At 53.7% G+C, this 57,671-nt stretch carries 53 protein-coding genes and 1 riboswitch (2 of these 54 running past the window's edge); of the genes, 40 read left to right on the top strand and 13 right to left on the bottom strand.

Annotated elements, in window-relative coordinates; translation table 11 throughout:
* Positions 1 to 981 carry the 5' portion of an MFS transporter gene (locus PRIO_RS32190; protein ID WP_020427429.1) on the bottom strand. 225 nt of this gene lie to the left of the window's left edge, so the window shows 981 of its 1,206 coding nt (coding positions 1-981); the start codon lies at positions 979 to 981; the stop codon falls past the left edge of the window.
* 136 nt (positions 982 to 1,117) lie between these two features.
* Here PRIO_RS32190 and PRIO_RS32185 point away from each other — a divergent pair, with 136 nt between their 5' ends.
* Positions 1,118 to 1,480 carry a winged helix-turn-helix transcriptional regulator gene (locus tag PRIO_RS32185; RefSeq protein WP_085981542.1) on the top strand — a complete coding sequence of 121 codons (363 nt, stop codon included), beginning with the start codon at positions 1,118 to 1,120 and terminating at the stop codon, positions 1,478 to 1,480.
* Between the two features lie 85 nt (positions 1,481 to 1,565).
* Positions 1,566 to 2,249, top strand: a complete 684-nt coding sequence (locus tag PRIO_RS32180) for an S-layer homology domain-containing protein (RefSeq protein WP_020427427.1) — start codon at positions 1,566 to 1,568, stop codon at positions 2,247 to 2,249.
* Positions 2,250 to 2,363: 114 nt separating this feature from the next.
* Here PRIO_RS32180 and PRIO_RS37570 read toward each other — a convergent pair whose 3' ends face one another.
* From PRIO_RS37570 to PRIO_RS32170, 3 genes are all read right to left on the bottom strand, one after another.
* Positions 2,364 to 2,558, bottom strand: coding sequence for an ATP-binding protein (locus tag PRIO_RS37570; RefSeq protein WP_407944477.1), 195 nt, complete (start codon positions 2,556 to 2,558; stop codon positions 2,364 to 2,366).
* On the bottom strand, positions 2,555 to 2,767 hold the full coding sequence (locus PRIO_RS37270; RefSeq protein WP_331709857.1) for a response regulator: 213 nt from the start codon (positions 2,765 to 2,767) through the stop codon (positions 2,555 to 2,557). Before PRIO_RS37270 ends, PRIO_RS37570 begins: the two co-directional genes overlap by 4 nt.
* Positions 2,768 to 2,891: 124 nt before the next feature.
* Positions 2,892 to 3,446, bottom strand: coding sequence for a hypothetical protein (locus tag PRIO_RS32170; protein WP_020427425.1), 555 nt, complete (start codon positions 3,444 to 3,446; stop codon positions 2,892 to 2,894).
* A gap of 224 nt (positions 3,447 to 3,670) precedes the next feature.
* Positions 3,671 to 3,774, top strand: a riboswitch (purine riboswitch).
* Positions 3,775 to 4,371: 597 nt separating this feature from the next.
* On the opposite strand from PRIO_RS32170, the gene PRIO_RS32165 reads away from it, so the two are divergent.
* From PRIO_RS32165 to PRIO_RS32070, 20 genes are all read left to right on the top strand, one after another.
* Complete coding sequence (locus PRIO_RS32165; protein WP_020427424.1) at positions 4,372 to 4,986, top strand: xanthine phosphoribosyltransferase; 615 nt, start codon at positions 4,372 to 4,374, stop codon at positions 4,984 to 4,986.
* Positions 4,980 to 6,284 carry a nucleobase:cation symporter-2 family protein gene (locus PRIO_RS32160; RefSeq protein WP_020427423.1) on the top strand — a complete coding sequence of 435 codons (1,305 nt, stop codon included), beginning with the start codon at positions 4,980 to 4,982 and terminating at the stop codon, positions 6,282 to 6,284. Before PRIO_RS32165 ends, PRIO_RS32160 begins: the two co-directional genes overlap by 7 nt.
* A gap of 132 nt (positions 6,285 to 6,416) precedes the next feature.
* Positions 6,417 to 9,497 carry an ATP-binding protein gene (locus PRIO_RS32155; RefSeq protein ID WP_020427422.1) on the top strand — a complete coding sequence of 1,027 codons (3,081 nt, stop codon included), beginning with the start codon at positions 6,417 to 6,419 and terminating at the stop codon, positions 9,495 to 9,497.
* Between the two features lie 30 nt (positions 9,498 to 9,527).
* Positions 9,528 to 10,652, top strand: a complete 1,125-nt coding sequence (locus tag PRIO_RS32150) for a response regulator (RefSeq protein WP_020427421.1) — start codon at positions 9,528 to 9,530, stop codon at positions 10,650 to 10,652.
* Between the two features lie 79 nt (positions 10,653 to 10,731).
* Entirely contained in the window at positions 10,732 to 12,081 is a 1,350-nt protein-coding gene (locus tag PRIO_RS32145) for an MFS transporter (RefSeq protein WP_020427420.1), read from the top strand.
* A gap of 38 nt (positions 12,082 to 12,119) precedes the next feature.
* Entirely contained in the window at positions 12,120 to 12,326 is a 207-nt protein-coding gene (locus tag PRIO_RS32140; protein ID WP_039786996.1) for a hypothetical protein, read from the top strand.
* Positions 12,327 to 12,349: 23 nt separating this feature from the next.
* Positions 12,350 to 13,078 (top strand): hypothetical protein, encoded by a 729-nt coding sequence (locus PRIO_RS32135; protein ID WP_020427418.1) that lies wholly within the window; start codon positions 12,350 to 12,352, stop codon positions 13,076 to 13,078.
* Positions 13,075 to 14,292 carry a glutathionylspermidine synthase family protein gene (locus PRIO_RS32130; protein ID WP_020427417.1) on the top strand — a complete coding sequence of 406 codons (1,218 nt, stop codon included), beginning with the start codon at positions 13,075 to 13,077 and terminating at the stop codon, positions 14,290 to 14,292. Before PRIO_RS32135 ends, PRIO_RS32130 begins: the two co-directional genes overlap by 4 nt.
* 49 nt (positions 14,293 to 14,341) lie before the next feature.
* Positions 14,342 to 14,941, top strand: a complete 600-nt coding sequence (locus PRIO_RS32125) for a signal peptide protein (protein WP_407944510.1) — start codon at positions 14,342 to 14,344, stop codon at positions 14,939 to 14,941.
* Positions 14,938 to 15,330: a DUF350 domain-containing protein gene (locus PRIO_RS32120; RefSeq protein ID WP_020427415.1), complete on the top strand. Its 393-nt coding sequence runs from the start codon at positions 14,938 to 14,940 to the stop codon at positions 15,328 to 15,330. Before PRIO_RS32125 ends, PRIO_RS32120 begins: the two co-directional genes overlap by 4 nt.
* 4 nt (positions 15,331 to 15,334) lie before the next feature.
* Entirely contained in the window at positions 15,335 to 16,348 is a 1,014-nt protein-coding gene (locus PRIO_RS32115; protein WP_020427414.1) for a potassium channel family protein, read from the top strand.
* A gap of 632 nt (positions 16,349 to 16,980) precedes the next feature.
* Entirely contained in the window at positions 16,981 to 18,132 is a 1,152-nt protein-coding gene (locus PRIO_RS32110; protein WP_020427413.1) for a hypothetical protein, read from the top strand.
* Between the two features lie 25 nt (positions 18,133 to 18,157).
* Positions 18,158 to 19,696 (top strand): glycan biosynthesis hexose transferase WsfD, encoded by a 1,539-nt coding sequence (gene wsfD / locus PRIO_RS32105; RefSeq protein WP_020427412.1) that lies wholly within the window; start codon positions 18,158 to 18,160, stop codon positions 19,694 to 19,696.
* Positions 19,693 to 21,258, top strand: coding sequence for a hypothetical protein (locus PRIO_RS32100; protein ID WP_020427411.1), 1,566 nt, complete (start codon positions 19,693 to 19,695; stop codon positions 21,256 to 21,258). The genes wsfD and PRIO_RS32100 overlap by 4 nt, the downstream gene beginning before the upstream one ends.
* A 240-nt stretch (positions 21,259 to 21,498) precedes the next feature.
* The gene (locus PRIO_RS32095; protein WP_020427410.1) at positions 21,499 to 22,749 is read left to right on the top strand and encodes a glycosyltransferase family 2 protein; all 1,251 of its coding nucleotides are present in this window, start codon (positions 21,499 to 21,501) and stop codon (positions 22,747 to 22,749) included.
* Between the two features lie 43 nt (positions 22,750 to 22,792).
* Positions 22,793 to 24,892 (top strand): cellulose biosynthesis cyclic di-GMP-binding regulatory protein BcsB, encoded by a 2,100-nt coding sequence (locus PRIO_RS32090; protein ID WP_020427409.1) that lies wholly within the window; start codon positions 22,793 to 22,795, stop codon positions 24,890 to 24,892.
* The gene (locus tag PRIO_RS32085; protein WP_020427408.1) at positions 24,882 to 25,736 is read left to right on the top strand and encodes a diguanylate cyclase domain-containing protein; all 855 of its coding nucleotides are present in this window, start codon (positions 24,882 to 24,884) and stop codon (positions 25,734 to 25,736) included. Before PRIO_RS32090 ends, PRIO_RS32085 begins: the two co-directional genes overlap by 11 nt.
* A gap of 515 nt (positions 25,737 to 26,251) precedes the next feature.
* The gene (locus tag PRIO_RS32080; protein WP_020425950.1) at positions 26,252 to 27,040 is read left to right on the top strand and encodes an SDR family oxidoreductase; all 789 of its coding nucleotides are present in this window, start codon (positions 26,252 to 26,254) and stop codon (positions 27,038 to 27,040) included.
* Positions 27,040 to 27,936, top strand: a complete 897-nt coding sequence (locus PRIO_RS32075) for a GNAT family N-acetyltransferase (RefSeq protein ID WP_020425949.1) — start codon at positions 27,040 to 27,042, stop codon at positions 27,934 to 27,936. The genes PRIO_RS32080 and PRIO_RS32075 overlap by 1 nt, the downstream gene beginning before the upstream one ends.
* 133 nt (positions 27,937 to 28,069) lie before the next feature.
* The gene (locus tag PRIO_RS32070) at positions 28,070 to 28,318 is read left to right on the top strand and encodes a type B 50S ribosomal protein L31 (RefSeq protein ID WP_020425948.1); all 249 of its coding nucleotides are present in this window, start codon (positions 28,070 to 28,072) and stop codon (positions 28,316 to 28,318) included.
* Between the two features lie 436 nt (positions 28,319 to 28,754).
* Here the strand turns inward: PRIO_RS32070 and PRIO_RS32065 are convergent, their stop codons facing one another.
* On the bottom strand, positions 28,755 to 29,789 hold the full coding sequence (locus tag PRIO_RS32065; RefSeq protein ID WP_020425947.1) for a copper amine oxidase N-terminal domain-containing protein: 1,035 nt from the start codon (positions 29,787 to 29,789) through the stop codon (positions 28,755 to 28,757).
* Between the two features lie 145 nt (positions 29,790 to 29,934).
* On the opposite strand from PRIO_RS32065, the gene PRIO_RS32060 reads away from it, so the two are divergent.
* The 8 genes from PRIO_RS32060 (at position 29,935) to PRIO_RS32025 (ending at position 37,410) form a co-directional block, all read left to right on the top strand.
* Positions 29,935 to 30,648 (top strand): HAD family hydrolase, encoded by a 714-nt coding sequence (locus PRIO_RS32060; protein WP_020425946.1) that lies wholly within the window; start codon positions 29,935 to 29,937, stop codon positions 30,646 to 30,648.
* A 97-nt stretch (positions 30,649 to 30,745) separates the two neighbouring features.
* Entirely contained in the window at positions 30,746 to 31,849 is a 1,104-nt protein-coding gene (locus PRIO_RS32055; protein WP_020425945.1) for an MBL fold metallo-hydrolase, read from the top strand.
* 104 nt (positions 31,850 to 31,953) lie between these two features.
* The gene (locus PRIO_RS32050; RefSeq protein WP_046506071.1) at positions 31,954 to 32,232 is read left to right on the top strand and encodes a hypothetical protein; all 279 of its coding nucleotides are present in this window, start codon (positions 31,954 to 31,956) and stop codon (positions 32,230 to 32,232) included.
* A gap of 258 nt (positions 32,233 to 32,490) precedes the next feature.
* On the top strand, positions 32,491 to 32,691 hold the full coding sequence (locus tag PRIO_RS32045) for a cold-shock protein (protein ID WP_020425942.1): 201 nt from the start codon (positions 32,491 to 32,493) through the stop codon (positions 32,689 to 32,691).
* A gap of 1 nt (position 32,692) precedes the next feature.
* The gene (locus PRIO_RS37375; RefSeq protein WP_331709826.1) at positions 32,693 to 33,055 is read left to right on the top strand and encodes a cold-shock protein; all 363 of its coding nucleotides are present in this window, start codon (positions 32,693 to 32,695) and stop codon (positions 33,053 to 33,055) included.
* 414 nt (positions 33,056 to 33,469) lie between these two features.
* Positions 33,470 to 35,200: a cache domain-containing sensor histidine kinase gene (locus tag PRIO_RS32035; RefSeq protein WP_231869990.1), complete on the top strand. Its 1,731-nt coding sequence runs from the start codon at positions 33,470 to 33,472 to the stop codon at positions 35,198 to 35,200.
* Positions 35,160 to 35,957, top strand: a complete 798-nt coding sequence (locus tag PRIO_RS32030; RefSeq protein ID WP_020425939.1) for a response regulator transcription factor — start codon at positions 35,160 to 35,162, stop codon at positions 35,955 to 35,957. The genes PRIO_RS32035 and PRIO_RS32030 overlap by 41 nt, the downstream gene beginning before the upstream one ends.
* A 115-nt stretch (positions 35,958 to 36,072) precedes the next feature.
* Positions 36,073 to 37,410, top strand: coding sequence for an extracellular solute-binding protein (locus tag PRIO_RS32025; RefSeq protein WP_020425938.1), 1,338 nt, complete (start codon positions 36,073 to 36,075; stop codon positions 37,408 to 37,410).
* A gap of 63 nt (positions 37,411 to 37,473) precedes the next feature.
* Here the strand turns inward: PRIO_RS32025 and PRIO_RS32020 are convergent, their stop codons facing one another.
* Both PRIO_RS32020 and PRIO_RS32015 read right to left on the bottom strand, forming a co-directional pair.
* Positions 37,474 to 38,070 carry a class I SAM-dependent methyltransferase gene (locus tag PRIO_RS32020; protein WP_039785302.1) on the bottom strand — a complete coding sequence of 199 codons (597 nt, stop codon included), beginning with the start codon at positions 38,068 to 38,070 and terminating at the stop codon, positions 37,474 to 37,476.
* Between the two features lie 112 nt (positions 38,071 to 38,182).
* Positions 38,183 to 39,568, bottom strand: a complete 1,386-nt coding sequence (locus tag PRIO_RS32015; protein ID WP_020425936.1) for an MATE family efflux transporter — start codon at positions 39,566 to 39,568, stop codon at positions 38,183 to 38,185.
* 271 nt (positions 39,569 to 39,839) lie between these two features.
* On the opposite strand from PRIO_RS32015, the gene hxlA reads away from it, so the two are divergent.
* The gene (gene hxlA / locus PRIO_RS32010; protein ID WP_020425935.1) at positions 39,840 to 40,472 is read left to right on the top strand and encodes a 3-hexulose-6-phosphate synthase; all 633 of its coding nucleotides are present in this window, start codon (positions 39,840 to 39,842) and stop codon (positions 40,470 to 40,472) included.
* A 7-nt stretch (positions 40,473 to 40,479) separates the two neighbouring features.
* Positions 40,480 to 41,037 (top strand): 6-phospho-3-hexuloisomerase, encoded by a 558-nt coding sequence (gene hxlB / locus PRIO_RS32005; RefSeq protein WP_046506068.1) that lies wholly within the window; start codon positions 40,480 to 40,482, stop codon positions 41,035 to 41,037.
* Positions 41,038 to 41,127: 90 nt separating this feature from the next.
* On the opposite strand, the gene PRIO_RS32000 is transcribed toward hxlB, so the two are convergent.
* Positions 41,128 to 41,448 (bottom strand): cupin domain-containing protein, encoded by a 321-nt coding sequence (locus PRIO_RS32000; RefSeq protein ID WP_020425932.1) that lies wholly within the window; start codon positions 41,446 to 41,448, stop codon positions 41,128 to 41,130.
* Positions 41,449 to 41,731: 283 nt separating this feature from the next.
* On the opposite strand from PRIO_RS32000, the gene PRIO_RS31995 reads away from it, so the two are divergent.
* From PRIO_RS31995 to PRIO_RS31985, 3 genes are all read left to right on the top strand, one after another.
* On the top strand, positions 41,732 to 42,106 hold the full coding sequence (locus PRIO_RS31995; protein ID WP_020425931.1) for a winged helix-turn-helix transcriptional regulator: 375 nt from the start codon (positions 41,732 to 41,734) through the stop codon (positions 42,104 to 42,106).
* A 64-nt stretch (positions 42,107 to 42,170) separates the two neighbouring features.
* Entirely contained in the window at positions 42,171 to 43,307 is a 1,137-nt protein-coding gene (locus tag PRIO_RS31990) for an NADH-dependent flavin oxidoreductase (RefSeq protein ID WP_020425930.1), read from the top strand.
* Positions 43,308 to 43,459: 152 nt separating this feature from the next.
* The gene (locus tag PRIO_RS31985; protein ID WP_020425929.1) at positions 43,460 to 43,891 is read left to right on the top strand and encodes a winged helix-turn-helix transcriptional regulator; all 432 of its coding nucleotides are present in this window, start codon (positions 43,460 to 43,462) and stop codon (positions 43,889 to 43,891) included.
* 68 nt (positions 43,892 to 43,959) lie between these two features.
* Here PRIO_RS31985 and pepT read toward each other — a convergent pair whose 3' ends face one another.
* From pepT to PRIO_RS31965, 5 genes are all read right to left on the bottom strand, one after another.
* Complete coding sequence (pepT, locus tag PRIO_RS31980; protein WP_020425928.1) at positions 43,960 to 45,192, bottom strand: peptidase T; 1,233 nt, start codon at positions 45,190 to 45,192, stop codon at positions 43,960 to 43,962.
* A 97-nt stretch (positions 45,193 to 45,289) separates the two neighbouring features.
* On the bottom strand, positions 45,290 to 45,955 hold the full coding sequence (locus tag PRIO_RS31975) for a sortase (protein ID WP_020425927.1): 666 nt from the start codon (positions 45,953 to 45,955) through the stop codon (positions 45,290 to 45,292).
* A 31-nt stretch (positions 45,956 to 45,986) separates the two neighbouring features.
* Positions 45,987 to 47,024, bottom strand: a complete 1,038-nt coding sequence (locus tag PRIO_RS31970) for a hypothetical protein (RefSeq protein ID WP_039785285.1) — start codon at positions 47,022 to 47,024, stop codon at positions 45,987 to 45,989.
* 886 nt (positions 47,025 to 47,910) lie between these two features.
* The gene (locus tag PRIO_RS37265; protein WP_269451280.1) at positions 47,911 to 48,042 is read right to left on the bottom strand and encodes a hypothetical protein; all 132 of its coding nucleotides are present in this window, start codon (positions 48,040 to 48,042) and stop codon (positions 47,911 to 47,913) included.
* Between the two features lie 17 nt (positions 48,043 to 48,059).
* Positions 48,060 to 49,073, bottom strand: a complete 1,014-nt coding sequence (locus tag PRIO_RS31965) for an LLM class flavin-dependent oxidoreductase (protein ID WP_020425926.1) — start codon at positions 49,071 to 49,073, stop codon at positions 48,060 to 48,062.
* Positions 49,074 to 49,453: 380 nt separating this feature from the next.
* On the opposite strand from PRIO_RS31965, the gene PRIO_RS31960 reads away from it, so the two are divergent.
* The 5 genes from PRIO_RS31960 to pgmB form a co-directional block, all read left to right on the top strand.
* Entirely contained in the window at positions 49,454 to 50,458 is a 1,005-nt protein-coding gene (locus tag PRIO_RS31960; protein WP_020425925.1) for a LacI family DNA-binding transcriptional regulator, read from the top strand.
* Positions 50,459 to 50,743: 285 nt separating this feature from the next.
* On the top strand, positions 50,744 to 52,183 hold the full coding sequence (locus PRIO_RS31955; protein ID WP_407944476.1) for an ABC transporter substrate-binding protein: 1,440 nt from the start codon (positions 50,744 to 50,746) through the stop codon (positions 52,181 to 52,183).
* Between the two features lie 284 nt (positions 52,184 to 52,467).
* Complete coding sequence (locus PRIO_RS31950) at positions 52,468 to 53,571, top strand: carbohydrate ABC transporter permease (RefSeq protein ID WP_039785290.1); 1,104 nt, start codon at positions 52,468 to 52,470, stop codon at positions 53,569 to 53,571.
* Complete coding sequence (locus PRIO_RS31945; protein WP_020425922.1) at positions 53,572 to 54,663, top strand: carbohydrate ABC transporter permease; 1,092 nt, start codon at positions 53,572 to 53,574, stop codon at positions 54,661 to 54,663. It abuts the gene before it with no gap.
* Between the two features lie 120 nt (positions 54,664 to 54,783).
* Positions 54,784 to 57,671 carry the 5' portion of a beta-phosphoglucomutase gene (gene pgmB, locus PRIO_RS31940; protein ID WP_020425921.1) on the top strand. Its footprint extends 121 nt past the window's final position, so only the first 2,888 of its 3,009 coding nucleotides appear in the window; it begins with the start codon at positions 54,784 to 54,786; the stop codon falls past the right edge of the window.

Raw genomic sequence — 57,671 nt, 5'->3', positions numbered from 1 at the left:
CCGGTCGGCCAGCATCACTACGTAAACCTGCAGACCGGGTACATTCATGAAGGCGAGCAGGCCCATGAAGAAAATGGTAATCAGGGCAGCGGCCTTAAAGGGGGCGGTAAAGGTAAGCACCAGCAGGACCGCTGCCTGGAAGGCAAACATATAGAACAAAGCGTTCAGCGGCTTGCGGTTGGCTGCTTTCCCTCCGATGACATTGCCGATGGCAATGGCTATGCCGTAGACCAGGAGAATCACAGCTACCGTCTGTTCCTGAAAACCGCTGATCTCATGAAGCAGTGGGGAGAGGTACGTGAACACGACAAAGGTCCCCCCGTAGCCCAAAGCGGTTATCGCAAAAGCGAGCAGCAGGCGTCCGTTCGTCACCAGCTTGACCTGCTCGCGCAGCGGGGTCCGTGTACCTTTGCGCAGGGCGGCAGGAACGAGCAGCAGGTTGGCGATCAGCGCGATAAGACCGACAGCGGCAATGGCGATAAAAGCGGCCCGCCAGCCGAGCTGCTGCCCGAGAAAGGTGCCCAGCGGCACCCCGGTCACCGTGGCTACCGTAAGCCCGGTGAACATCATGGAGATGGCGCTTGCCCGCCGGTCCTCGGTCACCAGATCGGCGGCGATGGTGGAAGCGATGGACATGAACAGGCCATGAGAGAGCGCGGAAAGGATGCGGGCTGCAAGCAGCATGGAAATCCCGCCCGCAGCGGCCGCCAGGCTGTTGCCGGCGATGAAGAGCAGCATTAAGGCCAGCAGCAGAGTTTTGCGCGAGATGGCCGTGGTCAGCGAGGTCAGCACCGGTGCGCCGAAGGTGACGCCAAGCGCATACAGCGTTACGGTTAATCCGGCTGTCGTCACGGATATATGCAGGTCATCAGAGATCAGCGGCAGCAGCCCGACACTGATAAACTCGGTTGTTCCAATCGCAAAGGCACTAATGGCTAGAGCCAGCAGCGCCAGTGTACTTTTTTTACGGTCCAAAGACATGTTTCCTCACTCCTACACTATGGTAATCACCGGCCGGTAAGTGCTATTATGAATTATTGCAGCGGCGAAGGATAGTACGCACTTTTTTGTGCTATAGGTTCTAAAAAGTAACTATAACCAAACAACAGGAGGGCTGATCATGGCTAAAAAATATAATATATCGGTTGAAGCTACACTTGAAGTCATCGGAGGGAAGTGGAAGTGTGTGATCCTCTGCCATCTGACGCATGGTAAAATGCGGACCAGCGATTTGAAGCGCCATATGCCGAACATTACGCAGAAAATGCTGACCCAGCAGCTGAGAGAGCTGGAGCAGGACGGGATTGTGAACCGGATCAGCTACAATCAGGTGCCGCCGAAGGTGGAATATGAGCTTAGCGATTACGGGCGGACGCTGCAGTCGATTCTCGATTCCTTATGTGCCTGGGGAGAGCAGCATATCATCAAGCAGTATGGGGATAAATTCGCTGTTCTGGAGGATAATGTGCTGAACCGTTAGGGCTGCAACCTTTTAGCAATTTATCCGTCTGGAAGGAAGAAGAGGCTAATCCTTTACTTCTAAATCCTGCTGAGAGGTGACCCCCATGAAGACGAATACATTGAAGAAAATGACATCAACTGCCGCAGCAGTACTGCTGACTTTGGCTTTTGCCGGACAGAGCTTGGCCGCAGCCGCAATGTTTCAGGATCTCTCCGGCACACCGGCCAAGGATAAAATCGCCCAACTGCAGCAGCGCGGCGTTATTCACGGAGTTAGCGATACGCAATTCATGCCGAATGCGGCGGTTACAGCAGCCCAAGCTATTCAGATGTTCGTTAATGCCTTTGATCTGAATATTGATCTGCTCCGCTTCGTCAAGGCACCGCAGGCTACCGACTATTTTGCCAATGCCATTAACGATGCCTGGTATGCAAATGCTCTAATTATAGCAGCTAACAACGACATTGGTTTATCCCCGGATCTCAATCCTGCGAAGAATTGGACCCGTGAGGAGTTCACCCATCAGCTCATGCTGACCATCGAAAAGCACAGCAATCTTCCGTTGATCAAAATCATGCCGGTGGACATTGCAGACAGCGCGGACTTCACCAACGGCTACGACGGCTCCATCCAGCGGGCGCTGGTGCTCCATATCGCCAGTCTGGACAGTGACGGCAAATTCCATCCGGCTGCCGGTATTACCCGCGCCGAAGCGGCGGAAATGATCTATAACGCGCTGGAGTACATCGCCGCACATCCGGCTCCTGCCGGTGGCCTGCAAGAGTAAGCCTGCTTCAGCATCTCAGGCCGGCATATGCCAGCACAGCAAAAACCGCAAGCCCCATCCAAGGGAGCTTGCGGTTTTTGCTGCCGATTACAGATATTCTCTTCCGGTACCGTTTCAGTCCGGCTGTCCTTCGCTAACCTGAATCGTAAAAACAAATACGGCGCCTTGCCCGGCATCAGGTTTGGCGTAGATTTCGCCTCCCATCAGCTCCACCAGCATTTTGCAGATCGACAGGCCAAGTCCGGTACCGCCGAATTTGCGGTTGATGGTGCTGCTGATCTGGGTGAAGGGCTGAAATAAGTAACTCATTTTATCTTGCGGAATACCAATGCCCGTATCCTCGACAGTGAATTCCAGCGTGAGCATGCGGTCGATGGCCGTTTGGTGAGTGCCGTTAAGAAAATAATCGGGATATCCCGTGACTTCCGGCGCATTTTGATTCGTTTGGCCGTTTCAAAGCCGTCCATTTCGGGCATAAGCACATCCATAATAATTAGCGCGTACTCATTCTCCAACAGGTATTTCAGAGCTTATAGAGGGGCGATGAAAGCATAACACTGAAAAAACACCGAAAGGCTGCTGGTTTTCAGCAACTTTTCGATGCAGTCTATGAAAATTCGTGAGCTTGTGTCCAGGAAGCGGTTAACGGAGGCGGCGGCTGCTCCGCCGCCGCTTGGAGGAAGCCTTGTTCAGGGCATGACCGCCTGTTCCGCCGCCGACTGCCTGCTGCTGTCTTGTTGCAGGGCTGTCGATGGCTGCGTTGGTTCCCCCTGCGCTGTACGTTCCTCCCCCGCTGCCGACTTGAGTCGCTGAGGAGGTCTTGCTGCCCTTGGGAAGCTTGACGGTCTGGTTATTAATGACAACGACTACCTCTTTGCCGTGCAAGCTGGGGAGCGGGAAATGCGGTTTGCTGCCGCGCTGTCCTCTGCTTCCCAGGTTTGTTGCATCCCCTCCAGCCCCGACACTCTGCTGCTGGCGGGTAAAGGGTGATGCAATGGCTGCGTTGCTCCCGCTGGCGCTGCTTCTTCCGGCTCCGCTGGCAATCTGTGTGGTATTCGCCGCATTGGTATACTGGTTGTTGATGACGAATACCAGCCGGTCTACTCCCGCCAGCGGGGTGCGGGTAATGATCTTCCGTGATCCTTTTTGGATAATGACGATGATCCGGTCCTGCCGTTTCTGTGTGGGTCTAGCCATCCGCCTCATTCCTCCCATAAATATAGGTCCCTTACCATTAATGCGTCCAGCCGGGAAGGGTGAGCAATCCGGGCGCTACCGGAAGATAAACCAGCAGAAGCCCAGCGGCCCTGATTTTTGAACAAAAATGAAACTCCTATGAAAGGAAGGGAAAACTCCTGAAAATATTTAAAATTTTGCTTGTATGGATCGTGGCGAGCGTGTAAGATATACGAAGGTTTTTAATAAAAGACTATCATATAACTCATATAATCTTGGGAATAAGGCCCATAAGTTTCTACCGGATAACCATTGCAATTATCCGACTATGAGTGAAATAGCGCATCTAGGGTTCCGTTTTTTATGCCATGGCATAAGAGAGACTGGTCCAAGCGATGCGGGCACAGGTATGTGTTACACCGTTAAGGGACAAAAACCCAGAAGGACAGATTCACTTGAGAGAAGCGCTCAAGGGGAACTGTCTTTTTTGTCGTTTAGAAAAATGATGATTTCCCTTTCTTGTTGATAAGATATTTGTAAAGTTGGGGATAAGTAGACGCGAATTCAGCGTATTCACCCAAAAGGATGAAAATTAGCCAGATTCGATAGCCGTTTTCCAACTAGCACATGTAAGACGCAGGTGAGCAATGCTAAGTGGAAAAAGGGAACTTATTCCTCCTAAAAATCAACAATTGAGAGATTTAAGTGGAAAAAGGGAACTTAATGGGGTCAAATTCTTTCTTCAGGAGCGAAATGAGCTAAATTAGTTAACCTTTTTCCACTTAACCTGCGGAGAACAGGGCGCCGGGGCAAATTAGTTAACCTTTTTCCACTTAGAGTCGGCGAAGGATTGATAAAGGGCTATCCAGGCATAGCTAAACTAAAAATTTATTCAGTCAAGGATGGCGTAGCCGTTCAGTTCTTGAAAAGGGAGGGCATTTGCAGCATGAAAATTCTAGAGGAACGCATAAGGGAAGAGGGTCTCATTCTGTCGGATACGGTGCTTAAGGTGGACTCTTTTTTGAATCATCAGGTGGATACGCAGCTTGCGCTGCAAATTGGGGAGGAGTTCGGGCGCATCTTCGGGCATCTGCCAGTCACCAAGGTGCTGACCGTTGAGGCCAGCGGCATCCAGTTCGCCATGGCAGCCGGAATTGCGCTGGGAGTGCCGTTCATTTATGCCAAGAAAAAGAAAGCTGTTACCCAGTCCGAAGGCGTCTATTCGGCACCGGTGCATTCCTTCACCCGTCAGGAGGATTACCGGATCAGCATCTCGCGGAAGTACCTGGGTCCGGGGGATAAAGTGCTGATTGTCGATGACTTTCTGGCTACGGGGGCAGCGCTGGTGGGACTGGCGGATATTGTGAACGAATCGGGAGCAGAGCTGCTGGGCGTGGGCTGTGTAATCGAGAAAAGCTTTCAGGAAGGCCGGAGCCTGCTTGAAGACAGGGGTATTGCTGTCCATGCACTGGCCAGAATCTCGTCGATGTCGCCGGGGGAAATCCATTTCATCGGAAATCCGAATACAGCAGAAATGATCAAGGAGAGTGTAGAATGTTAAGCAAACAGAAAATATTGGCCCTCGGGCTGCAGCATGTGCTGGCGATGTATGCCGGGGCGGTCATTGTGCCGCTTGTTGTCGGTGGGGCGCTGAATCTAAGCGGAACACAAATGGCCTACCTGATCGCGGCGGATCTGTTCACCTGCGGCCTGGCTACCCTGCTGCAGATTATCAGCAGCAAGCATTTCGGCAGCGGGCTTCCGGTGGTGCTGGGCTGCACATTTACTGCGGTCAGCCCGATCATCGCCATCGCTTCAGGCTCTAATCTGGCGACGGCCTACGGCGCGATTATTATCTCCGGCTTGTTCGTCGTTCTGGCAGCCCCGGTCTACGGAAAGCTGCTGAAGTTCTTCCCTACAGTAGTTACCGGCTCTGTAGTCACGATCATCGGCTTGTCATTGATTCCGGTAGCCATGAATAATGTGGCGGGAGGCCAGGGCAGCGCCGATTTCGGAGCGCCCCGGAATCTGCTGCTGGGCCTCATCACGCTGCTTGTGATTCTGGCCGTGAACCGGTTCACGACAGGCTTCATGCGCTCGGTATCGGTCCTGGTCGGGCTCGTGGCCGGAACCGTGATCGGTTATGCGATGGGTATCGTTCATTTCTCTACCGTGGGCAGCGCCTCGTGGGTCAGCATTGCCCAGCCATTCTATTTCGGGTGGCCTGAATTCAGCATTACCGCCATCTTCACGATGATTATCGTCAACATCGTCTCTATGGTGGAATCAACGGGTGTGTATTTTGCCGTAGGCAAGGCTACGGACCAGCAGGTTGAGCAGAAGCAAGTCGTGAACGGCCTGCGCTCCGAAGGGCTTGCGATCATGCTGGGCGGTCTGTTCAACGCCTTCCCGTATACGGCGTTTTCCCAGAATGTCGGCCTGCTGTCGCTGACCCGCGTCAAGACGCGCAATGTTATTTTTGCAGCAGGCGGAATTATGGTTGTGCTCGGCCTGCTGCCCAAGCTGGCGGCGTTGACGACCGTGGTGCCGAATGCCGTACTTGGCGGCGCGATGATTGTTATGTTCGGTTCGGTGGCGGCGTCCGGGATGTCGATCCTCTCTGAGGTCGATCTGCGCAAGGACGGCAACCTGCTGATTGCGGCTTGCAGTATCGCTGTGGGGCTGGGGTCAGCAGTGCTGCCCTCCATGTTCGACCAGCTGCCTGAATTCGCCAGAATGCTGCTTCAGAACGGAATTGTCTCCGGCTCGCTGACGGCCATTATCCTGAATATCTTCCTCTCCAGAACTCAGGAGAACGCAGCCCCGGCTGCCACTGTACCCGAGGTCCATGTGAAGTAAAATATTGCAAGTCCTGAACGCTAAAAAGTCCATCGGCCGATTCCGAAATATAATTGGAATCGGCTTTTTTGCTTTATCTATTAAAGTGTTCCACGGTATAATTTGCTAATCGCGGATGGGAGGGGAGAGAGGATGAAGAAATATTGGCTGAGTATTGCAGGCAGTCTGCTGCTGGTTCTCATTCTTCCGCTGTTCTCAACCGTTCAACTGATAACGGATGCACAGAATAAGCCGGTTTTGCGGCATGGACTTATGGATTTGCGCGATTGGGACTTCGGATCGGATGGTCTGGTCAGGCTTGACGGGGAGTGGGAGTTCTACCGCAATATGCTGCTTGACCCCGAAGATTTCCAGCCGGGGGATGGGCCGCCGCCTGCTGCCTCCACAATGATCAATGTCCCGGATAAATGGAATGGTTATATTTCCGCGAGCGGCAAAAGGACGGCTAAAGGCTACGCCACATACCGGATGCAGGCCTTGATCACGCCAGGAGAAACCGCCGTTTACGGCCTGAGGACGAGCAATATCCGTACGGCAAGCAAAGTGTTTATGAACGGTCAGGAGATTGGGAATAGCGGTATTCCGTCCAGTTCTGTCTCAGCCGGCAAGCAGAATAACATTCCTTATATGGGCTTTGCGTCTGTCGCCGGGGACAGGCTGGAGATCATTGTGCAAGTGTCCAATTACAGCTACTCTTCGGGCGGGATTGTCCAGCCGGTCATCATTGGAGACCAGACCGCCATTCTGAAGCACCGGGAATTTGCGCTGATTGCGGATGGCGCGGCGATGTGCGGCTTTTTCATTCTATCCATATTTCTTCTGATGTTCTCCAGAGTCAGGGAAGGCCGGGGGATCACGCTGCATCTGGGCCTGTTCTGCATGTCGGCGTTCGTGTATATTCTGACCCACGGAGAAAAGCTGATTGCCAGCGGCCTGCCCGGCCTGCCTTATGAAATCGTACTAAAGCTGCAGCTAATCTCTTCCACGCTGGTCTACTATTATCTGCTCCGGTACGTGGCCAACTCCATTAATTATCCGATGCCCCAGGCTGTGATGAAGGCTTCCAAGTTCATTACTTCCCTGCTGCTGGTTATCGCGGTATGCGTACCTGCCTATTATTTCAGCTTCCTGGAGACTCTGCTGCTCACCTGGGGTTCTGTCAGCCTCAGCTTTGTGCTCTATGTCATGGTCAAGGGCACCAAGCAGCAACCCAAAAATATGTTTCTCATGATGGTCAGCATTGAGAGCCTGAGTGTAGTGATTCTGTATTATCTGATCAGCATATCCCGTGTGCACCTCAGCTATAATGTGGTTTCTTACGAGATTGTCCTGTTCGGGTTCGTTCAAGCCATAGTGATGACCCGCAAATACAAGTCCTCGTTTCTTGAGGTAGAGCAGCTGTCCCGCCGTTTGGTAACCCTGGATGGCCTGAAGGACGATTTCATGGCGGATACCTCATATGAACTGCGCAAGCCGCTGCAGGGCATTGTGAATATGGCCCAGACATTGGCTGAAGGCGCTTCAGGATCATTAAGTCCGCAGCAAAAGGGACAGCTGTCCATGATTGTCTCGACGGGCAAACGCCTGGGCTCGTTAATCAACGACATGGCGGATTTCGCCAAGCTGAACCACGGGGATTTGTTTCTGAAGCGGCAGGCAGTGGACTTGCGTATGGTTGCTTCCTCTGTCATGGAGGTTACCAGCCACATATCCGCAAGGAGGGGCCTGGAGTTCAGGCTGGAGCTGCCGGAGCCGCTGCCGCTGCTGGAGACGGACGAGGAACGCCTGTCCCAGATTCTGTTCAATTTGCTGGCAAATGCCGTGAATCATACCCATAAAGGTGTGATAACGCTCTCTGCCAAGGTTATAGAAGAGTATGTGGCCGTCATCGTGGCGGATACCGGACAGGGGATTGCGCCTGAGCGTCTGGGAACGATTTTTGACGCCTATGATCCGGATGCTGCGGATGCCAAAAAAATCTATCATGAGCTCGGTTTGGGCCTCAGCATTACCCAGAAGCTGGTGGAGCTGAACGGCGGAAGGATTGAAGTGCAATCTACCCCGGGGGAAGGCTCGGAATTTACCTTTACACTGCCGATATTAAAGGAGAAAACAGCCTTTACGGATCAGGAGGTTCTGGAGCCTACGGGATGGGAGACTGCAGCCGCTATGGAAATGGAAGGCGGGCTGCCGCCCCATCTCCTTGGCGGAGAAGAATGCTGCTTCATTCTGATCGTGGATAATGATCCCGTCAACCGCCAGGTGCTGGCCAATGCGCTGCGTCTGGAGAATCATACGGTCATCACAGCGGAGAGCGGTCCCGAGGCGCTTTTGCAAATGCGGGACTTTCCTGAACTGGATCTGATTATTACCGATTGGGTCATGCCCGGTATGTCCGGCTTTGTTTTATGCAAAGCGATCCGCGAACGGTTTGTCCTTTCAGAGCTGCCTATTCTGGTGCTTACAGCCAGCAACCGGCCGGAGGATATCCAGGCTGCCTTTGAGGCGGGTGCCAATGATTACCTGAGTACACCGGTAGATCTCCGTGAATTCAAGGCGCGTGTGCGTACGCTGCTGGATATGCGCAAATCCATCCGCACCTCGGTACAGACGGAAATCGCCTTTTTGCAGGCCCAGATCAAACCGCATTTTCTGTACAATGCGCTGAATGCCATTATCTCGGTCTGCCCCGATGATCCTGATATGGCTACGGAGCTGCTTTTGGATCTAAGCCAGTATCTGCGCAGCAGCTTCGACTTCCAGAACCGCGGACAGACTGTGCCAATCGAGAAAGAGCTGGAGCTGGTAAGATCGTATCTTGCCCTGGAAAAAGCACGCTTTGATGACCGTCTCAACATTGTTTTTGATCTGCCGCAGGATACGATGGCGCTGGTGCCGCCGCTCTCCATTCAACCGATTGTTGAGAATGCCGTGAACCACGGGCTGATGCAGAAGGAATCCGGCGGTACCGTAACCTTGTCCATCAGACAGCTTCCCGGTCATCTGGTTGTTGCCGTAACGGATGATGGCATTGGCATGACGCAGGAGCGGATCGCTGATATTCTGTCGGATGAGCGGACCGAAGGAGGCATCGGCCTCCGCAACATTCAGCGCCGGCTGCTCAAAATGTACGGAGCAGGCCTGTCTGTCATAAGCATGCCGGACCAGGGGACGACGATTTCTTATACCATACCGAGAACGGGAACACCCTGAAGAACTAGGAAACAAGAGGTGATCTGGCCCATGAAGGCAATATTGATCGACGATGAGAAACCTGCGCTTCAGCACCTTGAACGCCTGCTGGCCAAGGATGGACGGCTGGAGATCAGCGGAAAGTATACCTCGGCACGGCTGGGCCTCCAGCACCTGCAGCAGGAGCGGGCTGATATTGTCTTTCTCGATATCGGCATGCCGGAGATGAACGGGCTTGAGGCAGCGGAACATATCGCGGTCCTGGACCGCAGCATCCGTATCGTCTACATTACAGCCTACAGCGAGTATGCCATTGAGGCTTTTGAGCTGAACGCGATTGATTACCTGCTGAAGCCGGTAACCTCGCAGCGGCTAGGCAAAACGCTGGAGCGGCTGCAGAGCCGTGAGAAGCAGTCAGCGCGGGAGGCGGAGTCCGCTGCAGAAGCACGGGCCCTCTCCATTCTCGGCTTCAGGCGGCTGGAATTTCTGGACACCAGCGAACCTGGAAGGAAGCTGCAGTGGCGGACCAGCAAAGCGCAGGAGGTATTTGCCCTGTTGCTCCATAACCGCGGGCAATGGATACTCAAGGATACCATTGTGGATCTGGTCTGGCCGGACTTCAAGCCGGAGAAAGCGGTTACCAATCTGCACACAACGGTCTACCACATCCGCAAACTGCTGAAGACCTGGGGGATGAACGTGCTTGTCGAGTTCTCTCAGGAGCGTTACCGTCTAACCTATGAGGACGTGTCCTTTGATGTGGAGGACTTCGTACGGGGCTGGTGCGGAACTCCTGTGGAGACGGATCAGGAGTGGGCCAGCCGGGATAAAGTGCTGTCCTTGTACCGGGGAGATTATCTGGACGAGCATCACTATGACTGGGCCGAGCCGAAGCGCAAGGAGCTGCAGACCGCCTATGTGCAGATGGCTCTCCGGTCTGCCGAATATGAACTGGGTTCGGCACGGCCGCGTGAGGCTTTGACCCGGCTGCTGTCCCTGCAGGAGGTCGACCCGTATTCGGAGGAGATTTGCCGGCTGGCGCTCCGGAGCTATGCCGATCTGGGTGATTTTGTCGGATTCAGGAAACACTACGAGAAATTCAAAGCGCTTCTGCATAATGAACTGGGCATCCATCCCGGCAGCCTCATGGACAGCTGGGTTCAGAGAGTATTGTAAAATATATTGCCGATAATATGGCAAGAGCATAGAATTTAGTGGGGCTGTACCAGATAATATAGATAGGGATGGAGTAAGAGTGAATGACAAAGTCGTAATGCCGCTATGGACCTTCTGCCTCTTTATCGTTGTGATGAACACCACTATGTTCAATGTCTCGCTGCCCACAATTATTCAGGATTTGCATATTTCCGCCGATCTGGGATCGTGGGTGATCTCCAGCTATTCCATCGGCTATGCGCTGTCTACAGTGATCTACAGCAGGCTGTCGGATCTCGTGCCCCTCCGCAGGCTGCTGACGGTTGGCCTGACTACGCTGGGCCTCGCTTCGGTAATCGGACTATTTGCGCACAGCTTCAATGTTCTGCTTATCACGCGGATTCTGCAATCCGCAGGCGCCGGAGTCATGGCGGGCCTGGGGCTGGTGCTCGCCAGCCGGTATGTGCCCGTGGCCAGACGCGGTGCCACCATCGCCATGATCTCTGTCGGAAGCGCTATGGCTTTCGGCCTGGGACCGATCGTAGGCGGCCTTATCAGCCAATATTTTGGCTGGAACGGGTTGTTTGGCGTTACATGTCTGGTGTTGCTGGTTCTGCCTGTGCTGCTGTATTTGCTGCCCAAAGAACAGCCCCAGGCGGCGGTCTTTGATCTGTACGGAGCAGCACTGACGGTTATCAATGCCGGGAGCCTGCTCGTGGCTGTAACCAGTCAATCCTACATATGGCTTGCGGTGAGTGTCGCGTCCTTTGCGGTTCATGCCATCCATCTCCGCAGAGCCCGGGATTCCTTTATTAATCCCAAGCTGCTCCAAATGCCCGGGTATCTGAAGCTGACAGCCATCGGCTTCAGTATTTTGGTGCTGAATCTCGGGAATTTATTCCTGATGCCGCTTGCGCTGTCCAATCTATTCCATCAATCTGCGCTGATGATCGGCCTGTATATTGCGCCCGGTGCCATTTTATCGGCATTTCTGACCCGTTTTGTCGGCCGCTGGATCGACCGGTACGGCAATTTGCGCTTCCTGCTGATTGGCCACGGGATACTGGCCACTGTCTTGGCCGTCTTTGCACTGGGGCTGCAGGTATCCCCGCTCGTGCTCCTGTTCGGGTATCTGTGCTTCTCGCCGGCTTTTTCGGCAACCATGGCTTCTCTGAATAATGAGGCCTCCGGCATATTGCCGCGCACCTGGATCGGGTCGGGGATGGGGCTGCTGCAGCTGATCCAGTTCTTTGGCGGGTCGGTCTCCGTTGCCGTCTGCGGATTGCTGCTGCATGCCCAGCGGACTCTTGCACCTTCGGGCGCTTACCGAAATGTCTATGGAATTCTGCTTGCGGTGAGTCTGTGCTCTCTGAGCCTGGTGCTTTTATATCGGCGTTCCCGGGGGATGGAAATGAAACGAAATGGCGCTAAGAGCGTATCAGAAGCATAATAGTGATCAGGAAGGATGAGGAAAAAGTGGATAATGGCATGAATGTCATCCTGTTTGAAAAGATGCCGGAAGGCGAATTGCGTGTGATTGAGGAGCGCACCTGGAGCATGAACATGGTTGCGGCTCTGGAGCATGTCAATTATATTGTGGTCGGCAGCCGGGAGTATGAAGCTGTGGAAGGACGGCTGAATGTGGATGCGGGAAAGCTTGAGCTCCTGCTCGTTCCCATGCGGACAGAAGAATAATGTCAGAAGAGGAGGATCTCAAATTGGCGCAAGATGAACAAGCAAAGGAACCAGCCAAAGCACCAGTGAAGGAATCGGCGGCATCCAGACTATTCACCCCGGACGGCAAACCGCTCCGGGTATTGTCTACGTCGCTGGGCATTGCCCTGCTGGCCAATGCCTTATTTATTCCGGGGGGAACCGGCGCGGCAAGCGGCAGCTCTGAGGAACCGAAGCTGGTATCCTGGTCCACGGAGGAAGTCAAAGCCTATTTTGACAAAAATGTAGACTGGAACATCCCTTACCCGGAAGAAAATGCCGGAGAGGTGCTGCAGGAAGGACAAGGAGTAGTCACCTCAGGCGGAACAACGGTTATTAACAATTACGGCGGCTATAATTCCGGCTTCGGCTGGGATGATCTGCTGCTGTACCACATGCTGTTCAACAGCGGCTCATTTTATTCATCAAGAGGCTGGTACAACGACCGTCCAACTTATTATGGCGGAACACGGACTAAGTACAAGGCTCCAAGCTATAACAGCGGCAGCTTTCAGAACAAGCCTGTAGCCGGTTCAGTGGTTAAGCCCCGTACCTCCACCTCGTCCACCGGCTCGATCACCAGAAGGAATACTTCGAGCAAGGCAGGCGGAGTCGGCGGCAAATCCAGCGGTCTGGGCTCGTCCAAGAGCGGCAGTTCCAGCAGCAAATCAGGCTCTACCTCAAGATCAAGTGCCGGCAAGAGCAGCTCCGGCAAAAGCGGTTTTGGCGGATGAGCCCTGCAGACAGCGTCTTTGAATACCTTGACCAGTCGGGGCTGGAACGGGCACCCCGTGTAGAACAGCTGCATAAGCTCGGATTTACCTGGGCTGACCTGGAAGATGAGGAGTACTGGCTCGACGCGGTTGCCGTGATGCGCGGTGAGACCTACAAAGAGCTGGAGGAGGCTTCCGTTAAGCTCTGGAGCATCCTCGACAAGGCTGTCCGCTATGTGCACAGGCGGCATGATTTGTATGATTTGCTTGGCATTCCTCCGGTGCTGTGGCAGATGCTGGATGACACTCCGCTGCCGGAGCCGGGGCTGATCAGCCGGTACGCCAGATTCGATTTCGCCATAGCCGGCGACGGCACGATCAAGCTGCTGGAGCTGAATGCGGATACACCAACCGGCTATGTGGAAGCATCGGTTGCTACGCCGTGGATTTGCGGGCAAGCCGGTATTTCAAGCCGGAACAACGGCATGAAGGAACGGTTGGCCGCTGCCTGGAGCATCGAACAGCCGGATACGGCGGCTTGTGTCGCTTACGGAACCCATCAGGAGGATTCCGGAACGATTGAGGCGCTGGTGGCGCACAGCGGTCTGGACATCCGCTGCGTCGACTGTCTGGATCTGTGGATCGACGAAGGGACGGTCAGGGATGCGGAGAACCGGATCATCAAGCGGATGTTCGCCCTCTATCCGAAGGAATGGATGGCGGTGGACGATGGCGGAGAGGCGCTTGCCTATGCCATTGAGAGCGGACAGCTTCAGCTGTTCAACGGTCCGCACAGCATCCTGCTGCAGTCCAAGGGGCTGATCGCCGCCGTATGGGGGATGTATGAGCTGGGGCTGCTCTTCAGCGAGGACGAACGCCAGGCGATAGCCAGTTACATTCTTCCGACCTACAACAAGCCGGTATTCTCCGGCAGCTTTGTATCCAAATCCGTCTTCGGCCGTGAAGGCGGCTCGGTGCGGATTTTCGATGACAGCGGGGCGCTGGAGCTTGCCGATGAGGACGGCTTCGACAGCAGCGTGCTGTTCCCGACGGTATATCAGAAGCGGGCGGAGCTGGCCCGTATCCAGACCCCGGAAGGGGAGCTTCACCTGCTGACCGGCATGTTCGTGATCAACGGCGTGCCTTGCGGGCTTTTGGGCCGCGCAGGCGGACCGATTACAGGCAACGCCAGCCATTTTATCGCGCTAGGAGTGAGGGAGCTTGAAGATGAATAAGGATAGAAACCGCTGGAGCGGGAGGTACAGCAAAGTTCGTGCTGGAGCAATGCTTGGCATGCTGTTGATGGCAGTGCTGCTGCTTGGCGCATGTTCCGGCAACACGGGCAGTGTATTTCATACGGATACGGAGTCGACCGACAGCGTATCGCGCGTGCCGTGGGACTACCGGGTGGTGGAAGGCACGGTGGGCGACCTTATCGGCAGTGATATGACGGTACTTCCGGATAATGAGATGCTTCCGAACGACGGCAATTATGCCACCGGCGATAAGATATGGACCCTGCAGTTTATGGATGCCGAACTGGTAACGGATGCGGATCAGAAGAACGATATCCGCCTGTCCTCCTGGACCACGATCAAATCGTATGCCGACCAGAAGACGGCTGCCGAGGATTTGACCCGTCTGAAGGTGTCCATTACGACGGATGTGGATCTTGTCGGCGTCTACAAGACAGAGTACAAAAACAAAACCAGAAATTTTGCCGTGGTTGAGCTGCCTTCCGGCAACCGGATCAAGCAGCCGATCGACGATAAGCGGTATAAAGCGCTGGAGAAACAAAAGAAAGCCTCCGTGGTGCTGGAGGAAGTGCATGATTTCGCCGATTATGATTCGGCCTACGCAAAATTCCGGGGGTGGGCAAATTGACGATTGTTATTAATCTGGTAGTGAGTGTGTTGACGATTATTCTGCTGCAGGTGCTCGGGATGGTTGTATTCACCCTGATGACTCCGTTCAAGGATATGGACGAGTTGAAGAAAGGCAATGTGGCTGTAGCCCTGGCTCTTGGGGGCAAATTTCTGGCTACGGCGATTATCCTTGGTGTGGCGGCATATACAAATACCTCGATCTGGTTCATGATGCTCTGGTTCGCGGTAGGCTATGTCTGCCTGATTGCCGCCTACTGGATCTTCGAGCTGTTCACGCCGGGCTTCAAGATCTCGGATCATCTGAAGCAGGGGAATGTCGCCGTAGGCGTGATGCTCTGCCTGGTGTTCGTCGGCACGGCCTTTGCCGTCAGCAGTCTGATCATTTAAGCTGATGCATTTTCTGCTGCGTTTGTCCGGCAAGCTGATGCGTCTGAAGAAAAAGTCCATTGGGCTGATTATCCTGGCTTTTATTGTAATTAGCGCAACTATTGCCTTTTTGTTGGAGCCGGGAACCTTTAGTAACTGGTTTAATGCTTTTTATTGGGTTATGACAACGATGTCCACCGTGGGCTACGGCGACTTTTTTGCCGGCACGGTGGCGGGTAAGCTGTTTACCATATTTCTGTATATTTTTGGCATAGGGCTGCTCAGTTTGGTTATCGGGAAGATTATTGATGCCATGGGGGAACTGCAAAGAAGGAGAGGAGCCGGGACGTTGAGCTTTCACGGGAAAGACCATGTGGTACTGATCAATTGGAACCGCAAAACGCAAGCCGCTGTTGACGAGATTCTCTGCTATACGCCGGACTGCCGGATTGTCATTATTGACGAGAGCGGCCAGCATCCGCTGCAGCAGATGGAGCATGTGCACTTCATCAGCGGTGACCCTTCCAGCGACGACATCCTGCTGAAGGCTGGTATTGAAGGAGCCAAGGCTGCCATTGTATTCGGGGATACGCGGATCGACGAGGCTTCCCTGACGGACGGCAAAACCCTGCTGATCGCCTCCAGTATTGAGCGGATTGCCCCGCAGGTACATACCACTGTTGAGATTATGCAGGAGAAGAACATCCAAAACTTCCGCCATGTCCATGTCAATGAATTCGTGCTGTCGCATGATGCCATTTCAAGACTGGCTGTCCGCTCCGCGCTGCAGGAAGGGAACTCCGAGGTCATCACCCAGCTGCTCAGCCGGGAGCATGGGGATGACATCTATGAAATTCCGCGGGATGCCGCCTGGCATACCTACGGCGATGCTTTTCAGGCCCTGCTGCGCCGGGGGGCGACGCTGCTGTCAGACCGGGGAGATCTGGGCATCAACCGCAAGCTGGATCAGCCGATCCCGCAGGACGCCAGGCTCTATATCGTCTCGGATGAGGAGACTTACCGGCAGATCAAGGGTTAGCAGACAGGCCTCAAATTTTAATACTTTAACCAGAGAGCTGTACGGGTCGGGCTGGCCCGGGCAGCTCTTTCTTGTTATCTGGGAAACTATGCGGATTTCAATCGGAACGGTGATACAAACATGAAAATTGCAGGGTGGGCAGTGACCGGAGTTCCAAGCGTTTTCTGTTGATAGTTGGAAAAAGGGAACTTATTTTTGTGAAAAATCAACAATTGTGAGAGTTAAGTGGAAAAAGGGAACTTAATTGTGCTGGTTTTCTCCGTCTGGGGCGAAATGAGCTGAATTAGTGTACCTTTTTCCACTTCATTACCGGAGAATAGGTGCGCTGGGGCGAATTAGTTAACCTTTTTCCAACTAGCGTTTGCGGGGGAGCAGGAAGGGAGAATTTAAGTTCACTTTTTTACAATACTTCCACATGAGTTTGTTACAATCCAAGCAGGGAGCCTAAATCTAAACCTAGAATCTGAAACGGCTGCACCGTCCAGTGAAGCACGGTGCAGCCGTTTATTCCAGAAAAAATTGCATCTTTCATTGAATTTGACACATAATGATCAATTGTATGGTTAATTCTGTGACTTATATTACCGTTATATTATATAGAAAACATATGGTTTTCTTAAGGATGTGATGGATTGACAAGCAAACGTAGCGCAGCAACCTTACTTGTACTCTCTCTTCTGCTGGCTTCCTGCAGCGGCAAAGAAGCTGCTACCGGACCCGCCGCCACAGCGGGTGAGACGGTAACCGCATCGCCATCGCCATCGGCCGTTACCAGCCGGAGTATGGATCACCGGAAAGAGCGGCAGGAGCTGAGCACATTTATTGCGAAACAGCTTACCGGTCCCTACGGCGTGTATACGAACCTGCTGGAGACAGACCAGTCCGGGGAAGCGGCCACCGGTCATGAGGTGCTGAGCGAGTCTGCCTCACTCCTGATGAGCGCAGCTGCGCTTGCCGGTGATAAGGAGCAGTTTGCCGGCCAGTGGGCTTTGGCGCAGCAAACCTTTGACATGGAAGGTGGCTTCAGCTACCGCTACAGCCCCAAACAGCAGAAGCGGTATCCTGTGAATGCTGCGGTGGATGACCTGCGGCTGATTGGCGCCCTGTATGAGGCGGGGGAAGTTTTTGATGAGCCGGCCTATACAGAGCAGGCAGATAAATACGGCCAGCGGTTCTATGACAATAATGTAAAAGAAGGATATATGTATGATTTTTACGACAATGTTTACAAAACTACGAACAACTTCGTAACTTTGTGTTATATTGATTTGGGCATCTTTCGAAAACTATCGATATCCAGCGAATTACGCGGTATATTAATGCATAACATGGATGGAATTCTGGAGGAAGGCTACCTCTCGGATGCATTCCCTTTCTATGAGACAAGATTCGATTATCATACGGGGGCTTACAGCTCTGATCATATCAATACGGTGGAATCCCTGCTGAGCATTCTGCATTTGACCGAGACGGGCCAGCAGAAGCCTGCGAGTATCCGCTATATCAAGGAACAGGTCGCGGCCGGAACGCTGTACGGGCAATACTCCCGTGACGGGAAGCCGCTGAACGATATCCGTTCCACCGCGATTTACGCCCTGGCGGCCATGATCGGCACTGAGGCCGGAGACGATTCACTCTATCAAGCAGCGATTGCGAGAATGAATGAATTCCAGATTCGGGATGCGGACAGTCCGCTGTCCGGGGGATTCGGCAATACGGATACCGGACAGGCATACTCTTTTGACAATCTCATGGCTTTATTGGCCTATTCTTATTCACTCTAAACCACAGTAACGAAGGTGAGCCCGCATGATTGAAGACAACCTTGTAAAAACAACGCTGCGGCAGCGGATCATGCCCGCCGGACTGCGGGTCTCGCCCGCTTTTGCTGCAGCCTTCGGTGTACTGCTGGTTACGGTTATTGCTTTGTTTACGGCTCCCTACATAGGAATGGCCGACAACGGCGACTTTTTCCGCAACATTTATAGCAATGGCCTCTATTTCAACCTGCCTGACTATGACAGCAAGTATTTTGGCTATTTCGTGAAGCATTTTGGAATCTATCAGTACTATAACGAGAATGGCGCGACCCTGGATTCCTCCCAGTCTTTGTTCATCAAGCTGTCTATGGGTCTGAATAAGCTGGTCTTCAGCAGCACCGTGTTTGACATCCGTTTTCAGGCAGCCATTTACACGGTGCTTTATGTTGCTGCCATTTATCTTTTAATCGAGGCGGTTACCTGTAAAATGTCGCGCAAGCAAGGCATGATTATTGCCGTTATTGCTATTTTGGTGTTCGGAGATACCGGATACACCGCCTATTTCAACTCTTTTTACAGTGAAAGTGTCGTCATGATCATGATGATCTTCGTTTTCGCCTCCTGGCTGCTGCTCTACCGCAAAAGATACAACGACTATGCTCTTCTCGGCCTGTTCGTCCTCAGCAGCATCATTTTGACGACCTCGAAGCAGCAGAATGCCCCGGTGGGGATGATTATTGCTGTGCTCGGAATATCGCTCGTCTGGATCCGGCGGGACCGTCTGTTCCGCAGCCTGACACTTGTCTCCATGGCGCTGCTGATGTTGGCCGGAATAGCTACCTACCTGAACATCTCCAAAGAATTTGTGAATATCAACCAATATCATGCCATGACCCGCGGGGTGCTGAAGGAATCCTCCAATCCGGAAACAACGCTGAAATCATTCGGAATCGATGAGCAGTACGCCATTCTGAAGGGCAGCATCTATTATGAGCAATATGGGACGGTGGATGTGAATTCGCCAATGCTGGAAAAGGATTTCTACAGCCGCTACGGGTTTGGCTCTATCCTCAAATACTATGCGACGAATCCCGGCCAGCTTGGTTCCATTCTGAATGTGGCGGCCCGCAGCGCTTTTTCGATCAAGCCTGCGGCGATGGGCAATTATGAAGAGTCGGAAGGCAAGGCTTTCCGGGCCCAGAGCCACTTTTTTACGGCCTACAGCCTGCTTAAGCAAAAGCTTGCGCCCAAAACCTTCGGCTTCATCCTGCTCTGGATGGCGCTGGTTATTGGCCTCTATATGCCTTCCTGCGTGAAGGCCGTCAAAGCCCGGAATATGCGGGCCTTCCAGCGGATGGTGCTGATTCTGGCCAGCATGGGGGTCGGCCTGTCGGGGATTTTCGTCTCGATTATCGGAGCGGGGGACGCCGACATTTCGAAGCATGAATTCCTGTTCACTTTATGCTTCGATTTGGTCACCTTCATGCTGGCGGCTGATGTGATTGGCCGCAGGGTGTCGGCCGGCCGGCATCCTGCGGCCCGCAAGGCAGGGCAATATCCTGAGGTGCAGAAGGGTGTGAGCGCTTGAACCAACGGAGGATTGCCCGTCTGCTGCTGCCGCTGATCGTTACTGTTCTTGTACTGCTGTCTGCCGTTCCGCCGGTACAGGCCCGGGCGGTGCAGGACGCCTCCGCTCCGCAAAGGGTGCTGCTTCTATACGACAGCCTGGGCAAAGGCACTGTCCGGGAAGGCAATGTAAGTGAGCTGCAGCGGCTGCTGTCCGCCATGGGCCGCCAGGTGACACTTCTCAGCCTCGATCATTACGAGCCGGGGACTATGGATTCTTTTACCCGGGTCATCACAGTAATGAATGCTGCGGATCTTGCTCCTGCGGACCGGAGTTATCTTGAGGATGCGGAGCGCTATACGGGGCAGGCACTGCATGTAGGCTATCATCCGCCCGCCAGGCTGTTGAAGGACATGCAGCTGACTGCAGGAACTGCAGATGAAGACCTTGCCGATCTCACGGTTGGGGAGTTCACGGCTTCTAATCTTCAGGTAAGAGGTATGGCTTATATTGCGGCCGTGAAGGCGGAGCGAACCTATGGCAGCTTTACCCTGAAGAGCAGCGGCCGGAAGCTGCCTTTTGCGGCCTCGGCCGGAAGCTATACGTATGTCCCTTATCTGGAGCGGGACAATGCCAGTGTCGTGGGCATGGCCTATGTGCTTAGGGAATGGCTGGGGAACAAGACTGTACCGCAGACCCTTCTTGTCCTGAGAGAGATCTATCCGTTCTCCGACCTTGACCTGCTGGAGGAGACGGCAGACCGTCTATACAAGGCGGGGATTCCGTTTATCGCCAGTATCCGCCCGGTGTTCAGCAACACTGATTTTCCGGCGATGCAGCGCTACCTGGACGCCCTGAAGGTGGTTCAGTCGCGGAATGGCAGCATTCTGGTGAATGCGCCGGAGGTAATGCCCTCCATTAACAGCAGTGATCATACGCTCGGGAAGAAGATGAGCGGATTTGTGAATCTGCTGGTGAAGAACGGCATTGCGCCGCTTGGCATCGGTGCGAACCTATATTGGGCGTATGACAGGGAGTATGCGGAAGCGGGCATGGGCTTTTTCGACTCTGCCGTGCTGTTCCCGGACGAGACTGTCCTGCACATGGAACAGACGAATGTCTCGAAGGCATTCGCCTCCTCTCTCTACAGTCTGACACCGGAGTACCTGCAGCGGCTGGAGCACCACGGCCATGCCATGCCGCAGCTGCCGCTGAATACAGCAGTAACCGCAGAGCTTCCCGAAGATGAAGCCGGCCTGGATGCGCTGCTGCAGACACTGGAACGGCAGTGGATCTCTTTTGCCGATTATAAGCAGGGACGGCACCAAACCGTTACAGATGAGAATACGGTGGTCTCGGAGGATGGGGTGGTTCTGGTGAACGGCACCCCTCTGAATGTCGGTTATGCCCCGGAGGCCATAAGCAGTGATTATCAATACAAGGAAGAGCAGGTCCGCAGCTTCACGAAGCTGTTCAGTGTGCAGAGCAAATTTTTTATCATAGTGATTATTGTGACCCTGCTGCTGTTCGGAGGCCTGCTCTCTATCGGGTACAGGCTGTACCGGAAGAAATATTTGAAATAATGAAAATTGGATGTAAATAATGTGAAATTGAAAAGGAATATAAAGGTTGGAATGACGGAAGGGAAGTTTGGAACTGGAGGAGCGATAGCGACCGCCTTTGTCTGCGGATTTCCACCGCGAAGAGCGGTAACAATCAAGAAATCTGCAGACAACAGCGGCCGGAAGTCCAAACATTCCCTGTAGTGATGACTATAACCAAAATATAAGGATCTCAAATTTCAGTTTATGTAGGAGAACAAAATGACGATCTCAGATGTGCTGATGGTGATTGCGGTGATCTGCATCTGGTCCCTGCTGCTGGTCAACGTGGCTCTGATTATAGCGGGCTATCTCTATTATATTAAAACCGAAAATGAGGATGTCCCGGAGATTAAGGGCGAGTATCCGTTTGTTACGATTATGGTGCCTGCACACAATGAGGGCGTTGTGATCAGCAAAACCGTCGAATCCCTGCTGGCGCTGGATTACCCGCATGACCGGTACGAGATTATTGTGATCAATGACAACTCCTCCGACAACAGCGCTGAGCTGCTGGGCCGCATTCAGAGCCGCCAGCCGGAGCGCAATCTGATTATCATCAACACGGATGCGGTCACGGGAGGCAAAGGAAAGTCCAATGCGCTGAACATCGGCTTCACCCGCAGCCGGGGAGAATTGATTGCAATCTATGATGCGGACAATACGCCGGAGCGGACCGCGCTGAGGTATCTGGTCGCCGAGATCATGAATGATGCCACGCTCGGTGCGGTGATCGGCAAGTTCCGGACCCGCAACCGTGATGCGAGCCTGCTCACCCGGTTTATTAATATTGAGACGCTGTCGTTTCAATGGATGGCCCAGGCCGGGCGCTGGAAGCTGTTCAAGCTGTGCACGATCCCCGGCACCAACTTCATTATGCGCAGGTCGATTGTGGAGAGCATCGGCGGCTGGGATGTCAAAGCGATCGCTGAAGACACTGAGATCAGTTTCCGCATTTACATGATGGGCTACCGGATCAAATTCCAGCCGAAATCCGTCACCTGGGAGCAGGAGCCGCAGACCGTGAAGGTCTGGTTCAAACAGCGAACGCGCTGGGCCAAGGGGAATATCTATGTCATTGTCAAAAACATTCCGCTGCTGTTCGACCGCTCGGCGGCCAAAATCCGCTTCGATATCCTGTACTATCTGTCCATCTACTTCCTGCTGCTGATCTCGCTGGTCACCTCGGACCTGCTGCTTGTGCTGCATGCGATGGGCTATGTGCATACGACCATTGCCGGACTCAGCAGCTTCTTGTGGCTGCTTGCGATCATCCTGTTTGTAGTGGGCATCTTCGTCACGCTGACGACAGAAAAGGGCGAGATGAGCCTGTCCAATCTCTGGATCATTCTGCTGATGTATGTATCCTACTGCCAGCTGTGGATGGTCGTTGCCGCTTACGGGCTATACAACTATCTCAAAGACGTCATCTTCAAACGGGAAGCCAAATGGTACAAGACGGAACGCTACTAGGCCTCTGCAGGCCAAGAAATCAGTGAAACAGGAGATACGGACTATGAACAAAAAACAGATCATGATGTGGGCGCTCTGCCTCTCCCTTTTCCTGATCCCGCTCCAGGCGGCTTCCGCAGCAGCGGCGGTCCCGGGCGACGGAAGGCTGACGTACGAGACAATGTTTACCGGCAGCGACAGTTCACTTACGGGAACAAGCTCGCAGCAGCAGCAGTATTTCACAGTAATGGATTACTGGAATGTGCAGGACCTTAAGGTCAATCTGCATTTTCAGGTTTCGCAAATCACCGAAGACCAGATTTCCAGTGTCACACTGTCCCTGAACGGCAGTCCTTTCTACTCCTTCAGGCCTTCTTTGCAAAACAACGGGGAGCAGAGTGTGACCATTCCGGCACCAAAGAGCTTTTTGAAGCAAGGAGTGAATACGTTAAGCATTCAGGGCTACCTGCGGACAGCCGCAGAGAATAACCAGGTCTGCTACGTGGACAACACACCGGATAATTGGCTGCATCTGTTCAACACCTCCAGTGTTGCGGTAGCCTATATGCCCAAAGTCCTGGATGGGGGAATCAGCGATTTCAGCGAGCGGTTCTCCGGAATGGATTATGTAAAAAGAGGCCAAAGCCTCCTGAGTGTGCCCGACCATGCCAGCGGTTCTGAACTGGAGGCGGCTACCTATGCCTTATCGGGCTTCGCCAAGGCCAATACCTTAGCTGACCAAACGCTTCCGCTGCTGCCTTACACTGAAGAAGCCGTCAGGGACAGGGGGCTTGTGGTGCTGCTGGCCCTGGCGGACCGTGTACCGGGTGGGCTGAAGCAGCAGCTCGATGCTTCCGTAGACCTGGAAGAGCATGCCCTTATCCAATTGCTGGACAAGGATAGCCGGCCTACGCTGGTCGTCACTTCCAAAGATGAGAGCCTGCTGATCAAGGCCGGACGGCTGCTCGCGAACCGTCAGCTGGTCAGCCAGATCAGCAGCGACAAGAAGGTCATCGATGATGCCACCGATGTGTCATCACCGGCTTTGGCCATCAGCTCCAATGTGACCTTTACCGAAACCGGAGATAAGCTGACCGGTCCGAACCATCAGGAACAGACCTACTTCATCACGCTGCCTTCGAATCGTTCGATTGCCGATTCCGGCAAAATCAGCCTTGATTTCCGCTATGCGGAGAATCTGGACTTCGGCCGCTCGCTGGTGACGGTAAGCATCAACGATACACCGATCGGCAGCAAGAGGCTGACCAAGGAGCTGGCAAACGGCGATATACTGAATCTGGCGATTCCGCAGAGCCTGAATATCTCCGGCAACTTTTCGGTGACCGTGGCATTTGATCTGGAAATGAACAATGCCATCTGCACCCCGAATACGGGGGAAATGCCCTGGGCCTACATCAGCAAGGAAACTGCGATGCAATTGAACACCAAGGACCGCACGGATTTGCTGTTCAACAATTATCCGTATCCGTTCCTGCGGGATGAGATCTACAACCATGTGGCGGTGGTGCTTCCGCAGAAAATGGACAACTACACGTACCGGAGCCTGGCGAATATTTTCAACCTGTTGGGTCAATATGCAGGCGGCAATACAGGGGATGTCCACTATTACACGGATGCTGTCAGTGCAGAGAATCTGAAGAACAACAATATAATCGCCATCGGCTCCTATAAAGACAACAAGGTGATCCGTGACAACAATGACAAGCTGTATTTCCGGTACAGCAAGGATGGGTCCACGATTCTCTCCAATGAGAAGATCAGCATCGATGAACAGTACGGGGCGGAGATCGGTACGCTGCAGCTGCTGGAATCCCCGTATGAGAACGGGCGGGGCTTCATGGCAGTAACCGGAGTCAGCACGGAGGATATGTATCTTGTCTCTAAGCTGATCGCGAGCGATAAGGACAAATGGAAGGTATATGGCGACGGGGTGACCGCCGACAAGGACGGCAACGTCAGCGCATACCGCTTCAAAACGATTACAGGAGCCGGCAAGGACTCTGTGATTTCGCAAATCACGGAACGCAGCGAGGTGCTGGGCTTCGTGGTGGCGGTTGTGCTTGCGGTCACGCTGGTGCTTGTCTCGCTGCTTCTGCTGTTCCGCAAACATATGAAGAAACGGGGGGATAAGCGTGAGACGTAACCGCAGCAGCCTTTTTTCCGATCTCGCTTTTCTGGTGTTCCTGGTGCTGAACTTCATATGTATCGTCTTTATCGCAGGTTCGCCCGATCATTACATCCAGAACATTATTATTTTAAATATTGCTTTTCTGCTGGCGCTGGTTACCTATTTCACTACCGTGACTGCGGGGCTGGTGCTGAATCTGGCGTTTATTTTCGGTTACGGCTTCTTCGTCCTCTACCAGACGGTGTCGGAGGGCGGGACTATCGGCGTCAATACTTACTTCTGGCTGATTATGACTCCGCTGCTTACAGTAGTAATCTGGGTGTTTACATCCAGAACCCGGGAGCTTCAGGCCGAGAATGAGCTGCTGGAGAAAAAAACGGCGAACCTCGCCGCCGTCGACGAGAACACCGATCTGCGGAACATCATTTCTTTTCAGAAGGATGCCAGCTTGTTCACGGGAATCTCTACACGCTACAGCATTCCGCTGACCCTCCTGGTGGTCAAAGTAAAATACTGGAGTGAAATCCGCCGTCTGATCCCGGAGGAGCAACTGTCCGAGGCGATCTACGATGTGTCGCAGCTCAGCCAGTCCAGTATCCGGACCAATGACGCGCTGTATCTGCTGGACAAGGAGGAAGCTACTTGGGGGCTGCTGCTGTTCACGGACCGCGAGGGGGCCAAGATTGTCATTGAGCGGATCAAATTCAAGCTGCAGGAATTGAATGACACCGAGTTCTCGGCCAAATACAAGGTGAATCTGGGGCTGAAAATCGGGGCTGTACAATATGAGGCGGAAACGATAGAGAACCCGTTCGATTTCATATTGCAGGCCAAGAAGCAGTTGGAATACGACGTGTAGCCTAATATCCATGGAAGGGCTGTTGTGTAGATGGCGATGAGCGCGCTGGCGGGCTCATCGCCATTTGGTGTGCCCGGAAATAACGGCAGAAATGCCGTTGTTGAGGGTCCGTGGGCTGAATCTGCGTGTTCCGCTGAGCAGGAGGTGAAGTGGAAACAGTACACTTAAGCTTGCCGCTAAACATACAACGATCCGTCTTCAGCATGCTCCCGTTGATTTGGGAGCGGTGGGGAATCCCTGCGGCTGTAAGTCCCGTGTTGTTATTTACGCGCCAGGGTAATCTTGTTCTTGACCGGGCTGGAGCGATGTAGCAGCTACATGCCGCTGTCCCGGATAAAGGTGCGAGTCTGGACCCGGGGTCCGGGCTATACTACAATTAGTTTATCCGCTGCCGGTTACTGGCAGCACGGAAACCAGCTTTACAGAAACCACCGGTACGGAAACTGAGCCTCGGCTGTGCTGGGCTTTATTCAGGCAACCGGCCCCCGGGGTACCGGAACAAGGAGGCGGAGAGAATGGATTTGGGTCTTACAGGGAAATCGGTATTTGTCGCAGCAGCCAGCAAGGGGCTGGGACTAGCTACTGCGCTGGAATTCGCACGCGAAGGTGCGAAGGTGACCATCGCCAGCCGGAACCTGGAGCAGCTTGAAGCGGCCCGGCGGGCCATTGCTGAGGCAACCGGGCGTGAGGTGGCCGTGGTGCAGATGGATGTGAACCGCCCGGAGGAGATCGGGCGGGCGATTGAAGCCGCCGCCGACTACGGAGGCGGGCTGGATGTGCTGGTCACCAATGCCGGAGGCCCTCCGGGCGGCGGCTTTGAGGAGATGACCGACGCGGACTGGAGCGGCGGCTATGAGCTTACGCTGATGGGCACGGTGCGTATGATCCGCGAGGCGCTGCCTTATTTGCGTTCAAGCGGCGGGGGCCGCATCGTGGGCGTCAGCTCGGTTTCGATCAAGCAGCCGATTGGCGGCCTGATCCTCTCGAATGTTTTCCGGGCGGGCGTGAGCGCGCTGTTCAAGACGCTTGCGTCGGAGCTTGCCCCCGAGGGCATCCTGATTAATTCGCTTGCTCCCGGGCGCATCGGAACCGACCGGATTCTGCAGCTGGACAGCAAGCGGGCGGATGCCCGCGGCATCTCCCGTGAGCAGGTTGAGCAGGAGGCGCTGGCCCAGATTCCGGCCGGACGAAGCGGAACGCCGGAGGAGTTCGGCAAAGCAGCCGTGTTCCTGGGGTCTTTTGCCAATACCTATATTACCGGCCAGTCTCTGCTGATCGACGGCGGGATGGTGAAGTCACTGTAATGTTTACGTTCAGAACATTCAGCGAAATCCCGCTGCAGGACGCACTCGCTGCCTGGAATGCAGGGTTTCAGGATTACTATGCGAATTTGCAGATGGACTGCCGGACGTTTCTGGGCAGGTTCCACCGCGAGGATCTGCTGCCGGAAGAATCCGTCATGCTCTATGCAGACGGGCAGGCGGTGGGCTTTACACTGAACGGGCTGCGTACGGTGAACGGGGAAACCATGGCCTGGAACGGAGGGACTGCCGTCCTTCCGGCCTACAGGGGCCAGGGAATGGGCGGACGTCTGCTGGAAGAGAACATCCGCAGATACAAGCTCGCCGGAGCGCAGACAGCCCGGCTGGAAGCCTTTGTACAGAACGAGCCTGCGATTGCCCTATATGAAAAGCACGGCTACCGTGGGCAAGGAACTACGCTGTTCTACACATTGGACGGAGAGCCTTCATTCCCGGCGGCGCCGGAACAAGTCTGGAGGAGCGGTGAAGAAGCCGGTCTGCAGATTCGTGAGTGTGCGGCTGCAGAAGCGGCGGTGCTGCCGTTCTACGACTATTCCGGTCCCTGGCAGACCCACTGGCCCAGCCTCAAGGACGGACGCTGTCTGATCGCCGAGCAGAACGGAGCCGCACTGGGGTATGTCCAGTTCCGGCGGGTATATGCGGGGACGGGGCAGCTCAGCGGGATTCAGCTGTATCCCGGCAGGCTGCGCGATGACCTCCCTGATAGGGGGACGCTTATCCATCTGCTGCTTAGCCGTATCTTCAGCTATAGCGGAAGCGGGGTCAGCCTGAGCACGGTGCATACCCCGGCTGCCGACTCTGGAATGCGGAGCTGGCTGGAAGCCGCCGGATTCAGCGTGCGGAGTGAGCTTGTACACATGGAGCGGGTGTTGGATTAATTTAGGTGATTGACTCAACGCCCCCGATAGCGTATGATAGTATGGCGTGTAAATCTGTGGATTTAGTTATCTCCCAAGAGATCGCTTCATTTTGCCATAGAGATTGTATATGTACGGGAAGGAGGTTACTACAATGAAAGAAGGCATACACCCTAAATTCAACCAGGTGATTTTTCTGGATGCCAGCGTAGGTTTCAAATTCCTGAGCTCGTCCACCAAATCGTCCAATGAAACTATGGAATGGGAAGACGGCAACACTTATCCGGTGATCCGTGTGGACTCCAGCTCCGCATCCCACCCGTTCTACACTGGTAAACAAAGAGATACCGAAACTGGCGGCCGTGTGGACAAGTTCAAACAACGGTTGGCGCAGAAGAAATAATAGTTTTACCGCACAGAGGATATTCCGCAGCCATGCAGATGGTATACGGGAAGTCCTCTTTTTTTTGCACAGGCTGCTTATCGCGCAAGGATAATGGGTATTAATAAGTAGGTGGGAAGTGGAAGGTGTCAATTATAGCGATTGGAACGGCATGTAATGTGTATTCCGAAAGGTAGTTGATTTCACCCATGTACTATCTGAAAGGCAAAAACAAATCGAGATGGCGTCGATTGTTTACCGGAAAAGTACCCTAGCCTGTGGAACCTGGCATAACTAAATATTCACTTCTCACCTTTTGAAGACTCTGCGGGCTGCCTGCAGGGTCTTCGCTGTGTTGGCGCCAGGATGGAGCCAGGCCAAGTGCGGTTCACACAGTACGACAGCCGCGGCCCTCTATTTGCAGGGTCGCGGCTGTTGTATAAGTCGGAAGCCTTTACTACAGCTTGTCCGCCTTCAAAACCACCTTCAAAGCTGTGCCTGATGGAGGCAGGCTGCGGGTCAGCAAGGGGCTATAGAAGCTGATCACTTCGGCTCCCTGGATCACATCGGCGGGCGACGCAGTCTCACCGTTCTCATTAATGACTACCGTGTCCTTTGCCAGGCGAAGGACAACCTCGTTTTGCGATTTCTCGCTCAGTGCACTGCCGCGGATGCGAAAGCTGACCGTGCCATCCTCCGCTGTAGTGACTTGCTGGACCGTGCCTGCCGTGCCAAGCAGGTCATCCTGTGTCTCCCCGTCCAGTACTGTGATCTGGTAGGCCGGTGTTTGCGGGGGCAGACTGCGGGTGGAGATCAGGGAGTGCTGCGCTTCCACGGTCATGCCGATATGAAGCTCGCTGAAGGCCAGCTCAGAGCCGTCTTGACGGTTAAGCCTGGTATCCTTCCCCACATTCAGAATCATTCCTTCGGTGCCGATGCCCCGGATACGTACCGACTGGTAGCTGTCCGCATCGGTAATGGCTGTGATGACACCGGTCTCGCTGATATGCTCTGCTGCCGGATTGATCTCGATCCGCTGTCCCTCCGCGCTAACCGATTGACGCAGCACTTTGCTTACAAAAGATGCAGGGACATACAGCTTGTTCTGCTTCGTTTGCGGAGCTGTTCCGAGCTGGATATACATCTTATTGACGGCATAGCGGTCCTTGCCGCTTTTTACAGAGGTAAAGATGCTGCCTTTATTCAGGTCTACGGCCTTCGTCTGCGCATTCCAGGCCACAGTGAAGCCGAGTGCACCGGCAACGGCGCGCAGAGGAAGCAGCGGCTCTTTGCTGCCGGGGGACTGGAAGCCGGGCTCGGAAAGAGCAGAACCATTTACAGATATGGAGAATGTTGCAGCCCCGGCTGAGGGGGTTTGTATAGTGCTGTGATTGGGGGTGGACGCAGCGCTGGGGGCTGCCGAGACCCCTCCGGTTGTAAGAGCGAGTGATAAGGTTAGCAAGATTGCACTTGTTTTCAGGGCAGCGTTCATGGATATGCTCCTTTGATTTAGTTTTCCGGTTGCCGATTCTATTAAACTTCTAAACGTTATGGCCTGCGAATATGTTGCATAAACTCCGGATCGGTTTAAAATGAAAATATTAACAATCGCTTCAGAAATGGTCAGGAGGAGAAGTATGTATCAGACTTACATTTTTGATCTGTATGGCACGCTGATTGACATTGAGACAGATGAGGAGCGGCCTGAACTCTGGGAGCGGCTGTCGCTCCATTTCAGTTATCATGGGCTGAATATTTCCGGAGTGGAACTGCAGCAGCGTTTTTTGCGGGAGCGGGACGGGCAGCTGGCTGCCGCTGGGCAGCACTGTGCGTATCCGGACTTCGTGATGGAGGAGGTGTTCCGCGCGGTGGCCCGCGATTTGGGCGGCAATCCGGGGCAGGCCTGGCTGCATGAAACAGTGAGATGGCTGCGTACCTTGTCGATGATTAAGATCTCCTTATACAGCGGGGTGGAGGAAATTCTCCGGGGCTTAAGATCACGCGGCAAAAAAGTATTTCTGCTCTCCAACGGGCAGAAAACCTTCATTGAAGCCGAACTCACCATGCTGGGCATCCTGCATTTATTCGACGGTGTGGCGATTTCGTCAGAGGCAGGGATCAGCAAGCCGGACCCGCTGTTCTACCGTTACCTGACGGAGAAATACGGGGCGGATCTAAGCTCGGCGATCATGATCGGCAACGATCCGCGTACCGATATGGCCGGTGCGGCGGCGGTGGGAATAGACTCCTGTTATATCCGCACCGCTTCTTCTCCGGCTGATGTGCCGGTACAGAGCACCGTCCAGATCTGGGATGGCGATTTGCGCAAAATTCCCGGCTGGAATTTGTAGCTTTCACAGTGGGCTCCCGCGCAACATTTGCCCCGCTGGCCTGGACCGCCTTATAATATGTCCATAGAATGACTATGCTGGAGAGAAGGGCTGGACCATGACCTTAATAATCATCGCTGTATCCCTTGTGGTGCTGGCTGCAGTGGCTTACATTGTAATGACCTTTTATCCCGCTTTTGGACGACGGGCTTCCAGGAAGGAGAAGCAAATCATAAGCCGCTCCCTGAACTATAAGGACGGCAAGTTTGTCTATCCGGCTGCAACCGTGATGATGGAGAACAGCGCGGGAAGCAGCCTTTCCATTCTCAAGGACTTCATCAAAGGCAACCCCCGCTCGCGGCCTCCGCAGCCCCTGATTCCTGAGAAGCTGCTGCCCGGTTCGATTCAGGAGAGCGGGGATACCCGCGTGACCTGGTTCGGGCATTCTGCTGTGCTGCTGGAGATGGACGGAGTGACGTTGTTCCTGGACCCTATGCTGGGCCGCTCGCCTTCCCCGTTTCCGTTCGTTGGCGGCCGGCGTTACAGCAAGCAGCTGCCGATTGAGATTTCGGAGCTTCCCCGCATAGATGCTGTGCTGCTCTCCCATGACCATTATGACCACCTCGATTACGGCTCGATCAGGCAGTTAAAGGACAAGGTAGGCATGTTCATTGTGCCGCTGGGCGTCGGCGCTCATCTGCAGCGCTGGGGAGTGAGCCGGGAGAAGATCCGCGAAAAGGACTGGTGGGATGAGTTCCGGTATGCGGGGCTTACGCTGACCAGTGCTCCGGCACGGCACTTCTCCGGACGCAGCCTGCTGGACCGCAACTCCACGCTCTGGTGCTCCTGGATTATCCGGGGGGCAGAGACGAAGATCTTTTTCAGCGGCGACAGCGGGTATGGCCCCCATTTTGCCGAAATTGGCGAGAAATATGGCCCTTTTGATCTGACGCTGATGGAATGCGGCCAATACGATCCCCGCTGGGCGGATATTCATATGCTCCCGGAGCAGACGGTTCAGGCGCATCTGGATGTCCGCGGGGCACTGATGATTCCCATCCATTGGGCGGCGTTTACCCTGTCGATGCATGACTGGACCGATCCGGTGGAGCGTGTCTTCGCAGCGGCTAAGGCGCACGGCGTCCGGCTGGCTACACCGCGCATTGGCGAGCCGGTTTATACCGGTTCGGCAGAGGTCCCCTCACTTGCATGGTGGAAATGAGGGGCGCGGCTGAGCGGGGAGTTAGGGTACAATAATGCCGTAAGAATCGGAGACCGTTATTTCAGGTTAGCTGAGCATAAATGCCGAGGAGCTGAAGGAATAGTATGAGTGATGAAGTAAACGAGCAGGAATTAGTGGATGTATTGGCCGCGCAGACGAAGGTGGACCCGAAGCTGATCCGGCTGGTACTGAAGCATGAGCAGACCTTTATTAATAAGGCCAAGGCAAATGCCAAAGGCGAGGTGGACATCGACAATGATGATCTGGTGGACTACGTCGTCGCCCAGCGTGATGTGAAGCTGGATGAACTGACCGTGGAGAGCATTCTCGATGCGGAAATGGATTATTTAATGGATAAAGGGCTGGCTGGTTATATCGACTGAACCTTGCGGCTGCCCGGTTAGGACCTTTACGGAGGTGCACGGACCGGGCAGAATATTTTTATTTTTAGTTATTTCTTTGCTTTCGAAGAATTAATGTGCTATAATAAATTTAAACATAAAGTTAAACCTTAATTCACATATTGTAAAGGGTTATCATTTGTGCGTATGAATCCTTTTACAATGTGTGAATTTTTATTTGTTCGTACAATACGTAGGAATAAAAGGACATGTGTTAAATAAAATTTTGGAGGTAATATCATGCAAACAGGTACAGTTAAATGGTTCAACGCAGACAAAGGTTTCGGTTTTATCGAGGTTGAAGGCGGAAGTGACGTATTCGTACATTTCTCCGCAATCACTGGCGACGGTTTCAAGTCTTTGGACGAAGGCCAACGCGTTGAGTTCAACGTAACTGAAGGCGCTCGTGGACCACAAGCCGAAAACGTTGTAAAACTGTAATGTGAAATCAAAGCTGCCCTTAACACAAGTTGAGGGCAGCTTTTTTTTTGACCTCGAACAAGCCGCCGCAGCCCGCCACAACGCTTCTTTAGGGTGTGTAAATCATCTCAATTCGAACCAAGGAGGGGTACTTATGTATTTTCGTAAAAAAGCGCTGGAGGATCTCCCCCAGGAAGACACAGCTATTTGGTCTTGCACCAAAGAGGGTTGCACAGGATGGATGCGCGATAATTTTGCCTTTCAGCATGTGCCTACCTGCTGGCAATGCAACTCTCCGATGACTAGAAGCATGAAGATACTGCCTATGCTTGTGAACACGAATTTGGACATGAAGGCGATCAAAAAGGGGATCACCATTACGTAATCCGCCGTTTCTGAAAGCCACCCTGTAGATCTAGGCCTGCACTAGCGAACATCCTTTAACAGTCGGCTTCTATTGCGGAGCGGGCTATTTTTTTTGTGCTTTGCGGATTGACAAATATCCTGAAGAAGCAGATATTATATTCATGATTCGTGGCTCTGGATAAAGAGTGGATCACACCGCTTCATGTTCATCTGATCCAAGAGATGGCCCTTAACGTAACCCATACAAGGGGAACGGCTTAGGGGCTTTTTACCATGCCGGGCTAAGGGGAATGATTCGTCTTGACAATCGGCGGAACTTTTGGAGAATAAGATTGGAAACGCTGCCACGGGAAAGGGAGTATCCGAAGTGTATGGGAAAATCAAAGAATTGAATACGCTGCGCAATCAAATATTCATTGGCTTCCTGCTTGTCATGCTGATTATTATTGCTGTGTCCGGTGCATTCGTGTACAACAGGGTCTCCTATTTGCTGAAAAATAATGCGGAACGGCATATCCAGCAGACTGCGGTGCAAGCAAACGGGAGGCTCGATGCATTGATCGGCCAGATCGACAGCCTGATGGAGCAGGTGGCGAATCATCCGACCATTCAACAACTGCTGACGGAAGAGCTTGACGGCAAATCCGTTACGTTCAACCAGCGGCAGTCGCTGCTGCAGATTATCTCCAGCTATCAGGCATACATGCCAAGCGTGGGTTCTCTGGAGCTGTACACAGCGGATTACCGGCTGCTGTTCCCTATCAGGGACGGCAGCCTGGAGACAAGGATCAATAGTGCCTATATCACCTCAGCCAATACCAAAAAGGGCAGACTGGTGTGGATCGGTGTCGACCCTAAGGACGAAGAGAGCCTGCTGGCCATCCGCCAGGTCAGTCTGATGGACCGCTGGTTCTCACGGGGCGGCTATTTGATGGCCCGGATCCAACGCAGCTATTTCCAGCTCGATGATCCGCTGTCCGGCAGCGACGGGGGCGAGTCTGTGCTGCTGGTGAATGACGAAGGCGAGCTGCTCGGCAGCAGTGAGGAACCGCAGGCGGAGCTGTTGCCGCTGCTTGCCAGCAAGGACCAGACGGTCAGCTTCCGGGGCAAGGAATATGTGCAGGTGAAGCTGCGCTCAGACAAGACAAACTGGACACTGCTGGTGCTCACTCCGGTAAGTTATGTTACCAGAGGACTCTCTGTGTTGAGAACGGTGCTGCTCGTCTCAGGGGGGTTCGGAACCTTGCTCTTTTTGATTATGTCTTTTGTGCTGTCCACGATGATCACGAGGCCGATTATCCAACTGATCCGGGCGATGCGCAAGTCCAGGCTTGGGGTGCTCACGCCTAACCCGGAGTCGGTATCCACGATAGAGCTTAGAGAGCTGAATAATACCTATAATGGCATGATAGCCAATATGAATGATCTGATCCGGGTCGTGTATGAAAAAGAAGTGCTCCAGAGCCGGACGGAGCTTAAGGCGCTGCAGGCGCAGATCAATCCCCATTTCCTGTTCAATACGCTGGAGGCCTTCAACTGGTCGCTTGAGGAGAAGGGCGAAGAGGAGCTGGCCGGGCTTGTTGTTGTCATGTCAAGGCTGTTCCGGTACATTATCGGAAATCCGAACAAGGATGAGTGGGTTACGCTAGGGGAGGAAATGGAGCAGGTTCAGCGGTATCTGAAAATTATGGAGATGCGGATGGGGGACCGCTTATCCTGGACTATTCAGCTTGGTCCGGAGGAGGCTGCTGTACCGGTGCCTAAGCTGCTTATTCAGCCCATCGTCGAGAACGCCATTCTCCATGGGGTGGAGAGCCGGGTGGGCAGCGGAACGGTCAGTGTCATTGTTGCTCCGGCCCAGCGTAAAGGCTGGACGCAAATCACCGTACAGGACAACGGGCCAGGGATGGATGCCGATACCCTGCAGTCACTGTACAGTGCGCTTGAAGGCGGTCCATCCATCTCCGCTAAGGGAACAGGAATAGGGCTTGTGAATGTGCAGCGACGGATCAGGCTGTACTATGAAGCGGAAGGAACAGGTGTGAAAGGGTTGAATATTGAGAGCAAGCTGTCCGAGGGGACCGTAATTACTTTTGAAATTCCAAACAATGGAGGGCATACCTATGAATCTGGGCAACAGAACGATTCTGGTCGTGGACGATGAGCCGAGAACGCGGCAGGGCATCAGGCAGACACTGGAGGTGTGGGCGGCTGGCCGGTATATCGTAGAAACGGCGGAGAATGGAATTGATGCGCGTGAGCGGCTGCTGAATGGGCGGGTGCATCTGCTGATTACAGATGTCCGCATGCCTGAGGTCAGTGGACTGGATCTGATCCGCTCGCTGGAGGGGCAAGTGCGGAAGCCGGTCATTATTGTTATTTCCGGCTATGCCGAATTCGATTATGTGCAGCAGGCGCTTAGGCTGGGGGCAGTCAATTATCTGCTGAAGCCGCTGGACAAAGAGGAGCTGGTGCAGGTGGTCGAAGCTGCTCTGAAACAGGAAGAAGAGCAGCAGCGCCGCGAGAAGCTGGAAAAGCTGGTTGACCATAAGCTGCTGGAGATCGATCCCGATACAGCGGGGATGGGTGAGCCGGTAAAAGAAGCCCTGGCCTATGTGGAGCAGCATCTGCATGAGCAGCTGACCATGGCTGAGGTGGCCGGAAGGATTCACTTGAATGCGAGCTACTTCAGCGTGCTTTTCAAGGAGCAGACCGGAGTGCCGTTCAGCGAATATTTATCCCGCCTGAGAATTCAGCGGGCCAAGGAGCTGCTGCTGCAGACCAGCTTGCCGATTATAGAGATCGGTGAACGGGTGGGCTACCGTACGGATAAATATTTTATCAAGGTATTTAAGTCCCTGGAAGACATGAGTCCTAGCCGCTACCGCCATCAAATGAAGGATGGGCGCGGCGAAATCTAATAAAAGTGGAATTATAACCAATAATCGTGATCTTATAGCCCTCCGGCCGCGATGCTAAAATGTAAATGATGGCGTTTACATTAACCGTATAACAAAAATTATGGAGGTTGTTGGAATGCCAAGGAACAAGATAATCAAAAACCTGGTATTGATGTCTATGCTGGGACTCGTTCTGTCAGGCTGCAGCGGGGCTGGGATCAGCACAGGCTCCCCGGCCAATGCCTTGGCATCCACTGGTACACAGGCACAGAAAGTTACCATCACAATGATGCATTTATGGCCGGCGGGAATCTCGGCCCAGCAGAATAAACTGGTCGGACAGATCATTGACGATTACCAAAAGGATTATCCGAACGTTACGATCAAGCAGGAAGTATTAGAAAACGAGCAGTACAAGAGCAAGCTGAAGGTGCTGTCGGCCTCCAACGAGCTGCCGGATGTAGGCATCACCTGGGCGGCGGGCTTCATGGAGCCTTATGTAAAAGGCGGATTGTTCGCCCCGCTGGATGATGTCCTGGACGGTGAACAGCTTAAGGATAAATTCGTTCCCGGTACTACCGAAGCTTTTGTGGTGGATGGCAAGACCTACGCCCTGCCCATCGAGCTGAATATCTCGCCGGTTTATTATAACAAAGATATTTTTGCTAAATACAATCTGCAGGTTCCGGCAACCTATAATGAATTCAAGCATGTTGTGAAAAAACTCTCCGATAACGGTGTAGCCCCGATCGCCTTGGGCAACAAAGACCGCTGGACCGGCTCGCTGTGGTACATGTATCTGGCTGACCGGATCGCGGGAAGCGATACCTTGAAGAGAGCGACGAATGGGACAGGCTCATTTGATGATCCGGGGCTGATCCGGGCGGCGGTTGAGGTGCAGACGCTGGTGGATATGAACGCCTTCAATAAGGGCTTTAACGGCTTGTCCAACGATGAAGGCAAGTCGGAGTTCGTGAATGAAAAAGCGGCTATGTACCTGACGGGAACATGGGAGCTTCCTAACTTTACCACCAACCCGGATATCCGGCAGGAGTTCAAAGACAAGGTTAAATTCTTCAAGTTCCCTACTGTAGACGGCGGCAAAGGGGACATCAACAGTTGGGTGGGCGGACCCGGTGTGGGACTGTTCGTAGCGGAATCCTCCAAGGTCAAGGAAGAAGCCAAAGCATTTGTCGAGTACTTTGTAACCAAATGGGGACAGGATTCTGTAACCACCGCAGGCGTTATTCCGGCAACGAAAGTCGATACTTCAAATTCCGAGCTGCCGCACCTCTACGTGGATCTGCTTAACGAACTCAATCATGCCAGCAGCCTCACCCTGTTTGCGGATGTACAGATGAAGCCAGGCGCCGCACAGGTCCACCTCGATATGATTCAGGCGCTGTTCGGCAAAGCGGTGACACCGGAGCAGTTTGCCGCCAAGCATAAAGAAGCGGTAGACAAACAAAACTGAGGGGTTCAGGCGATTGATGATATGGAAGCCTCCTGCAAGTGTGCGCTGCACCAGAGAAGGGGCCTAGCCCTTCCTGTGGCAGGTGAAGCAGAAGAATTCCTCATCGGCAAAGGAAATCTGGTCAAAATCATAATTTTCAGCCAGAAGAGCCAGCTCTTCATCGGCAGGAATCGGTGCACGCTCACTTTTGTAGCCGATGCGCTGATGATGCTCCTTCAGGCCTTGCCGTGTTCTGGAATGGGCAATCATAAAAGTGCCGCCCGGCAGCAGGCTGCGCTTCGCGTTGGTGAACAGCATGTCCAGATCGGAAAAATGGGGGATGCTGTTATAGATCAGCACATAGTCAAAGCCCCGCTGACAGGTGAAGGGCTGCTCGAAATCGGCGCAGGCTGTCTCAGCCTCGGGGAAGGCGGAATGCAGCTTCTCCAGCATGGCTGAAGAGATATCCATTGCCAGGTAATGGCCGGGGGAAATCTGAAGCTGCTTAAGCGCGTGGAGAATCACACCGGTGCCGGAAGCTACGTCCAGGAGGCTCTGTCCGCTTTGTATACCAAGGACGTTGACAGCTTTTTCCGCCTGCCGTATCGCCTCATCACTGTTGCTCCAGTCGGAAGCGAGGCTATTGAACCGCTCAGACTGTATTTTTTTCGCTTCATTCATTGTCATCGTGACCTTCACCCTTCTCGGTTATAAATTGGAACATGTTATGTAAAAAAGAGCGGCTCACCGGATCTGGAGAGATCAGGTTGAACCGCTTTTTCGTTTCCGTAGATCAATGCGACGATGCGGCAGTTGGGGCAGCAGGCTCTGCCGTCTCGTGTTCAATCAGGCGATGCTTCACCCAAGCCCGGCTCTTCCAGCGGAAAAACATGATCACCGCCCGGAGCCATTCGTCAGCAGCGGTAGCCAGCCAGACTCCGGCCAGGCCCAGATGAAGCTGGAACACCAGCACATAGCCGAGCGGCAGACTGATGCAGACCATCGAAATGAAGCCCATATAGACAGGGAACTTGGCATCGCCCGAAGCGCGCAGCGAGTTGATAATGACCAGGTTGCAGGTGCGGCCCGTCTCCAGAAAAATACTGAGCAGAATCACCTGTGCGCCCAAAGCGATAATCTCCAGATTATCCGTGAACAGCCCCATCAGCGGCACGCGGAAGAAAATGACGGCAACATCAATGATGACCGTGACAAGCAGCGCCCACTTCACACTCTTGAATACCCGCTTGTAGGCCTCCTCCGGCCGTCTTGCCCCCACGAGATGCCCCACGATAATCGAGGTCCCCATAGCTACCGCTACGCTGAAAAGATAAATATAGTTGGAAATATTCAGTGCATACTGGCGGGTGGCCATAGCCTCTGCGCCCAGATACGTAATATATAAGGTGAAAATCAGCTGGCAGGATTGATAAATCACCGATTCAAAAGCCGACGGGATGCCGATCTTGAGAATTTGCAGCACATATTTTTTGGAAAGATGAATGTAATACGCCAGTTTCACCCGCACTTCCATAATTCTATAGAGCAGCAGGAAAAAAATAACGAGGCAGATCAAACGGCTGGCTACTGTAGAAATTGCCGCTCCCTGTACACCCAGCGCAGGCAAACCGAAATGACCGAAGATCAGCAAATAGTTGCCGGCTACGTGAATAAGATTCATCAGCAGGGAGACCATCATCGTCTGTTTGGTGAATCCGTAGGTGCGTATGGTCGTAGCCAGGGCATTGATCAGCGCCTGCAGGAAAATTCCGCCACCGACAATATGAATATAAACCTTGGCATGGATGAGAATATCCCCTGTCACATTCAGCGCTCTCAGCAGCGCTTCCCCGAAGACCAGTATGGCTGTACTAAAAATAATGCCTACGGCCAGATTGAGTGTAACGGCATTGCCTGTGACCTCCGCCGCCTCTTTGGGCTTCCTGGATCCGAGATATTGCGAAACGACAATGGCCGCCCCGTTGCCGATCACGCTAAGCACGAGTATAGCGATACTTATAATCTGATTGGCAGCGCCCACGCCGGACACCGCATCATCAGACACGGAGCTGATCATGAACGTATCCACACTTCCCATCAGCATGAAGAGAAACAGCTCCAGAAAAATAGGCCAGGTCAGCTTAACCAAATTAAACTCCTGGTGTTTCGTTTGGTTCATTACACACCTCTTTTACTGATTTCATGTTGCTCCAATCTGTAAACAAGGTGTATGTTAGCACAGCTTTAATGAAAATGCAGTGTTTTTACGAAGATTCTGAAAAAAATGTACATGACTTTCTGAATGCCTACCCCTTAGGCAGTCCCGTACCCGCACAATAGTATCCTTCAGGTAACTACAATACGGCAAAGTGCCTACTTCCCTTGCTGAAGTTATGAACCTACAATAGGTGAAGCACTTACTTAAAACTATTGAAAAGGGGCTTGAATAGATGAAGCTGCAATTAGCGCTGGACCTTGTAAATATTGATGGAGCCAAGGAAATTGTCTCGGAAGTCGCCGGATTTATTGATATCGTGGAGATCGGCACACCGATTGTCATTAATGAAGGCCTGCATGCTGTGAAGGCAATTAAGGAAGCCTTTCCGGCCCTGACCGTGCTGGCTGACCTGAAAATAATGGATGCCGGCGGGTACGAGGTGATGAAGGCGGCTGAAGCAGGCGCAGACATCGTAACCGTACTCGGTGTGTCCGATGACTCGACGATTAAAGGGGCCGTTGAGGAAGCGAAGAAAAGCGGCCGGGAGATTCTGGTGGACCTGATCAACGTCAAGGACATTGCGGCCAGAGCTGCCGAAGTAGACGCGCTCGGTGTGGATTATGTCTGCGTGCATTCCGGTTATGACCATCAGGCGGAGGGGAAAAACTCTTTTGCTGATTTGCAGGCAATCAAAAGTGTAGTGAAACAGGCCAAAACAGCGATTGCCGGCGGCATCAAGCTGAACACATTGCCTGAAGTGATTGCAGCCGGTCCTGATCTGGTCATCGTTGGCGGCGGGATTACCGGCGAAAGCGATCAGAAGGCAGCGGCGGCGGAAATGAAGCGCCTGGTCAGCCAAGCCTGAGCCGCTTATGAATACATTCAGCTATGCGCAGGAAATTGTGAATGAGCTGCAGCGGTCGGTTGCGCAGCTCGGAGCAGCGGAGGCTGAGCAGATGGCGGAGCTGCTGCTGCGCTCCGGCCGGGTTTTTGTCGCCGGCGCCGGCCGCTCCGGGCTCATGGGCCGGGCCTTCGCCATGCGGCTGATGCATGCCGGAAAGGATGCCTACGTAGTCGGCGAAACGGTAACGCCGGGGATTGGACCGGGCGATGTGCTGGTGCTGGGCACCGGGTCCGGCGAGACGGCTAGCCTGCTGTCCATGGCAGTGAAGGCCCGGGCTGTGGGGGCCGCCGTTGTGGCGGTGACCCTCTCCCCGGAGTCGTCCATCGGACTGCTGGCTGATCATGTCGTCAAGCTGCCGGGTGCGCCCAAGGAGCAGGCGGATGGAGGCCGGATTACCATCCAGCCAATGGCCTCGCTGTTTGAGCAGACTCTGCTGCTCTTCTATGATGCCGTGATTCTGCGGATGATGGAAGAGACCGGCCAGACCTCCACGCGGATGTTCGGCAACCATGCGAATCTGGAATAACCAAGCACCGCCTGCCCGGGAGACCGGACAGGCGGTGCTTGGTTGTGCAGCGGTTGGCGGGATTCGTCATAAATCCTGAGATCAGCGGTTCTAGCGCTTAAGCAAATCTTCACGGATAGGCGTGAAGGCATCGAGCAGTGCTGAGTCTGCTTCCAGTGCGGTTACGCCATGTTTGGCGTTTGGCGGTATGGCAATACTCTGGCCTGCGCTTACCTTATGCTTCTTGCCGTCAATGCGGAATTCGAAACTTCCGCGCAGACAGTAGCTCATCTGCTCATGGGGATGGCTGTGCTCATACCCCTCGGCTCCCTCTTCGAAATGAACCTCCATCATCATCAGACTGCCTGCCGCATTCAGGATACAGCGTTTGACTCCCGGTTCTGCGGGTTCCCATACTCCCAATTTGCCCATGTTCTAATCTGCCTCCATCTATATAGTGTGTTGTAATACCCGGGACTTGATCAGCCGTTCGGACCTCCTTGTAAAGTTGTCATGTTTTGCCGGGATACCTTTCATTTAATAGTATAACCTTGCTTCCACGAAGGGTGGGATAGATAAACCAAGGGAAGAAAGGGGACAAATCAACTGAAAAGCTGAAATTCTCCCCCAACGGTGAGTTCTTCGGCTCCGCCTGCCATGTGCGTTTCGCCGGTGTTCTGTAGTATGATTAAGGAGGGAAGGGGGCCGATTCAGATTGGCAACGGAGATTAAGGACCGCATTAACCTGAAGGAAATCAACTGTGAGAAGGAACTTACGCTTGCTGTCATCGGCGGGAAGTGGAAGCTGATTATTCTGTGGCATCTGGGCTTGGAAGGGACGAAACGCTTCAGTGAGCTGAAAAAGCTGATTCCCCATATCACCCAAAAAATGCTGACCAACCAGCTCCGCGAACTGGAGGAAGACCAGCTTGTATTCAGGCAAGTGTATGCGGAGGTTCCCCCGAGAGTAGAATACTCATTGACGGAATATGGCCAAAGTCTGCTGCCAGTGCTGCGCATGATGTATGACTGGGGCAAAAACTATGGCGAGAATGTAATCTGGAAGGACATCCCTCCCGGTGACCGGTAGCACCCTGCTGAATACTAAACAGCCCTTTCAATAAAACATCAAATAATGGAGGTATCTATTAGCCATGTCTACAACAGATTACAGTCCACTGCTGGAGCCTTTCCAGTTCGCAAGCAGTATTTCCTTGAAAAACCGTGTAGTTATGGCGCCTATGACCAACCTCTCCTCGAATGAGGATGGGACGGTATCCGGGCCGGAAATTGATTATTATGTCCGCCGCTCCAAGGGTGCAGGGATGGTCATCACCGCCTGTGTATACGTATCGCGCGGAGGCAAAGGCTTCGCAGGCGAATTTGGTGCTGACCGGGATGAGCTGATCCCGAGTCTGCGCCGACTGGCGGAAGCCATTAAGGGAGAAGGCGCGAAGGCGGTTCTGCAGATTTTCCACGGCGGACGCCAATGCCCGCCGGAGCAGCTGCTGGACGGACAACCCGTCGGCGCAAGCAATGTGCCGTCAGAGCTTCCGGGCGGCGGCCATGGGCCTGTGCCGCGTGCGCTGGCCGACGATGAAATTGAAGGCATCATCGCCGATTTCGGTGCAGCTGCGCGCCGGGCCATTGAAGCCGGATTCGACGGCGTGGAGATTCACGGTGCGAACGGATATCTGCTGCAGCAGTTTTTCTCGCCGCATTCCAATACGCGCAGCGACCGCTGGGGCGGAGATCTTCAGAAACGCCTGGCTTTTCCGCTGGCTGTTCTGCGCGCGGTAAAAAGCGCGGTGAAGAAACATGCATCGTCGCCGTTCCTTGTCGGCTACCGCTTCTCCCCCGAAGAACCGGAAACACCGGGGATTACAATGTCTGAGACCTTCGCGCTTATCGATGCGCTGAAGGAAGAGGGACTGGACTATCTGCACGTCTCGCAGATGGATCTGTGGTCGCGGCCGCACCGTGGGACCGGGGACAGCCGTCCGCGGATTGAGCAGATTGTTGACCGTGCAGGCAGCGGACTGCCGGTAATCGGTGTCGGTTCTCTGTACAGTGCTGATGATGCACTGAAGAGCCTGTCCAGCGGAATCAGTCTGGTGGCGCTGGGCCGTCCGCTGCTGATTGAACCGGATTGGGTGCAGAAGGTGGCGGAAGGCCGTGCCGATGAAATAGATACAGAACTGGACCCTGCTGCCCAAGATGCTCTCGTCATCCCCGATCCGCTCTGGAGAGCGCTGATTCATACGCCGGGCTGGCTTCCGGTGAAGTCTTAACCCGGACACTGGCCTGAAATACTTGTCTGTTCATAACCTCCCGCTGCCGCCTATTCCGGCAGTGAGAGGTTATTTGCTTAGTTTCCAAGGGATATGTGATACAATCGTGTTAATAGCGATATACATAATTTGGGCGAAGGAGACCACAGCTTATGAACGTACAGCGGAGCCGCGGAGCAGCCAACTCAAAGGACAGCCAGGAATCACTCCAGAGCACACTTGATCTGATCGGCGGCAAGTGGAAGGGGGTTCTGCTCTATCATCTAATCAGCGGCACGAAGCGGTTCAATGAAATCCGCAGGCTGTGCCCGGAGATCACCCAACGGATGCTGACGCTTCAGCTCAGAGATCTGGAACGGAGCGGCCTGGTTCACCGCAAGGTGTATCCGCAGGCTCCCCGGAAGGTGGAGTACTCGTTGACAGAGTGGGGCAGAGGTCTGGAAGCAGCCATTCTGAGCATCAAAAGCTGGGGCGAGGCCTACCGCGAGGAATTCGGCAAGGCGCATCCCCAGCTTCCCGGGTACCAGGCTCCTTCTCCAGCCGCAGACCCGGCGTGTAAAACGGACACAAATATCCCCGGCTAGGGCTTCTGCTCCTAGCCGGGGATATTTGTTGTCTTCTGCGGGCCTGTGCAACACGGAATCCGCAGCAGCTAGGCCTTCTGTTCAGTCAGCTTGGCAATCTCGACAATAACCTGAACGGCCTTCAGCATGACATCTACCGAGGCATACTCGAATTTGCCGTGGAAGTTCTCGCCACCAGTGAAAATGTTCGGCGTAGGCAGCCCCATATACGACAGCTGCGAACCGTCTGTACCGCCGCGGATCGGGCGGATCACCGGTGTAATGCCGAGGTTTTCCATGGCCTCCTGGGCGATGTCGACGATGTGGCGCACCGGCTCGATTTTTTCACGCATATTATAGTATTGATCCTTCATTTCCAGCACGATATTCTCCGCCCCATAGGTAGACTGGAATTCCTCTACAATAGCAGCGATATACGCCTTGCGGTTCTCGAAGGCCTCGCGGTCAAAATCGCGGATGATATACTGCAGCTTGCTCTGCTCCGCTGTACCCTGCATGGAGATCAGATGGTAAAAGCCCTCATAGCCCTCAGTGAATTCCGGGGCTTCACCGGACGGCAGTCTGAGATGGAACGCCATGGCGATTTTGGCGGAATGGATCATTTTGCCCTTGGCGGTTCCGGGATGCACATTTACCCCTTTGAAGCTGATCTTGACTCCGGCAGCGTTGAAGCTTTCGTACTCCAGTTCCCCCAGCGGTCCGCCGTCCACGGTGTAGGCATGGGAAGCACCGAAGCGCGCAACATCGAATTTATGGGGTCCGCGCCCAATTTCCTCATCGGGGGTAAAAGCCACCCGGATTTTGCCGTGTTTGATTTCCGGATGCTCCAGCAGATGGGCCATGGCGGTCATAATCTCAGCGATTCCCGCTTTGTTGTCCGCGCCCAGGAGGGTTGTCCCGTCCGTAGTAATCAGCGTGTGGCCTTTATATCCGGCCAGCTCGGGGAAGCTCTCCGTGGAGAGTACAATGTCCAGCTCTTTGTTGAGGACAATATCCTTGCCGTCATAGTTCTCGACAAGCTGCGGCTTCACCCCCGCACCGGTGAAATCTGTCGCGGTATCCAGATGTGCGAGAAAGCCAATGACAGGAACCTCCTTGTCCGTATTGGCAGGCAAGGTGGCCATGACATACGCATGCTCGTCTACGGTGACCTCCACCAGCCCCAGCTCTTGCAGCTCAGCAGCCAGCTTGCGGGCCAGCTCCATCTGTCCGGGTGTGGAAGGGCAGGCTTCATTGTCATCATTCGACTGGGTGTCCATTTGGGCATATGAAATAAACCGCTCTATCAGCTTTTCCTTCATTAAACAGGTCATCTCCTCTGTGTCATCATATGTCTATAGTATCACTTTCTATTCAATGTCTCATCCCTTGGCGGGAGAACCGGGAAAGTCAGCGGTTCTAGGGCTGCAGGGATAGAGAAACAGGCTCTTTGCGGAGCAGAACAGCTGAGAGCAGATACCGGTCCGGTGCGGAGCCGACATAGGTAAACGGATAGCAGGTAATCAGCGTGAGTACTGCCTCATCGCTCTGCTTGATAACCCCTCTGGCGTCCCCGTCTACAATCGTGCTGCCTGTAACGCTATAGGTGAACCTGCCTTCGGCAGTCTCCACCTCGATCAGATCATTTTTCTGCAAAGCACCGAGTCCCCGGAACACCGTGTCACGGTGGCCGGCCAGCACACTGTTGCCGGCTGCGCCGATTGGGGCACTGCCCGGATCATGTCCGGCTCCCTTTTTCAGCTGCAGGCGTTCTGTGCCCTCCACAATGGCAATCCGCTTATCCAGCCTGGGCAGATAAATTTCCCCAATAATGTCGCCTATGGTGTAGGCGGGCTTGGACGGAGGGGTTCCCTCCAATGGAGTGGCCATTCCGTCAGGCAGTGGTGCTTCTTCCTCTGTATGGTATAAATTGGGAGCTTCCTCCCTCTTTTTCTCCCATTCCTGCAGAGCTTGGCGCGCTTCAACCGGTGCTTTGAGGATCTGGAAGGCAGAATAGAGCAGGACACACAAAGAGAGTACGAAGACCAGCTTCACGGCGATGACCAGCCCGGAACGCTTCTTCATACTCTCTCCTCCAACCTGTGATGGAATAGGTCTACTTCTTCGAGTTTAGTCTGCGCAGGATAATTACACTCACAACCGCTACGGCCAAACTGAGCAGAACCAGGTTATACCACGGCTCCGCTGTGTCCGGCAGCTTATCGCCGCCATCCGGTCCTCCAAGCGGAAGCTCATTGTCATTCAGCGGTGTTTCATAGTCTGGCGACGGGGCAGCTTCAGTGCCGGCTCCGGTGCTGCCGGGACCCGGTGAAGCTGAAGGTGCATTGCCCCGGCTGCTGTTGTGGCCTCCGAGCGGAACCGGCGGATCGGTTACAGCAGCCTCATCCGGGCCCGGTGATGCGGCTGCTGAAGGCGAAGCGGACGGTGTGGCGATTGTACCCGGCACCGAGCTGCCCGCTGGTGAGGCCGTTGGACCACTCGGCGGATTCGGTGCATCGCTCGGGTCAGCCGACGGGTTCGGCGTAACGGAAGCCGAAGGCGTGGCACTCGGCTCAGCTGATGGATTCGGCGTAACGGAAGCCGAAGGTGTGGCGCTCGGCTCAGCCGACGGATTCGGTGTAACGGAAGCCGAAGGTGTGGCACTAGGCTCAGCCGATGGGCCGGGCTCACCGGAAGCGGAGAACACAAAGGCTACACTGGCCGTTGTCGCCTGATATTCATTGCCCGCCTCATACGGAAAAGTTACATCCATCTGAATGGCTTCCTGGCCTCCCCCGGCCAGTCTTCCCACAGCCACTCGCCCCTCTGCCTCGCTCATCACTCCGGAATAGAGGATGACTCCCTCTTTTTGCAGGGTCATTTGCAGAATATTGTACAATTCGCGGTCTCCGGACATGAATTTGAAATCTACATAGTAGTTGAACGGTTCCTTGCCCTCATTAATCACTGTATAGTCGGAAGTGGTCACATCTCCCGGCTGCATGTTGGCCATCTTAGCCATACTGGTTGTATGCGAATTCACCGTAAGCTTTATCGTATCCTCTGCACTTACTCCCCCGGCATGCCAGACTACCCCGGCCAGAACAATCAGAATATACAAGCCTAGTATTGCCTTGTGGTATTTTTTCTTCACTTGCCCGCTCCTTTCTCATGGGAAATCAATTCTGATACCGGGGAAATCCGGCACCATCTCTGCTTTATTCAGTGATTTGCTCAAACCTTGTCGAAAAGAGTGGTTTTTTGAAGGACTACTAAATATAAAATAGAACGGTTAATAATGAGTTAAGTGAGGAAGGATTATGTATGTTCGTTATAACGAATAACCTCAGTATAATCAAATTTCAAGATAAACAAAAACGCTGAAAATCAACTTTAGGGACTATATGGGGTCAAATAGATAACTTAATGTGTATTTATTTATAGATAGCTCCGCATAATTGATTATTTCTCGATATTATAAAAGAAGAACGTATTTTATAAAGAACAAACATGCATTCTTCCGGCGCCGGTTTCACTTCACCTGGAGTATTGCCGTCAACTTTTCAACGATATAGATTGAACTTAAATAATTGACAAAGAGAGCAGTCTCTATTAGCGGGAAAAAGGTTCACTAAACGAACTCACTTGGCTGATGGAGCAACCTATGTTGGAAAAAGTACCACTAATCGGACCCATTCAGCGTATGGAGTATCTTATGTTGGAAAAAGTACCCCTAATTCGGCCAAAAGCAGCCGTGTGGGGCGAATTGGCATGAATTAGGTGGACAAAATCCAACTAAAACCTTCGGAAGCCCTGATTTCAGCAAATTAGTTTTACTTTTTCCACTTATCTTCAGTCTTTGATGAGCTTCATTGCGGCATCGGGGGAATATTCTGGATTCTTTGAGCTGCCGTGGAGGTGTATGGCTAAAAAAGCATACCCGGTGATGATTTTATCCTGTTTTTATGCGGGTTAAAGCGTGGTAGGAGATAGGAGGTTGAATGTACAGGCGGAGCTGTTTTGTTCCACAAAGTGTTTCATTAAAGTATTTCTTTAAGTGCTTCATTAACTAAACCGTTTGTCTGCACATTGGGTAATGACGCCAAAAAAGAGATTGCGCAGTCAGGCCTAAAAGCTTCCCTGACCGGCGCAATCCCTTTCTCTTGTTCCATTTCTAACTTTGCATAGATTAGCTTCCCTTGACCAAGTCGGCAACAAGCTCATAGGAATGCAGGCGTGCAGAATGGTCGTAAATCTGCGAGGCGACTATGAATTCGTCAGCCTGTGTTTCTTCCACGATCTGCAGCAGCCTTTCCTTAATGGCCGCTTGATCTCCGGCGATGGAGTACAGCTGCTTGCTGAGCAGCATGGCTTTTTCCTGAGGGGACCACAGTCCCTCCATGCTGTCTACCGGCGGCTGCAGCTTGCCGGTCCGGCCGCGGATAATATTCAGAAACTGCTGCTGCTGCGAGGTGGCCAGCCAGCGGGCCTGCTCAGTTGTTTCGGCAGCCGTAATGCCAAGTCCCACCATGACATGCGGCTTATCGAGCACTGCCGACGGCTTGAAGCTGGTGCGGTACAGGTGCAGGGCAGGCAGCAGATAATCGGGTGCGAAATGGCTGGCAAAAGCGAAGGGCAAACCCAACTGCCCCGCCAATTGGGCGCTGAAGCCGCTGGAGCCGAGCAGCCAGATGGGCACATTCAGCCCTTCACCGGGTACCGCGCGCACCCCGAGCGGACGTGATCCGGCACCGTCCGGATCGAAGTAAGCTCTTAGCTCGCTGAGCTGCTCGGGGAATTCGCTGCCGTCCTGGCCCAGGCCGCGGCGCATGGCCCGGGCCGCAGCCTGGTCAGAGCCGGGAGCCCGGCCCAGCCCGAGGTCGATACGGCCGGGATAAAGAGATTCGAGCGTGCCGAATTGCTCGGCAATCATCAGCGGCGCATGGTTGGAGAGCATGATGCCTCCTGATCCAACACGGATGCTTTTGGTGCCTGCGGCCACGTGGCCAATCACTAGTGAAGTGGCTGAGCTGGCTATACCCGGCATATTATGATGCTCCGCGAGCCAGTAGCGGTGATAGCCCCAAGCTTCGGCATGGCGGGCCAGATCCAGCGTGTTATGAAAAGAGTCCGCTGCCGTTCCCCCCTCCACAATGGGGGCCAGATCCAGTACGGAAAACGGAATATCCTGCAGTTTTTTCACCAACAATCCCTCCTGAATAAATATTTCTATGAATAACCAGTATTTGCAGTGCGGAAGTAATCTACCCGGCAATTATAACATGAAATATTATTATTTACACACTTTAAGTAAGCGGATATCTTGGAGAAGGCAGTTTCCTTTAGGTATTATAGATGGAGAATGAGTGCTGCCGGTAAGGTTTTCAAAAATGGACAATGCTAACTGCCGGTTTCACTCTCCAGCGGTATCATATAACATCTGGATAGAATAAGCTGGTACAGGATGGGAGTATATTGACCGTAATTTTCCAATGTAAGCGTTTAAAAAAACTCTTGTCAAAGTTGTGAACCCTTGTTATAATCGCTGTGAAAAGCTTTTCTAAAACAAAGGAAGTCACCCAAATGAAGCCAACAATCAGAGATGTCGCCAAAATGGCAGAGGTGTCGATCAGCACCGTGTCGCGTGTAATGAATGCACCCCAGACGGTAGTAGAGAGCAAGCGCAGCCGTGTAATCGAAGCCATTGAGAAGCTGAAGTATCAGCCGAATGCTTTTGCCAGGGGGTTGATTTACAAGAAATCCAATACACTGGGACTGCTTATACCTGATATTGAGAACCTTTACTTTGCCGGAGTGATCCGGGGGATGCAGGATGCCTGCATTAAGCTGGGCTACAGTCTGATGATCTGCAATACAGACCGCGACAAGGAACGGATGCTAAGCTACATTGACACGTTTCATGAGAAGCAGGTGGATGGGATTGTATACGCCAGTGATGTTCTGTATCCGGAATGTTATGAGAAGCTGACGGGCTGCAGAATCCCCTTTGTACTGGTGTCATCCCATTCGGAAGAATTCGATGTGCCATCAGTGGAGGTTGATGATGAGAGAGCGGCATATGACGCCGTGAAGTTCCTGATTGAGCTGGGGCATACTCAGATCGGGATGATCGGGTTCAATCATGACAACTCCGTGTCCGGCCCGCCGCGTTATGAAGGATTTGTCAGAGCGCTGAATGAAGCCGGGCTTGAGCACAGTATAGAGCAGGTCAGATACGCCAATCACCGCTTTGAGCATGCCTATCAGGCAGCGCATGAGCTGTTTACAGATTATCCGCAAGTGACAGCCCTGTTCTGTGTAGCCGATGAGTTCGCAATGGGAGCCATTTCGTATCTGAAGGACCGCAATATTCTGGTACCGGGTCAGGTATCCGTCATCGGGTTCGACAATCTGCGGATGTCAGGCATGTACATTCCGAAGCTGACGACTATTGCACAGCCCATTTATCAACTGGGTTATCGGGCAGCGGAAAAACTGCATGAACTGCTGACCACCGGGAAGGTTGAAGTTCCCACGGAAAAAATGGAGCATAAGCTGATTGTAAGAGAGTCCTCACGGGAAAGATGAGCGATGCTTATTTTTCAACAATCTGAAAAGCTTTTCAAAATACTGTGCAACGACGCTGATAATGTTAGGAATATTCGCTGGAAAGCTTCATTCAAACAATTCAGCAGCATAAATAACCTCCGGCAGACATAGCCATTAGAATGTTGAAAACGCATACAAGCGATGCCGGATTCTAATTCCCACCCTTTATGAAAAGCTTTACAAGGAGGTGATCCCGCAGGCAAGCGGAGGCAATACCCGGAAAAAGACATAAGGAATGCAGTCTCTAAAACCATATTAAAGGGGATGTATGACAAAATGAAAAAGGCTACGGGACGAAAACTGTCACTCGCCATGGTGCTGTGCTTATCCTTCACCATGATGCTTAGCGGATGCGGCGGAAATAACAACACAAACAATGCGGCCAAGACCGATCCGCCAGCGGCTACAGAAGCACCGGCTGCATCTAACAGCCAGGCTTCACCGGAAGCTTCGGAAGCCGCTGCTGCGGGCTCACCGCTGGATTTGGCCATGAAAGGTGAATATAAAGGCACTAAGGTAACCATGTTCGGACCGTTTGTGGATGCCGACCAGGTGAAGTTTGAGAGCAGCATTAAGGAGTTTGAGGCAAAAACCGGCATCGATATCCAATATGAAGGCTCGAAGGAATTCGAAGCGACGATCAACATCCGCGTTGACGGCGGCAATGCGCCGGACATCGCCGACTTCCCGCAGCCGGGCCTGCTGGCCTCCATTGCCAAAACCGGCAAGGTGGTCGATCTGACCGGAGTACTGGACCAGGAGAAACTGAAAGCGAACTACAACAAAAGCTGGCTGGATATGTCCACCATGGACGGGAAAGACGGCAAGATCATGGCCGGAATCTGGAACCGCAGCAATGTGAAAAGTCTGGTCTGGTATCCAAAGAAGCAATTTGACGCTGCTGGCTATACCGTTCCTGAAACCTGGGATGACATGATGGCGTTGACCGAACAAATCGCCAAGGACGGCGACCCGGCCTGGACCATCGGAATTGAGAGCGGTGCGGCAACGGGCTGGGCGGCAACCGACTGGATAGAGAACATTATGCTGCGTACTACTACACCTGAAAACTATGATAAATGGGTAAAAGGCGAGCTGCCGTTCACCTCGCCTGAAGTGAAGAATGCCGTAGAAGTGATGTCCAAGATCTGGCTCAATAAGGATTACGTCTATGGCGGAACCAAATCGATTGTAACTACAGCCTTTGGGGATGCGCCAAAACCGATGTTCGAGAACCCGCCAAAAGCCTGGTTCAATCTGATGGGGAACTTCATTACCAGCTTCTTCCCGGAAACGGCTAAGGTGGATCAGGATTACGACTGGTTCTATCTGCCGCCGATTGATCCGCAATACGGCAAGCCGGTGCTGGTAGCGGGCGATATCTACGCCATGTTCAATGACCGCCCGGAAGTGCGTGCGGTAATGGAATTCTTCACCACAGGTGAATCGATCAAAACCTGGGTACAGTCCGGCGGCGTGATTGCCCCAATGAACGATGCTTCCCTGGATTGGTATACCTCCGAATCCGACCGCCGGATGGCGAAGCTGGTGCAGGATGCTTCCACACTGCGCTTCGACGGCTCTGACCTGATGCCGGGCAAAGTGGGTGCGGGCACGTTCTGGAAAGGCATGACCGACTATGTAAGCGGAACAGCTACACTGGATAAGGCCCTGGAGCAGATTCAGTCAGGCTGGAACAATTAAGCTTGGACTTTCTTAAGTCATAAGATTCATCTAAAAGCGGGGCAGTGAGCAGCGAGTACAGCCTGTCCCGCTTTTTGCCTGTCAAAGGCGCGCTGGCTGCCCGAATGGACGGTTTGCAAGGCTTACGAAGGGTTTTGCTGCGCAAAACCTAAGCGTATGCGTACGAAAAAAAGGTTTTGCGTACAAAACTTAAGCCCATGCTTCCGACGCCAGCTTTGTACGAAGCGGTTCGGAGGATGCTTAAGCTCACAAAGCTTTTAGGAGGAGCCAATATGGTTGCACAAATGAAGCCGAAATCCAGTGACCCCGGTGCACAAGTGAAACAGTCCATCAGTATCAAGGCGGTGCTCCTGTCCCTTGGGGTTCTGCTTGCCAATATCGTGATCAATGGCCTGATTTTCATGTTTTTCCGGGATTCTACGCTGAACCCGCTGCTGACTGCGGTTCTTGCCGTATTGTGGGGCGTCCTTGGCGTGTATCTGATTTATTATACGCTGACCTGGGCGGTGGAGCAGTATCCTGACCATATCCGCAGGAAGGTGCTTCCGTATATTTTTATCGGGCCGGCGGTAATCATTCTGGGCTGGCTGCTGGTGCTGCCGGCGCTGCGGACGCTGTACCTGAGCTTTTTTAATGCTTCCTCGGAGAAGTTCGTCGGACTCAGCAACTATGCCGCGATCTTCAGCGATCACCTTATGGCGACCGCACTGCGCAACAATCTGCTATGGGTATTCATCGGAACGCTGGCCTGTGTCAGCTTCGGGCTGCTTATCGCCATTCTGGCCGACCGCAGCAGCTACGAAAAAATCGCCAAGTCGATCATCTTCATGCCCATGGCCATCTCTTTTGTAGCCGCAGGGGTAATTTGGAAGTTTGTCTATTATTATCAGCCGGGCGACGAGCAAATCGGACTGCTGAATGCGATCGTGACCTATTTTGGCGGCGAACCGCAGGCTTGGACGAGTATGCTGCAGCCCTGGAATAACTTTTTTCTCATTGTGATTCTGATCTGGATGCAGACAGGGTTTGCAATGGTGATCTTCTCCGCAGCGATCAAAGGGGTTCCCGACGATATTCTGGAGGCCGCGCGTGTGGATGGTGCAGGTGAGGTGAAAATTTTCTTCGGCATTATGATTCCGTTCATTTCTGCAACGATTCTGACGGTTACAACCACTATTATTGTCTTTACATTGAAAATATTTGACGTTGTCATGGTAATGACAGGAGGTCAATACGATACAGAAGTGGTAGCGACACAGTTTTACCGGCAGTTCTTTATGTACCGCAATTTCGGGTACGGTTCAACGCTGGCTATTGTGCTCCTGATCGCCGTCTTGCCTGTAATTCTTATTAATCTGCGGCAGTTCCGCAAGCAGGGGGGATTCTAAATGGCCGGCAAAAAGAAAAGAAAAGGCAGCAAAACCATCGTCAATCTCGTGCTGGGCGTCATTTGCTTCATTTGGCTGCTCCCGACGCTGGGCCTCTTTATTTCCTCGTTCCGTCCCGCAGCGGATATTCTGCAGACCGGCTGGTGGAAGGTATTCCCCCATCAGGAGTGGACGCAGGGCGAGACGCTGCAGCTGTCCAAGGATACCGATCTGCGCCAGCCGATTGAGGTGAACGGCCAGACCTACACGGACGACCAGCTGAAGGCGGGCGTGAAGGTGGACGACAGCCGTCTGATGTGGGAGAACCGCAGAGCGCGCACGATTAATGTCCAGGAGCAAGGCTGGAAGACAATTCCTGATTTCACTATGGATAATTACAATAATGTGTTGTCCGGCAAAGAGTACAAACTCACGGAAGCTGACGGCAGTGAAACGGTGCAAAAGGGTACGGGGCTGTCCCAGGCCTTCTGGAATACGCTGACGATTGCGGTCCCGGCTACGGTCATTCCGGTGCTGATCGCCTCTTTTGCTGCTTATGCCTTCGCCTGGCTGCGGTTCCCGGGCCGCAAAACCCTGTTCGTTATCATTATCGCTATGCTCGTGATCCCGATTCAAGTCGCATTGATTCCTGTGCTTAAGGACTATACTTCGCTTGGACTGAACGGAAGCTATCTGGGGATCTGGCTGGCGCATACCGCCTTCGGTCTGCCGCTGGTCACCTACTTCATGTACAACTTTATCAGCCAGCTGCCCAAGGATTTGTTCGAATCAGCTTTTATTGACGGAGCCAGCCATTTTACGATCTTCAGCAGGCTGATTCTGCCGCTGTCTGTACCCGCCCTGGCCTCCATCGGGATCTTCCAGTTCCTCTGGGTGTGGAATGATTATCTGGTATCGCTGATTTTTATCGGCAACCAGCCTTCGGTGCAGGTCATGTCGATGAAGATCGCCGACCTGGTCGGTTCACGCGGCAACGACTGGCATTTGCTGACCTCCGCGGCTTTTATTTCGATGCTGATGCCGCTGGCGATTTTTTTCCTGCTGCAAAAGTACTTCGTCAGAGGGCTTATGGGCGGTTCAGTGAAGGGTTGACGGTTGGCCGGACTGGTGCGCAGGCAATGCCGGTTCCGGCGGCAAATCTATAAAGCGGAGGTCTGGACCGCTAAAGCGGGCCGGTCCGGAAGAAGTCCGCGATGAGAAGGAGACTTAGCGATGAAGATGAAGCCCTATGAGCATCCGGCGGCGCTGTATCCCTACCGGGAATGGAGTCTTGACGAAGACTACTATCAGGATGAATATAACCAGAGGAGCGAGAGCGTGTTCGCGCTGGGCAATGGATATATCGGCATGCGCGGCAATTTCGAGGAAGGCTATCACGGCCTTGCGGGAACTGCGGTTGCCGGGAATTATCTGAATGGCTTCTTTGATTCGGAGCCGATTGTATATCCCGAAGGGGCGTACGGGTATCCTGGCCGCAATCAGGCGATGCTGAATGTGACCGATGCCCGGATCATTAAGCTGAGTGTTGAAGGCCATGCCTTCCATCTGAACAGTGGTACGGTACACCGCTACGCGCGCAGGCTGGATATGAAAAGCGGTATTCTCCACCGTGAGGTGGAGTGGGAATCGCCTGCGGGCCACCGGGTGCTCCTGCAGATCCGGCGGATGGTTGCTCTGCAGCATAAGCATCTTGCCGCCATTGAATACCGGGTAACGGCGCTGAATTTTGACGGGACGTTGAAGCTGGATTCCGCCATGGACGGGGAGATCGCCCGGCCAGAGGCCAGCGATGATCCCCGGTTGGGGGCGGGCCGTACGGAGCCCAGCCTGCTGCTGGAGGAGACTGGGGATGAGGGGGCCGGCGGCTTTTTATGGATGAAGCAGCGGACGCGGCATACAGGGTTCGCGCTGGTGACAGCGATGGGTCATGAGCTGCAGGCGGAGTCCGGGCGTGAGATAAGCCGCGAACGGACAGGGGAACGGGTTTCGGTGTGTTATGCCGCTGCCGTCCGCAGCGGGGAGAGCGTCACTTTGAGCAAATATATTACGTACCATACCTCCAAGGATTATGACGAAGCGGAGCTTCTTAGCCGGAGCGCCTCTGTGCTGGACATGGCGGGGAAATGCGGTTTTGCCGGGCTGGCCGCTGAACAGCAGGCCTACCTGGATACTTTCTGGAGTCATACGGATGTCGAGATTACCGGTGACCCGGCGCTGCAGCAGGGAATCCGCTTCAATGCTTTCCAGCTGCTGCAGTCCGCCGGCCGTGACGGGGTAACGAATATCGGCGCCAAAGGCCTGACCGGTGAAGGGTATGAGGGCCATTATTTCTGGGATACCGAAATGTATATGCTGCCGTTCTTTACCTACACCCAGCCTGCAGTCAGCCGGGCGCTGCTGGAGTTCCGCTATGCCACGCTCGGCAAAGCGCGGGAGCGGGCGGCGGTCATGTCGCAGAAGGGGGCGCTGTACCCCTGGCGCACGATCGACGGTGCGGAGAACTCGGCCTATTTTCCGGCAGGCACGGCCCAGGCGCATATCAATGCCGATATTGCCTATGGCATCAAGCAGTATGTACAGGCGACCGGGGACGTGGAGTTTCTCGCCGCCAAGGGTGCGGAAATGCTGTTCGAAACGTCGCGCTTCTGGGCAGACCTTGGCCATTACAATCCGGCACGCGGCGGAGCCTTCTGTATTGACGCCGTAACCGGGCCCGATGAATATACGGCCATTGTGAACAATAACGCCTATACGAACCTTATGGTGCGGGATCAGCTTCTGTATGCCTATGAGACGGAGGACTGGCTCCGCCGCGAATATCCCGGTGATTATGCACGGCTGCAGCATGAGATGGGGCTAAGTGCGGAGGAGGCAGACGGCTGGCTGGAAGCTGCGGAGAAGATGTTTATTCCTTTTGACAAGGCTTTGGGCATTTACGCGCAGGATGATACGTTCCTGAGCAAGCAGAAATGGGATTTCGGGCGGACCCCGGCAGATAAATATCCGCTGCTGCTGCACTATCACCCGCTGGTCATCTACCGCCACCAAGTGCTGAAGCAGGCCGATCTGGTCATGGCCTTGTTCCTGCTCGGCGATCAATTCAGCCTGGCCGATAAAATCCGTAATTATCAGTATTATGAGCCGCTGACGACTCACGATTCTTCCCTGTCGCCGTGCATTCACAGTATTGTCTCCGCCGAAATCGGTGATTTGGCCGGAGCCTATGCCTACTTCGACCGGACGGTACGGATGGATCTGGATGATATCAACCGCAATGCCAAAGACGGGCTGCACATGGCCGCGATGGCAGGCTCCTGGATGTCGATTGTGAACGGCTTCGGCGGCATGCGCCAATATAACGGACAACTGTGCTTTAGCCCGGCGCTGCCGGAGCAGTGGGAGAGCTACCGCTTCAAAATTACGTACAGCGGACAGCTGCTGGACATTTATGTCGGCCGGGAGGCAGCTGTATATACGCTGCTTGAAGGGGAGGGGCTAGAGATCCGGCACAAGGAGCAGACGCTGCGCCTGTCTCCGCAGGAGCCGATACGGGTTCCGCTGACGAAGCGGCTGGAAGCGGTGATCTTCGATCTGGACGGCGTGATCACCGACACGGCCGAATATCACTATCTGGCCTGGCAGGCGCTGGCCGATGAGCTGGGCGTGCCTTTCAGCCGGGAGAAGAATGAACGGCTGAAGGGCGTCAGCCGCCTGGAGTCGCTGGACATCGTGCTGGAGGACAGCGGCCTGAGCCTCCCGGAAGCCGCGAAGCTGCGGCTGGCGGAGCAGAAGAACGATCATTACAGGGAAATGATCGGACGCATCACCCCGGCGGACCTGCTGCCGGGGGTCCCGGAGCTGCTGGATTCCCTGCGGGAGCGGGGAATCCTGGTGGGGCTGGCCTCGGCGAGCCTGAACGCTCCGGTCATTCTGGAGCGTCTCGGCGCAGCCCATTGGTTCCAGGCGATCGCCGATCCGGCTGGTCTCCGGAAGGGCAAGCCCGATCCGGAGATTTTCCTGCAGGCGGCGGGGCTGCTTGGGGTCACGCCGGGCAACTGCATCGGCGTGGAGGACGCGGCGGCGGGCATCGCCGCGATCAA

Origin of the sequence: Paenibacillus riograndensis SBR5 (genome assembly GCF_000981585.1) — a bacterium.
Lineage (GTDB): Bacteria > Bacillota > Bacilli > Paenibacillales > Paenibacillaceae > Paenibacillus_AQ > Paenibacillus_AQ riograndensis.
This window is presented reverse-complemented; position numbering and strand designations above follow the sequence as displayed.

What these genes read in the sequence shown, in the direction of transcription:
- PRIO_RS32000 (WP_020425932.1), bottom strand. Translation starts at nt 41,448, where the DNA reads ATGGGCAAATTGGGAGTATGGGAACCCGCAGAACCGGGAGTCAAACGC.
- PRIO_RS32035 (WP_231869990.1), top strand. Translation starts at nt 33,470, where the DNA reads ATGCTGATTATTATTGCTGTGTCCGGTGCATTCGTGTACAACAGGGTC.
- hxlA (WP_020425935.1), top strand. Translation starts at nt 39,840, where the DNA reads ATGAAGCTGCAATTAGCGCTGGACCTTGTAAATATTGATGGAGCCAAG.
- PRIO_RS32050 (WP_046506071.1), top strand. Translation starts at nt 31,954, where the DNA reads ATGAGTGATGAAGTAAACGAGCAGGAATTAGTGGATGTATTGGCCGCG.
- PRIO_RS32030 (WP_020425939.1), top strand. Translation starts at nt 35,160, where the DNA reads ATGAATCTGGGCAACAGAACGATTCTGGTCGTGGACGATGAGCCGAGA.
- PRIO_RS31985 (WP_020425929.1), top strand. Translation starts at nt 43,460, where the DNA reads ATGAACGTACAGCGGAGCCGCGGAGCAGCCAACTCAAAGGACAGCCAG.
- hxlB (WP_046506068.1), top strand. Translation starts at nt 40,480, where the DNA reads ATGAATACATTCAGCTATGCGCAGGAAATTGTGAATGAGCTGCAGCGG.
- PRIO_RS31975 (WP_020425927.1), bottom strand. Translation starts at nt 45,955, where the DNA reads ATGAAGAAGCGTTCCGGGCTGGTCATCGCCGTGAAGCTGGTCTTCGTA.
- PRIO_RS32165 (WP_020427424.1), top strand. Translation starts at nt 4,372, where the DNA reads ATGAAAATTCTAGAGGAACGCATAAGGGAAGAGGGTCTCATTCTGTCG.
- PRIO_RS32070 (WP_020425948.1), top strand. Translation starts at nt 28,070, where the DNA reads ATGAAAGAAGGCATACACCCTAAATTCAACCAGGTGATTTTTCTGGAT.
- PRIO_RS32015 (WP_020425936.1), bottom strand. Translation starts at nt 39,568, where the DNA reads ATGAACCAAACGAAACACCAGGAGTTTAATTTGGTTAAGCTGACCTGG.
- PRIO_RS37570 (WP_407944477.1), bottom strand. Translation starts at nt 2,558, where the DNA reads ATGAGTTACTTATTTCAGCCCTTCACCCAGATCAGCAGCACCATCAAC.
- PRIO_RS32130 (WP_020427417.1), top strand. Translation starts at nt 13,075, where the DNA reads ATGAGCCCTGCAGACAGCGTCTTTGAATACCTTGACCAGTCGGGGCTG.
- PRIO_RS32170 (WP_020427425.1), bottom strand. Translation starts at nt 3,446, where the DNA reads ATGGCTAGACCCACACAGAAACGGCAGGACCGGATCATCGTCATTATC.
- PRIO_RS32060 (WP_020425946.1), top strand. Translation starts at nt 29,935, where the DNA reads ATGTATCAGACTTACATTTTTGATCTGTATGGCACGCTGATTGACATT.
- PRIO_RS31990 (WP_020425930.1), top strand. Translation starts at nt 42,171, where the DNA reads ATGTCTACAACAGATTACAGTCCACTGCTGGAGCCTTTCCAGTTCGCA.
- PRIO_RS32020 (WP_039785302.1), bottom strand. Translation starts at nt 38,070, where the DNA reads ATGAATGAAGCGAAAAAAATACAGTCTGAGCGGTTCAATAGCCTCGCT.
- PRIO_RS32090 (WP_020427409.1), top strand. Translation starts at nt 22,793, where the DNA reads ATGAACAAAAAACAGATCATGATGTGGGCGCTCTGCCTCTCCCTTTTC.
- PRIO_RS32080 (WP_020425950.1), top strand. Translation starts at nt 26,252, where the DNA reads ATGGATTTGGGTCTTACAGGGAAATCGGTATTTGTCGCAGCAGCCAGC.
- pepT (WP_020425928.1), bottom strand. Translation starts at nt 45,192, where the DNA reads ATGAAGGAAAAGCTGATAGAGCGGTTTATTTCATATGCCCAAATGGAC.
- PRIO_RS31945 (WP_020425922.1), top strand. Translation starts at nt 53,572, where the DNA reads ATGGCCGGCAAAAAGAAAAGAAAAGGCAGCAAAACCATCGTCAATCTC.
- PRIO_RS32095 (WP_020427410.1), top strand. Translation starts at nt 21,499, where the DNA reads ATGACGATCTCAGATGTGCTGATGGTGATTGCGGTGATCTGCATCTGG.
- PRIO_RS32055 (WP_020425945.1), top strand. Translation starts at nt 30,746, where the DNA reads ATGACCTTAATAATCATCGCTGTATCCCTTGTGGTGCTGGCTGCAGTG.
- PRIO_RS31950 (WP_039785290.1), top strand. Translation starts at nt 52,468, where the DNA reads ATGAAGCCGAAATCCAGTGACCCCGGTGCACAAGTGAAACAGTCCATC.
- PRIO_RS32140 (WP_039786996.1), top strand. Translation starts at nt 12,120, where the DNA reads ATGAATGTCATCCTGTTTGAAAAGATGCCGGAAGGCGAATTGCGTGTG.
- PRIO_RS37265 (WP_269451280.1), bottom strand. Translation starts at nt 48,042, where the DNA reads ATGGAACAAGAGAAAGGGATTGCGCCGGTCAGGGAAGCTTTTAGGCCT.
- PRIO_RS32155 (WP_020427422.1), top strand. Translation starts at nt 6,417, where the DNA reads ATGAAGAAATATTGGCTGAGTATTGCAGGCAGTCTGCTGCTGGTTCTC.
- PRIO_RS31955 (WP_407944476.1), top strand. Translation starts at nt 50,744, where the DNA reads ATGTATGACAAAATGAAAAAGGCTACGGGACGAAAACTGTCACTCGCC.
- PRIO_RS32025 (WP_020425938.1), top strand. Translation starts at nt 36,073, where the DNA reads ATGCCAAGGAACAAGATAATCAAAAACCTGGTATTGATGTCTATGCTG.
- PRIO_RS32125 (WP_407944510.1), top strand. Translation starts at nt 14,342, where the DNA reads ATGCTTGGCATGCTGTTGATGGCAGTGCTGCTGCTTGGCGCATGTTCC.
- PRIO_RS32160 (WP_020427423.1), top strand. Translation starts at nt 4,980, where the DNA reads ATGTTAAGCAAACAGAAAATATTGGCCCTCGGGCTGCAGCATGTGCTG.
- wsfD (WP_020427412.1), top strand. Translation starts at nt 18,158, where the DNA reads ATGATTGAAGACAACCTTGTAAAAACAACGCTGCGGCAGCGGATCATG.
- PRIO_RS32180 (WP_020427427.1), top strand. Translation starts at nt 1,566, where the DNA reads ATGAAGACGAATACATTGAAGAAAATGACATCAACTGCCGCAGCAGTA.
- PRIO_RS32045 (WP_020425942.1), top strand. Translation starts at nt 32,491, where the DNA reads ATGCAAACAGGTACAGTTAAATGGTTCAACGCAGACAAAGGTTTCGGT.
- PRIO_RS32065 (WP_020425947.1), bottom strand. Translation starts at nt 29,789, where the DNA reads ATGAACGCTGCCCTGAAAACAAGTGCAATCTTGCTAACCTTATCACTC.
- PRIO_RS32115 (WP_020427414.1), top strand. Translation starts at nt 15,335, where the DNA reads ATGCATTTTCTGCTGCGTTTGTCCGGCAAGCTGATGCGTCTGAAGAAA.
- PRIO_RS31960 (WP_020425925.1), top strand. Translation starts at nt 49,454, where the DNA reads ATGAAGCCAACAATCAGAGATGTCGCCAAAATGGCAGAGGTGTCGATC.
- PRIO_RS32075 (WP_020425949.1), top strand. Translation starts at nt 27,040, where the DNA reads ATGTTTACGTTCAGAACATTCAGCGAAATCCCGCTGCAGGACGCACTC.
- PRIO_RS32150 (WP_020427421.1), top strand. Translation starts at nt 9,528, where the DNA reads ATGAAGGCAATATTGATCGACGATGAGAAACCTGCGCTTCAGCACCTT.